This window comes from Flavobacterium croceum DSM 17960 (genome assembly GCF_002917885.1).
Lineage (GTDB): Bacteria > Bacteroidota > Bacteroidia > Flavobacteriales > Flavobacteriaceae > Flavobacterium > Flavobacterium croceum.
This window is the reverse complement of the sequence record NZ_PQNY01000004.1, coordinates 1-57,671: the sequence shown is the minus strand read 5'-3', so window position 1 is coordinate 57,671 and position 57,671 is coordinate 1. Positions and strand designations below refer to the sequence as shown.

54 protein-coding genes (1 of these 54 running past the window's edge) are annotated in these 57,671 nt (G+C 31.3%); 36 read left to right on the top strand and 18 right to left on the bottom strand.

The window, feature by feature from the left end; all coding sequences use genetic code 11:
* The 17 genes in view from Q361_RS03840 to Q361_RS03760 are tightly spaced (at most 51 nt apart) and all read left to right on the top strand, a layout consistent with a single transcriptional unit that may run on beyond the window.
* Positions 1-912: the 3' portion of a hypothetical protein gene (locus tag Q361_RS03840; RefSeq protein ID WP_103725397.1), read on the top strand. 294 nt of this gene lie to the left of the window's left edge; the window shows 912 of its 1,206 coding nt (coding positions 295-1,206); its start codon lies off the left edge, out of view; it ends in the stop codon at positions 910-912.
* Positions 913-918: 6 nt separating this feature from the next.
* Positions 919-1,716, top strand: a complete 798-nt coding sequence (locus tag Q361_RS03835; RefSeq protein ID WP_245874604.1) for a hypothetical protein — start codon at positions 919-921, stop codon at positions 1,714-1,716.
* 14 nt (positions 1,717-1,730) lie between these two features.
* Positions 1,731-3,125, top strand: coding sequence for a CDP-glycerol glycerophosphotransferase family protein (locus Q361_RS03830; RefSeq protein WP_103725396.1), 1,395 nt, complete (start codon positions 1,731-1,733; stop codon positions 3,123-3,125).
* On the top strand, positions 3,107-4,180 hold the full coding sequence (locus Q361_RS03825) for a glycosyltransferase family 4 protein (RefSeq protein WP_245874603.1): 1,074 nt from the start codon (positions 3,107-3,109) through the stop codon (positions 4,178-4,180). The genes Q361_RS03830 and Q361_RS03825 overlap by 19 nt, the downstream gene beginning before the upstream one ends.
* 10 nt (positions 4,181-4,190) lie before the next feature.
* Positions 4,191-5,168, top strand: a complete 978-nt coding sequence (locus Q361_RS03820) for a class I SAM-dependent methyltransferase (protein WP_103725395.1) — start codon at positions 4,191-4,193, stop codon at positions 5,166-5,168.
* 2 nt (positions 5,169-5,170) lie between these two features.
* Positions 5,171-6,307 (top strand): glycosyltransferase family 4 protein, encoded by a 1,137-nt coding sequence (locus tag Q361_RS03815; protein ID WP_103725547.1) that lies wholly within the window; start codon positions 5,171-5,173, stop codon positions 6,305-6,307.
* Positions 6,279-7,844 (top strand): glycosyltransferase family 2 protein, encoded by a 1,566-nt coding sequence (locus tag Q361_RS03810; RefSeq protein ID WP_245874602.1) that lies wholly within the window; start codon positions 6,279-6,281, stop codon positions 7,842-7,844. The genes Q361_RS03815 and Q361_RS03810 overlap by 29 nt, the downstream gene beginning before the upstream one ends.
* Positions 7,844-8,845 (top strand): hypothetical protein, encoded by a 1,002-nt coding sequence (locus tag Q361_RS03805; RefSeq protein ID WP_103725393.1) that lies wholly within the window; start codon positions 7,844-7,846, stop codon positions 8,843-8,845. Before Q361_RS03810 ends, Q361_RS03805 begins: the two co-directional genes overlap by 1 nt.
* Positions 8,842-10,443 carry a hypothetical protein gene (locus Q361_RS03800; protein WP_103725392.1) on the top strand — a complete coding sequence of 534 codons (1,602 nt, stop codon included), beginning with the start codon at positions 8,842-8,844 and terminating at the stop codon, positions 10,441-10,443. Before Q361_RS03805 ends, Q361_RS03800 begins: the two co-directional genes overlap by 4 nt.
* Positions 10,444-11,514: a hypothetical protein gene (locus tag Q361_RS03795; RefSeq protein ID WP_103725391.1), complete on the top strand. Its 1,071-nt coding sequence runs from the start codon at positions 10,444-10,446 to the stop codon at positions 11,512-11,514. It abuts the gene before it with no gap.
* Positions 11,515-11,520: 6 nt separating this feature from the next.
* On the top strand, positions 11,521-12,264 hold the full coding sequence (locus Q361_RS03790) for a class I SAM-dependent methyltransferase (protein ID WP_103725390.1): 744 nt from the start codon (positions 11,521-11,523) through the stop codon (positions 12,262-12,264).
* A gap of 6 nt (positions 12,265-12,270) precedes the next feature.
* On the top strand, positions 12,271-13,275 hold the full coding sequence (locus Q361_RS03785) for a glycosyltransferase family 2 protein (protein WP_317047130.1): 1,005 nt from the start codon (positions 12,271-12,273) through the stop codon (positions 13,273-13,275).
* 2 nt (positions 13,276-13,277) lie between these two features.
* Positions 13,278-14,396, top strand: a complete 1,119-nt coding sequence (locus Q361_RS03780; protein ID WP_103725389.1) for a glycosyltransferase — start codon at positions 13,278-13,280, stop codon at positions 14,394-14,396.
* Positions 14,387-15,469, top strand: coding sequence for a glycosyltransferase (locus tag Q361_RS03775; RefSeq protein WP_103725388.1), 1,083 nt, complete (start codon positions 14,387-14,389; stop codon positions 15,467-15,469). The genes Q361_RS03780 and Q361_RS03775 overlap by 10 nt, the downstream gene beginning before the upstream one ends.
* Positions 15,462-16,790 carry an O-antigen ligase family protein gene (locus tag Q361_RS03770; RefSeq protein ID WP_103725387.1) on the top strand — a complete coding sequence of 443 codons (1,329 nt, stop codon included), beginning with the start codon at positions 15,462-15,464 and terminating at the stop codon, positions 16,788-16,790. The genes Q361_RS03775 and Q361_RS03770 overlap by 8 nt, the downstream gene beginning before the upstream one ends.
* Positions 16,780-17,796: a glycosyltransferase family 4 protein gene (locus tag Q361_RS03765; RefSeq protein WP_103725386.1), complete on the top strand. Its 1,017-nt coding sequence runs from the start codon at positions 16,780-16,782 to the stop codon at positions 17,794-17,796. The genes Q361_RS03770 and Q361_RS03765 overlap by 11 nt, the downstream gene beginning before the upstream one ends.
* A gap of 51 nt (positions 17,797-17,847) precedes the next feature.
* A complete protein-coding gene (locus tag Q361_RS03760; protein ID WP_103725385.1) occupies positions 17,848-19,239 on the top strand; it encodes a sugar transferase in 1,392 nt (463 codons plus the stop codon).
* 4 nt (positions 19,240-19,243) lie between these two features.
* Here Q361_RS03760 and Q361_RS03755 read toward each other — a convergent pair whose 3' ends face one another.
* Positions 19,244-20,338, bottom strand: coding sequence for a lipoprotein N-acyltransferase Lnb domain-containing protein (locus Q361_RS03755; RefSeq protein ID WP_103725384.1), 1,095 nt, complete (start codon positions 20,336-20,338; stop codon positions 19,244-19,246).
* Positions 20,339-20,342: 4 nt separating this feature from the next.
* The gene (locus tag Q361_RS03750; protein ID WP_449403977.1) at positions 20,343-21,410 is read right to left on the bottom strand and encodes a putative type IX sorting system protein PorV2; all 1,068 of its coding nucleotides are present in this window, start codon (positions 21,408-21,410) and stop codon (positions 20,343-20,345) included.
* 184 nt (positions 21,411-21,594) lie between these two features.
* On the opposite strand from Q361_RS03750, the gene Q361_RS03745 reads away from it, so the two are divergent.
* The 7 genes from Q361_RS03745 (at position 21,595) to Q361_RS03715 (ending at position 27,610) form a co-directional block, all read left to right on the top strand.
* A complete protein-coding gene (locus tag Q361_RS03745; protein ID WP_103725383.1) occupies positions 21,595-22,311 on the top strand; it encodes a CDP-alcohol phosphatidyltransferase family protein in 717 nt (238 codons plus the stop codon).
* Entirely contained in the window at positions 22,304-23,137 is an 834-nt protein-coding gene (locus Q361_RS03740; protein WP_103725382.1) for a GH25 family lysozyme, read from the top strand. Before Q361_RS03745 ends, Q361_RS03740 begins: the two co-directional genes overlap by 8 nt.
* Before the next feature lie 36 nt (positions 23,138-23,173).
* On the top strand, positions 23,174-24,076 hold the full coding sequence (locus Q361_RS03735; RefSeq protein WP_103725381.1) for a MerR family transcriptional regulator: 903 nt from the start codon (positions 23,174-23,176) through the stop codon (positions 24,074-24,076).
* Positions 24,077-24,165: 89 nt separating this feature from the next.
* On the top strand, positions 24,166-25,632 hold the full coding sequence (locus tag Q361_RS03730; RefSeq protein WP_103725380.1) for a phytoene desaturase family protein: 1,467 nt from the start codon (positions 24,166-24,168) through the stop codon (positions 25,630-25,632).
* Positions 25,629-26,468, top strand: coding sequence for a phytoene/squalene synthase family protein (locus tag Q361_RS03725; RefSeq protein ID WP_103725379.1), 840 nt, complete (start codon positions 25,629-25,631; stop codon positions 26,466-26,468). Before Q361_RS03730 ends, Q361_RS03725 begins: the two co-directional genes overlap by 4 nt.
* Entirely contained in the window at positions 26,468-26,914 is a 447-nt protein-coding gene (locus Q361_RS03720) for a sterol desaturase family protein (protein ID WP_103725378.1), read from the top strand. Before Q361_RS03725 ends, Q361_RS03720 begins: the two co-directional genes overlap by 1 nt.
* The gene (locus tag Q361_RS03715; protein WP_103725377.1) at positions 26,915-27,610 is read left to right on the top strand and encodes a lycopene cyclase domain-containing protein; all 696 of its coding nucleotides are present in this window, start codon (positions 26,915-26,917) and stop codon (positions 27,608-27,610) included.
* Here Q361_RS03715 and Q361_RS03710 read toward each other — a convergent pair.
* From Q361_RS03710 to Q361_RS03690, 5 genes are all read right to left on the bottom strand, one after another.
* Entirely contained in the window at positions 27,599-27,829 is a 231-nt protein-coding gene (locus Q361_RS03710; RefSeq protein WP_103725376.1) for a DUF5808 domain-containing protein, read from the bottom strand. The genes Q361_RS03715 and Q361_RS03710 overlap by 12 nt on opposite strands.
* Positions 27,830-27,841: 12 nt before the next feature.
* The gene (lptB, locus tag Q361_RS03705; RefSeq protein ID WP_103725375.1) at positions 27,842-28,615 is read right to left on the bottom strand and encodes an LPS export ABC transporter ATP-binding protein; all 774 of its coding nucleotides are present in this window, start codon (positions 28,613-28,615) and stop codon (positions 27,842-27,844) included.
* A gap of 316 nt (positions 28,616-28,931) precedes the next feature.
* Positions 28,932-29,276, bottom strand: coding sequence for a carboxymuconolactone decarboxylase family protein (locus Q361_RS03700; RefSeq protein WP_103725374.1), 345 nt, complete (start codon positions 29,274-29,276; stop codon positions 28,932-28,934).
* The gene (gene tatC, locus Q361_RS03695; protein ID WP_103725373.1) at positions 29,269-30,081 is read right to left on the bottom strand and encodes a twin-arginine translocase subunit TatC; all 813 of its coding nucleotides are present in this window, start codon (positions 30,079-30,081) and stop codon (positions 29,269-29,271) included. Before tatC ends, Q361_RS03700 begins: the two co-directional genes overlap by 8 nt.
* The gene (locus Q361_RS03690) at positions 30,081-31,046 is read right to left on the bottom strand and encodes a KpsF/GutQ family sugar-phosphate isomerase (RefSeq protein WP_103725372.1); all 966 of its coding nucleotides are present in this window, start codon (positions 31,044-31,046) and stop codon (positions 30,081-30,083) included. Before Q361_RS03690 ends, tatC begins: the two co-directional genes overlap by 1 nt.
* An 87-nt stretch (positions 31,047-31,133) precedes the next feature.
* On the opposite strand from Q361_RS03690, the gene recQ reads away from it, so the two are divergent.
* Positions 31,134-33,329, top strand: a complete 2,196-nt coding sequence (gene recQ / locus Q361_RS03685) for a DNA helicase RecQ (RefSeq protein WP_103725371.1) — start codon at positions 31,134-31,136, stop codon at positions 33,327-33,329.
* A gap of 7 nt (positions 33,330-33,336) precedes the next feature.
* Here the strand turns inward: recQ and Q361_RS03680 are convergent, their stop codons facing one another.
* The gene (locus Q361_RS03680) at positions 33,337-33,573 is read right to left on the bottom strand and encodes a hypothetical protein (protein WP_103725370.1); all 237 of its coding nucleotides are present in this window, start codon (positions 33,571-33,573) and stop codon (positions 33,337-33,339) included.
* Positions 33,574-33,742: 169 nt separating this feature from the next.
* Here Q361_RS03680 and Q361_RS03675 point away from each other — a divergent pair, with 169 nt between their 5' ends.
* Positions 33,743-34,414 (top strand): DedA family protein, encoded by a 672-nt coding sequence (locus tag Q361_RS03675; RefSeq protein ID WP_103725369.1) that lies wholly within the window; start codon positions 33,743-33,745, stop codon positions 34,412-34,414.
* Between the two features lie 120 nt (positions 34,415-34,534).
* The gene (locus Q361_RS03670; RefSeq protein WP_103725368.1) at positions 34,535-34,957 is read left to right on the top strand and encodes a CBS domain-containing protein; all 423 of its coding nucleotides are present in this window, start codon (positions 34,535-34,537) and stop codon (positions 34,955-34,957) included.
* Here Q361_RS03670 and rpe read toward each other — a convergent pair.
* From rpe to Q361_RS03655, 3 genes are all read right to left on the bottom strand, one after another.
* Entirely contained in the window at positions 34,954-35,613 is a 660-nt protein-coding gene (rpe, locus tag Q361_RS03665; protein WP_103725367.1) for a ribulose-phosphate 3-epimerase, read from the bottom strand. The genes Q361_RS03670 and rpe overlap by 4 nt on opposite strands.
* A gap of 421 nt (positions 35,614-36,034) precedes the next feature.
* On the bottom strand, positions 36,035-36,898 hold the full coding sequence (locus tag Q361_RS03660; RefSeq protein WP_007804760.1) for a sigma-70 family RNA polymerase sigma factor: 864 nt from the start codon (positions 36,896-36,898) through the stop codon (positions 36,035-36,037).
* Between the two features lie 72 nt (positions 36,899-36,970).
* Entirely contained in the window at positions 36,971-37,930 is a 960-nt protein-coding gene (locus tag Q361_RS03655) for a hypothetical protein (RefSeq protein WP_103725366.1), read from the bottom strand.
* A 103-nt stretch (positions 37,931-38,033) separates the two neighbouring features.
* Here Q361_RS03655 and Q361_RS03650 point away from each other — a divergent pair, with 103 nt between their 5' ends.
* Both Q361_RS03650 and Q361_RS03645 read left to right on the top strand, forming a co-directional pair.
* Complete coding sequence (locus Q361_RS03650) at positions 38,034-38,639, top strand: hypothetical protein (protein ID WP_103725365.1); 606 nt, start codon at positions 38,034-38,036, stop codon at positions 38,637-38,639.
* A complete protein-coding gene (locus Q361_RS03645) occupies positions 38,632-39,249 on the top strand; it encodes a hypothetical protein (RefSeq protein WP_103725364.1) in 618 nt (205 codons plus the stop codon). The genes Q361_RS03650 and Q361_RS03645 overlap by 8 nt, the downstream gene beginning before the upstream one ends.
* A 66-nt stretch (positions 39,250-39,315) precedes the next feature.
* On the opposite strand, the gene Q361_RS03640 is transcribed toward Q361_RS03645, so the two are convergent.
* The 4 genes from Q361_RS03640 to Q361_RS03625 all read right to left on the bottom strand — a co-directional run bounded on the left by Q361_RS03640 (position 39,316) and on the right by Q361_RS03625 (position 43,761).
* Entirely contained in the window at positions 39,316-41,487 is a 2,172-nt protein-coding gene (locus Q361_RS03640; RefSeq protein WP_103725363.1) for a polyribonucleotide nucleotidyltransferase, read from the bottom strand.
* 144 nt (positions 41,488-41,631) lie between these two features.
* Positions 41,632-41,901: a 30S ribosomal protein S15 gene (gene rpsO / locus Q361_RS03635; protein WP_103725362.1), complete on the bottom strand. Its 270-nt coding sequence runs from the start codon at positions 41,899-41,901 to the stop codon at positions 41,632-41,634.
* A 101-nt stretch (positions 41,902-42,002) separates the two neighbouring features.
* Positions 42,003-43,229, bottom strand: a complete 1,227-nt coding sequence (locus tag Q361_RS03630) for a cation:proton antiporter (RefSeq protein WP_103725361.1) — start codon at positions 43,227-43,229, stop codon at positions 42,003-42,005.
* A 73-nt stretch (positions 43,230-43,302) separates the two neighbouring features.
* Positions 43,303-43,761, bottom strand: a complete 459-nt coding sequence (locus Q361_RS03625) for a GAF domain-containing protein (protein WP_103725360.1) — start codon at positions 43,759-43,761, stop codon at positions 43,303-43,305.
* Positions 43,762-43,830: 69 nt separating this feature from the next.
* Here Q361_RS03625 and xrtF point away from each other — a divergent pair, with 69 nt between their 5' ends.
* Genes xrtF through Q361_RS03600 form a run of 5 tightly spaced genes read left to right on the top strand, consistent with a single transcriptional unit; the run spans position 43,831 to position 47,737 of the window.
* Complete coding sequence (xrtF, locus tag Q361_RS03620) at positions 43,831-44,373, top strand: exosortase family protein XrtF (RefSeq protein WP_169929259.1); 543 nt, start codon at positions 43,831-43,833, stop codon at positions 44,371-44,373.
* On the top strand, positions 44,363-44,812 hold the full coding sequence (locus Q361_RS03615) for an exosortase F system-associated membrane protein (protein WP_169929258.1): 450 nt from the start codon (positions 44,363-44,365) through the stop codon (positions 44,810-44,812). Before xrtF ends, Q361_RS03615 begins: the two co-directional genes overlap by 11 nt.
* 28 nt (positions 44,813-44,840) lie before the next feature.
* Entirely contained in the window at positions 44,841-45,239 is a 399-nt protein-coding gene (locus Q361_RS03610) for an HYC_CC_PP family protein (RefSeq protein WP_103725357.1), read from the top strand.
* Between the two features lie 52 nt (positions 45,240-45,291).
* Positions 45,292-47,295, top strand: coding sequence for a TonB-dependent receptor plug domain-containing protein (locus tag Q361_RS03605; RefSeq protein ID WP_103725356.1), 2,004 nt, complete (start codon positions 45,292-45,294; stop codon positions 47,293-47,295).
* Between the two features lie 43 nt (positions 47,296-47,338).
* Positions 47,339-47,737: a heavy-metal-associated domain-containing protein gene (locus tag Q361_RS03600; RefSeq protein ID WP_245874601.1), complete on the top strand. Its 399-nt coding sequence runs from the start codon at positions 47,339-47,341 to the stop codon at positions 47,735-47,737.
* Positions 47,738-47,804: 67 nt separating this feature from the next.
* Here the strand turns inward: Q361_RS03600 and Q361_RS03595 are convergent, their stop codons facing one another.
* Positions 47,805-48,689, bottom strand: coding sequence for a hypothetical protein (locus Q361_RS03595; protein WP_103725355.1), 885 nt, complete (start codon positions 48,687-48,689; stop codon positions 47,805-47,807).
* A 181-nt stretch (positions 48,690-48,870) separates the two neighbouring features.
* On the opposite strand from Q361_RS03595, the gene Q361_RS03590 reads away from it, so the two are divergent.
* A complete protein-coding gene (locus tag Q361_RS03590) occupies positions 48,871-50,439 on the top strand; it encodes a T9SS type A sorting domain-containing protein (protein ID WP_103725354.1) in 1,569 nt (522 codons plus the stop codon).
* Between the two features lie 649 nt (positions 50,440-51,088).
* On the opposite strand, the gene Q361_RS03585 is transcribed toward Q361_RS03590, so the two are convergent.
* Complete coding sequence (locus tag Q361_RS03585) at positions 51,089-51,718, bottom strand: response regulator transcription factor (RefSeq protein WP_103725353.1); 630 nt, start codon at positions 51,716-51,718, stop codon at positions 51,089-51,091.
* An 11-nt stretch (positions 51,719-51,729) separates the two neighbouring features.
* Entirely contained in the window at positions 51,730-52,629 is a 900-nt protein-coding gene (locus Q361_RS03580) for a sensor histidine kinase (protein ID WP_103725352.1), read from the bottom strand.
* A 1,169-nt stretch (positions 52,630-53,798) separates the two neighbouring features.
* Here Q361_RS03580 and Q361_RS03575 point away from each other — a divergent pair.
* The coding region (locus Q361_RS03575; RefSeq protein WP_146046976.1) for a hypothetical protein at positions 53,799-57,671 on the top strand (3,873 nt) is incomplete at its 3' end.

Below are 57,671 nucleotides of genomic sequence, written 5' to 3'. Positions count from 1 at the left end.
AAAAATAAATTGTTTTATTACTATTTTTTATTTTACAGTTCTACATGTTGGTTTTTATTGGCTACCAATGATGTTTTGTTTATTGTATCGCTTACCCTATTTTTTTCAGAAGTATATTATACACTACTACACAAAACCAATACCCGACCAAATCTAATGTTGTCTTCATTAATAATAGCGATTACCACACGTGAAATGGTCGTTATCTATTTACCAGTTATAGTATTTAGCTTGTATTTGGTACATCATTACATTTTTTCTAAAGACAAATCAGTGCTATCATTCTGGAAATCATTTGTTTTGTTATTGGTTGTACTGCTTTTACATTTGCCTTCATTGCAACAAAATCATACTTTATCTTATGATGATAAACAAGCTCCAAAAAATGGTTTGTCCAATTGGTATCAACGTCAATACTTGGCACAATTGCTTGTAAATAAAGGAAAACTAGAAAATCATCAGCATCCTAGTTGGGAAGAAACCGATGCGTATTTAAAACAACATGGTTTAAACTCACTGCCAAAATCCACATTTGAAGGTTTGTTTTTTGATGTAAAACTTACCATTAAAGAGTTTTTTAAAGACTTTTTAGACGTATCTATACAATCTATCAGACAAACAGGACTCATTGTACTTATTGTTATGTCGCTTAGTTTGTACATATTTAAAAACAGAAGGATTAAGCAATATTATATTCCTATCATTTTAGCAGTAATGGTTGCTGTTTTTTCGCTTATTATCATTTCGTATGTAGAAACAAGATGGTTAGTTTCTGTATTTATCGTAGCCATTTTATATTATGCAGAGTTTAAAAACGAAAACAAAGTATACAATAATTTAGTTACGTTTAATATGCTTTTTACTATACTAATTGCTTTTTACGGTATGTATAAAATGCTTTTTATAAACTAATGTAGTATGATAGCAAAAGAGTCAATAGCGTTGCTTACTACGGTGGCTAACTTCGATTTATATCAAAAAACAGCTTCGCTTTTTCCTTCCAACATAACGCTGTATGTAATTGATGGCACAAATGGTATGCATGGAATAGACAGTATTTTGTATATGATGAAAAAACTCAAAAACAAATCGATAGATTGGCTTATTATGGCAGATGAAGATGTTGTTTTTACCAATACAGATGCTGTTTTTGAACTTATAAGTTTTATGCAAGAAAAAAACTATACGGTAGCGGGTATACGAGATGGTGGTATAATTACTCACAGAAATTTTAATCCTTATGCTATAAATACTTTTTTTTCGGTATTGAATTTTAAAGAAATTAAGTCGCTTTGGAATAAAAACGAAATGCTTAAAAATCAATACATTATTCCAAAAGAATTTGATGACACACTCGATAATTTGCCTTTTACTTATGACGTAAATAGTTTGTACGAACCTTATTATTGTTTCTATTTTTGGTTAAGGAGAATGGGTAAAGAGTTTTTGTTTTTAGAATCTCAAATGAAACCCGATGCAATAGCAAATACAATTTATTTTAACAACAAGCAAATTGCTGTACATACTTGGTATGCACGTGCTTATGGTAAAAATGAAAAACATACCCAAAGAATTGATTATTATTTGCAAAAATTTAAGGTTGTAGGTACAGCAAAAGTGCATTACACAATGTATAAAAAGTATACCTTTGCTCTTGTAAAAAAAGTAGAAAAGCTTCTAAGAAAAATACATACAAAATTAAGGCCGAAAGCTTAATTTTTTAAATCGAGATGAGCAAATTAGCAATAGTAATTACAGACGGCGTTGGGTATAGAAATTTTGTGTTAAGCGATTGTATTGCCGAATCACAAAATAAGTTTGACGAAGTAGTTATACTTTCATTTTTGCCAGCATCGGTCTATCCAGAATCAAATGTTCGAATTATAGAACTCGAAGCCTTTCAAGAAAAATTTAAACATTGGTTTTTTAGAAAAGCAAAAGAAGTTGCGCATCTTTTTAATCATAAAAAAGATAATTTAGGTATTCAAGATAATCTTAAAACCAATTATTCTACACAAAAAAATACGCGAGGTATTGCCACACGATTAATTTATAAATTAGTTCCCTATTTTCATTCAGAGAACGCTATAACAACCTACACTCGTTGGCAACAAAAAACATTTAGCAAAGAGCCTATTACAAAGCAATATATCGATTTGTTAGAGCAAGAAAAATTTGATTTGCTTTTATTTACACACCAACGGCCACCGTATATTGCACCACTTGCCTATGCTGCTCAAAAAACAAATACACCAATTGCTACTTTTATTTTTAGTTGGGATAATTTAGCTTCAAAAGGTAGAATGGCTTCAGATTTTAATTATTATTTGGTGTGGAGCGATTTAATGAAGAATGAGCTATTAACCTATTATCCAAAACTAAAAGCCAAGCAAGTAGAAGTGGTTGGAACGCCTCAGTTTGAACCCTATGTGCTAGATCGATTTGCTTGCCACAAAGAAAATTTTTTCAAATCATTTGAGCTCGATAATTCTAAAAAAACCATGTGTTTCTCTTGTGGAGATATAGCCACAAGCAAAAACGATGCGTTGTATATCGAAACCATTTGTGAGGCTTATGTATCAAAAAAAATTCCTGATATAAATATTTTAATACGAACATCTCCCGCCGAAACACCCGAAAGATTTTCTTCTTTAGTAAAAAAATATCCATTTGTAAAGTGGAATTACCCAAAATGGGAACAAGCCAGAAACTCGCATCAAGAGCAATGGTCGCAACGTATACCTACTATTGAAGACGTGGTAGATTTAAAAAGTATTTTGCAGTTTACAGATTTGAATATCAATATGCTGTCTACTATGAGTTTAGATTTTATGTGTTTTGATAAGCCAGTAATTAATACTGTTTTTGGTAATGAAGAGAACAATTTGTACAACGACCAACGTTTTTTAGGCTACGTTCATATAGATTATGTAGTACAGTCAAAAGCTACTAAAATTGTAAAAAATGAACACGAATTAATCAAGGCTATAAATTTATATTTGTCTAGTCCAAGTACCGATTCTGAAAACCGTAAAAAATTATTAGATTTACAAATAAGTAAACCACTACAAGGCACTAGCAAACGCATTGCAGAAACTGTATTTCAATGGAGTCAAAACGTATAGCGATAGTATGTGATTATAAACTACTTCAAGAAAGAGTAGGTGGTATGGATTATTTTTTTTGGCAGTTCAACAAAAAATGTCAAGAAAATGATGTAGCTGTTGATTGGTTTTTTCCAAATAATGAAACGCACGGATTTTATACTACATTTTCAATAATTTCTGCTCCAAACACAAGTATTGAAGCCACTTTTTTAGAGCATCTCACAAAAGAAAAAACAAAATACGATTACATCATCACTCATTTTTTGGAGTTATGTACTCCTTTTTATAAAAAAGTAAAACAAAAATCGGCTGCAAAGATTATTGCAATAGATCATAATCCAAGACCATTGCAAGGCTATTCTTTTAAAAAGAAGTTGCAAAAAAAAATGAAAGGCATTTTATATTCTAAATATATAGACACATTTGTTGGCGTTTCGCAATATACAGTACATGAATTGTTGCACGATTTTGGAACTTTTATAGCACCAAAAACCAAAGTAATTTACAACGGTGTAATTATAGATGATATTGTAGAACGCACAAGCCAAAATCTACGCCCAACCCAATTTATTGTAGCGTCACATTTGCGGTATTCCAAAGGTATACAAGACTTGCTATTGGCATGGTCGCAACTTCCAGAACAAATAACGCATCATTGCAGTATTGATATTTATGGAGAAGGCGAATATGAAGATGTTTTGAGGGAGATGTGTAAAAACCTACAACTAACAAACATTTATTTTAAGGGTAGTGTAAGTAATTTAAAACAACTATTTCATAAGTATGATTTTTTATTGCAACCTACTTATATGGAGTGTTTTAGCTTATCAATACTAGAGAGTTTGGCAGCCAATGTACCTGTAATTACTACAAATGTTGGAGGTAATGAAGAAGTAGTTAAAAATGGTGTAAACGGATTTATTTTTTGTGCTCAAAATGTAACCCAACTTACAGCATTACTTACCAAAGTAATCGGTGGGGAATTAGCCATAAACCAAAATACCAGAAATTTAATAGCTACACATTATTCTTTAGAAAGCATGGTGGAAAATCATTTTAAATTAATAAACTAACGCATTATTAATGAGTTATACAAGAATTATACCTTTGCTTACAAAAACCAAAAGCAAACTTACCGTAAAAGAATTTCAAGAAAAAATAAATGTAGTTTTTCATGATTTTGAAGCCAATTATTACGACGACTTGCACAAAGATATGTGGGAGAGTTTGCAACAACAATTTGATTTACTCGTACAAGATGGTTTGCAGTATATTACTCATCGTACAAATCTTAAAGTTTTAGATATAGGATGCGGTACAGGGCTTAGTAGCGAATTGTTACTTAATACTAAAATAAAGCCTTATGTACAACAAGTTACGCTTCTAGATACATCGCCAAATATGCTTAAGTTTGCCCAAAAAAAAGCAGAAACGTGGAATGTTAATTATCAAGTAATAAACGGAAATATCACACAAATTACAGAGTTGTATGATGTAATTGTTATATCATCAGTATTGCATCATATTCCAGATTTAACTACTTTTTTGCACGATGTAAGCCAAAAACTAAACCCCAACGGATTACTTATTCATTTGCAAGATCCAAATTCCGATTTTTTAAAAACAGAAGAATACACCAAAAGAGTTGATGATTTTAAAAAACAAAATCCAAAATTAACAACCAATAATACCAACATATTCTTTAAAAAAATAAAACGGTTTATAAAACGATTATTAAACAGAAAAGACTATATCGATTTGATAAACGATGAGTTGATACGTCAAAATGTTATTCAAAAAAGAATGACCGCCAATGAGCTTTGGAGTGTAACCGATATTCAAATAGCATCAAATGTAAATGATGAAATAAATGGAATTTCGCTGCATTTTTTGAAGCACACACTCAAAGATTTTACTTTACTAAGTACGCGTTCGTATGGTTTTTTTGGAGTATTAAAACACGATTTACCTTCAAATTTTAAAGAAATAGAAGAGCAATTAATTCAAGAAAAATCTCTTTTTGGAAGAAATTTGGCTTGTATTTGGCAAAAAAATCAATAAGCATGACAATAGGGTTTCTTACACCAGAATTTCCACACAACGCTACAGGTACTTCGGGAGGCATTGGTAGCAGTATACTCAATTTAGCAAAAGGATTGCATCAAATAGGGCATACGGTAAAAATATTTGTGTACGGACAAAATAATGATGAGGTTGTTGTGGAGCCTGAATTTACAATTTATAAAATTAAGAATCCAAAATTTAAAGGTTTCACTCGTTTTTTAACCCAAAGAAAAATCCAAAAACACATTAATGCTTTGTACAAAAACAAAGAGTTAGATGTACTAGAAGTGCCAGATTGGACAGGTTTTATGTCATTTTTTAAACCCCAATGCTCCATGGTGGTTAAATTACATGGTAGTGACGCCTATTTTTGTAATTTAGACAAAAGACCTGTCAAGTTTCTCAATAAATTTCATGAAAAAAGAAACCTAAAAAATGCCGATAAAGTAATTGCTGTAAGTGATTTTGTAGGTAGAGAAACGCAAAAAATATTTGATTTAAATTTTTCATATTCGGTAGTTGGAAACGCTGTAGATACGCAAATGTTCCAGCCAAAATCAGTTGAAAATGGTGCACCAATAGTATTGTATTTTGGAACATTAATTAGAAAAAAAGGAATTTTTGAAATCCCTCATATATTTAATAAAGTAGTAGAGCAAATACCACATGCCCAATTGTGGCTTGTAGGAAAAGATTCGTTTGATATACAAACAAAAAGTAATTCGTCTTGGCAGTTGGCCAAACCCATGTTTGTGCCACAAGCACTTAAGCAAACTACTTATTTTGGGGCATTGCCCTATCAAAAAATGCAAGAAAAAATACAAGAAAGTTCGGTGTGTATTTTCCCTTCGTATGCAGAAGCTTTACCTGTTTCTTGGCTAGAAGCTATGGCTGTACAAAAACCAGTAGTTGCATCAAATATTGGTTGGGCTACTGAAATAATTACTCCAAATATAGACGGTTTTGTAGCATACCCAAACCAGTATGAAGTTTTTGCGCAATATGTTATTAATTTGCTTCAAAATAAAACACTTGTACAAGACATAGCAAAAAATGCTCGAAAAAAAGTAATACAAAATTTCGATTTACAGGTTATTGCCAAAAAAAATGCCGAAATTTACAGCACATTATTGTAGCATGAATTTTAAAGAGTACAACAATTCCAGAGGAGAAATACTATATTACTTAGGTAGCCCAAATTTAGATTTATTGGAAAAATTATCTTTAGGTTATGGAGATATTTGGCATTCTTCTTTTGAGCAAGGTTATAAAAATGTTTTTAAAGATATAGTCTATCAAGTTCAAGTATTTTATTGGTATGTAAACGATTTTGACAATTTAGATCAATGTGTAAGTTGGCGCCTTAATCCGTATTTGTTTGCTGTACGAAAATCGGTTTGGGAACTACTTGGAGGGTTTGATAAAGAATATAGAAATCCTGAAATAGCTGCGCTCGATTTTGCTTACAATGCTTTGGCTTATCAAGCAGCAATACCTATGTATGTAAAAGGATTGTATACCGAAACTATTTCAAAACCGATTACTATTTCTACCAAAGACCGCTATGTTTTTTACCGAAAAAACTTTAAAATGGAGCATAGCTATTTTATGCTTTTTAGAAAAGGAATTTTCAATTTAAACGAATGGTCGGCATTACATTATGCCAAAAAGCATTTTAAAAAGCGAAACAATATTCCTGTTGTTCCAGCTAGAGCTTTACAACCTATTAATGGAAATCCAACAGTAAGTTACATTATCCCTACGATGATGCGTCAGGATTTTACTTTAAATTTATTAAACGATTTAGCAAACCAAACTTATCCACCTACCCAAGTAGTGGTGGTAGATGCCACTCCCGCAGAAAAACGCGATACGCATTTATATCAAACCAAAACCTATCCTTTTGAGCTTATTGTAAAATGGCAACAAACCAAAGGAAGTTGTAGAGCAAGAAATGAAGCTATACAGCTATGCACTTCAGATTATATCGTGTTTGGTGATGACGATATAAGAATTCCACCAGATTTTATAGAAAATCATATTAAACTTTTACAAACCTACAATGCAGAAGCTTGCAACGGATTGGATATACGTGCAGATCATCAACAACAAAATTTAGATGATTTAAAAGTAAAGTTAGAAAAAATAAATCCCAACCGTTGGCATGTAGGAGCAGGTGGTTTTAATAATGCAAATTCATGCGTAAGCAAAGTATATGTAGATAAATTGATAGGAAATGATATTAACTACGATGGCGGATATGGCGAAGATTCTGATTTTGGTTTCTCATTAGTAAAATTAGGTATTTGTGTATTGCACAATCCGTTTTCTACTAATCTACATTTAAAACCGCCTGTAGGAGGCTATCGTTTTTGGGGTGAGCAAGCCAAAATTTTAGGCAAAAAACGAAAAACTCAGCCTTGGGAATTAGATACACCTGTACAATACATTCGCCCTGTACCAAGTCCTACAATAATGTATCAGATAGTAAAACATTATCCTGAGAGTCAGCTTACAGAATTTAAATACAAATATTTTGCATTGTTTTTATGGAATGGTTCAAAAATGATGTTGCCTTTTAGACTATTGCAATTACCAAAAAGAATTCTTCAATTTAATAAATCTGTTTTTTATGCTAAAAAATTAGCAAAACTAGGAGTAAGAACCCAATAATGAAACCTAAAATTTACATATATGCTCTTTTAGATGTTTACTACGATGCCTATTATATACAAGGGTTAAAAGAGTATTTTGGTGTTAAAAAAGTGTATTTTAATACCTCAAAATTTCCAAAGTTTAATCAAGATGTTTGTGCTATTTTGGTAGAGTATCCCACTTATAGTTACAAAATAGCTATAGATTCTAGAGACAATAGCGATATACGCCCAGAATTAGAACAATGGTGTGATGTATATGGCGTTGTAAATGTACAATATTCAGATCTTGCTCGTTATTCTAAGGTTATTTCTATTGGGCCAAGTTTTGGTATAAAAACAGCAAGCACTTTAGCATTATATTTTACAGTTTTTGGTAATGTATTGCGTTTTTTTAATCATATTCCACATAAAAAAAGATATGTATCCAACTTTATAGCGCAATCCAAAAGGAATTATTTACATGAATATTACAAACCAATAAAAGCGCAAAAAAAGTATTTGTTTTTTACGGCTTCTCTTTGGAAAAACGAACCAGAAACAAATGCTTATAGAGCCAACTTTATTAGAGCTTGCAAAGCCTTACATTGGTTTACTTTTGAAGGAGGTTTTGTGCCTAGAAGTAACGGAGACAATCTTGGGTATGACGATTTACTTGCTTCGCAAAAAATATTTTCATTAAAAGAATATACATTAAAAATAAAACAATCTATGGTGGTGTTTAATACACCTGCAGTGTTACAATGCCATGGTTGGAAGCTTGGAGAGTTTTTAGCTATGGGAAAAGCGATAATTTCTACCAAGTTTTACAACGAAATGCCCGCGCCTTTTATCAACAATGAGCATTATGTAGAGCTTCAAACCAATACTTCGGAAGAAATACAAAAAGTATTGCTGGGTTTAAAAGAAAATCCAGATAAGCTCATAAAATTAGAAACAAACGCATTTCATTATTTTCAAAAATACCTCACACCTGTTAAAGTAATACAACGAATTGTTGAAAAAGCCGAAAAAAATTGATTAAACATTGCTACATACAAGCTCAAAAACAAAAAATTGAAATTTCTAAAGAAATTGTTCAAAATAAATTACTGCTTACTATTCCTAAAAACTGGAGTTCGTTTGATATTTACGTAGAATTTACAGAAGTAATAAAAGAAGTTAGAAATCACGATTACAATTGGATACCGTTACAAAAAGAAACAATTTTATACGAATATTGTCCGAAAATTATTCGGCTAAATTCGGGTGTTTTGGTGCAGTCGAATATCAATCAGGGGTATTGGATATTTTCTAAACAAAATCCAAAAACGTTAATTTGGAGATTTCAACCTGCTTCTTCCAAACAAATTACTCAATATAATGCGTTACATCAAAAACAATTGATAGATACATATATTGAAAAACCGTTTTGTACAACACCTAGTTTATTATTTACAACACAATATGCTGTAGAAATCAGTAGATCTAAAATTCCTTTTACCGGAATGATTTGTTTTACAGATCATTGTGATTTTGATACTCTGCAAAATTTAGAATTACTTAGAACCTTTTTAAAAAAACATAACATTACAACAACCAAAGGTTTTTTTTTAAATCACTTTTCAAAAAGAAATGATAATGCTTCTTTTGAATACCATCGAGAAGAATTAATACAATGGATACAAAACGGACACGAATTGTGTTATCATTCTTTATCACAATCTATAAAGTCTAGCCAAGAGAGTAAACAAGATTTTCTTTCTTTTAAAGCTCCGTTAAACGATATAAACGTTTGGATAGATCACGGTTATCAACCTTACAATTTATCGTTGTATGAAACTTCGGGTTATACAAACAACGAATTTTTACAAGTTATCGAGCAAAATAAAATAGATATTTTTTGGAATTATATAGACAGTGGCATAGCTACAAATGGGGTTATCAATCAACTAAATGCGCATCATTTTACATTGGGTACTTTTCAAAAATCGGTTGCAAATACCCATTTTAAGTCAAAAATTGCTTTGCTATTTAAAAGTGTTTTGTTTCATTATGATAATAATCCAAAACACATTCGCAATTACATTAATTTCAAAATGAATTGGAATAGCTTTACAAAAACTAAAAAACCTAAGTTTTTATTCCGATTTATAAAAAATCTTATCCCTGTTTTTGGAGTTGTTTTTAATACTGCAATTTTTTGGAGTAGTATAAAAAAACAAGTATACAAATCGGCAAAATATGCACCTATTATTTTTAAACATACCATTAAAAATAAGAAAATTACCATTTTTCAAACGCTTGAAATGGTCGATTTTAAAAAATCACTTTCTCCCGAAAATATTGATACATTAGTGCTAGAAAAAGGAGTTTGTGTAGCGCATACTTATTTTTCAGACAATATGAAACATCATTCAGGTAGAATAATTTTAGATAATGGCAAAATAAATAGTGATGTAGAAGCCAATTTTGAATATTTAGCAAAAAAAATAAAAAATAGAGAGATATGGAACCCAACTTTATCTGAAGTAGTATCTTATTGGAAACAAATTGATGAGGCAGTTTTTGATGTTGATGCTTCAGGTAAAATATTTTTATCTACCACTCATAATTTAAACACGAGAGAAGTATACTAAATGGCAATTTTAATCACAAAAGATAAAGATTGGTTACAAAAATGGGATTCTTTTTTATTGCAAAATAATAAGGCTTCTCATTTGCTTTACTCTTCATGGCTAGCGTCGTATAGTGCGTATGGGTTTGATTTTGAAGTTGTTTTAGAGCATCAAGATGGTGAAATATTAGGTGGTTATGGAGCTGTATTAGCCAAAAGTTTATTTTTCAAGTTTTACATCATTCCGTATGGGCCTATAGTATCATTACCCCGAAAAAATACAGTAACAGATTTTTTAACTATCGCAAAAACACAAGCACATAAGCATAAATGTTGCTATTTTCAATATCATGTGCCAATATCAAACGATGCTTTAATATCCGATTTTGTTTATACTCAGTCATATTTTAACATAAAAGAATTTGTAGGGCAATTAGGCAATAAGTTTAAATATGTATACAGTAGCTATGGAATAAATTGGGTAGATTTTGGAACAAATAGCACCGCACAAGAATTTTTAGCACAGTTGCCGCAGCAAGTGCGTAGAAACATTGCTATTCCATACAAGAATAATCCGAGTATTAAGTATGCCAAAACAAATTTTGAGTGTGAAGAGGCTTACAAAATTATTGAAGAAAATGCGCTATTGGGCAATTATGCTGTAAGAAGTTTTAAAGATTTTCAAAAAACTCTGATGCAACTTATACAAAATGAGCAAGCCTATTTGCTTTATATTGTATATAATAATGAGATAAAAGGAACTGCTTTGGCAGTAAGAGCAGCAAACCATTTGGTGTATATAACAGGAGGAACAAAAAAAGAAAAACCCGATTTAAAATGGGGTTATATGCTTCATTTTGAACTCATAAAACTGTCTTTCCAAATGGGATATAAAGGTTATGATATTTCTATGGGAGGATCTTCGGGGGTTATGCAGTTTAAAAGTAAATTTAATAGTAAAGCCATTTATTTTGAATCTAAGCCACATTATGTGGTGTTGAATACATTTATTTTTAAACTATATTTAATTTTAAATTCTACTTTTGCTAAAAATAAAAAACTGTTTTCTAAAATAGTTAAGCTTTTCAAATAGATTCTAATGAAAATAAACAACAAAGATTTCTGGGAAAAAGAACATATTATACAAACTCAAGAAGTACTTAAAAACGCTTCAGATTTTGAACTTTTTATGTTTGAAAATGCAAAGAAAAGATACCAAGAGTATAGTGATATAGAAACAGTAAAAATATTTGGCTGTGGTACGGGTAGAGAAATAGAAGCCATCGCTCAATTTTTTCATCCAAATAAAATTGTTGCTTCAGATATTTCTGAAAAAATGATTGCCAGATGCCAAATTAATTTGCAACAATGGAATTTAACAGCTACCACACAAACTTTGGTTACCGATGCTACAAAATATCATGAACCAAAGCACTATTTTGATTTGGTAACCATACTCAACAGTATGCTTACTTATGTGCCCAATAGACAAGACAGAATTACTATTTTTAAGAATTCTTATCAAATTTTAAAACCCAAAGCTACTCTTATAGGTACAGTACACAATCAAGTTGGTACGCCTGCCAAAACACTTTATTTTAAATTGCGTAGTTTGTTTTCTTTTATATTAAAAGATAAAGTAGGTAATAGAAATACTGGTTTTAATGGGTTTAAAGTGCCAGGTTATTACTATACCAAAAACGGATTGATAAAAGATTTATCACATTCTGGCTTTAAAAATATAGAAGTTTACTCTTTAGACGAATTTTACAAAGCAAGAAACATTAGCTACAATAGAAAAAAAGGATATAATAATTTAATTTTTATTGCTACAAAGCCCTAAAATAATTTGAACGATATTGAGTTTTCTTTGATTATATGTACTTATATGCGACCAAATGCTTTAGCAAAATTAATGCATTCGGTGGTAAATCAAACTGTGTATCCTTCAGAAATAATTATTATAGACGGTTCTACTAATACAGAAACGCAACACTATTTCAACCAAAACAGTTTTAAAAATCTAAAGTATTTTTTAGTTTCAGCTTCCGATAGAGGGCTTACCAAACAACGCAATGTTGGAATATCAAAGTTAAGTCCAACTTCGCAAATAGTTTGTTTTCTAGACGATGATACGGTATTAACAACTACCTATTTTCAAGAAATTATAAAAGCATTTCAACAAAACCCAAATGCAGCAGGTATTGGCGGTGTGGCATTAAACGAAAATAAGTGGTTGCCAAATCTGCACGGCATTAAAAAATCAATTTATCATTACACTTTTGAAGAGTTTTTATATAAAGAATCATCTAGAAATGTAATACGCAATGTACTTCGATTAAATTCTAATGAATTACCGAGTGTAATGCCTACTTTTTCTCATGGTAGAACTTGTGGTTACCCTATAACAGGGAAAGTGTATCCAGTAGATTTAATTGTAGGCATGTCTATGAATTTTTCAAGAAAAGTAATAAATAATCAAAAGTTTTCAACCTATTTTGAAGGCTATGGTTTGTATGAAGATGCCGATTTTTGTTTAAGAGCCTTACAATATGGTCAAAACTACATAGCTACTGCAGCCCAATTGTACCATTATCACGATGCTTTGGGCAGACCAAATCAATACAAATACGGAAAAATGGTAGTAAGAAATGGTTGGTATGTTTGGCGCATAAAATACCCAAACCCATCGCTATTATCTAGATTTAAGTGGAATATTACGGCTTTTTTGCTAACATTAATTAGAGCTTTAAATGTATTGAATACCAATCAAAAAAAGGAAGCATTCACCGAAGCTTTGGGTAGAACTGTAGGTTGGTTTAGTTTACTTTTTAACAAACCCAAAATGTTTTAGCTATGACATTTTGTATTGTATCATACGTAGAACATCATTGGCATAATAACCAATACTATGCCTATGCACCCTATGTAAATGAAATGAATATTTGGTTACAATATGTAGATAAAGTGATTATCGTAGCGCCTTTGTCTGTAAATAAACCTAGTGTGATAGAAACGAGCTATCAGCACAATAATATAGAATTCATTGAGGTTGAAAAATTTTCTTTGCTTTCTATTCGAGAAGTTTTTAAAACGATTTGGGTGGCACCATCTATTGTAATAAAACTCTTTAAGGCGTTTCAAAAATCAAATCATATCCACTTACGTTGCCCAGGAAATATGGGATTACTTGGAGCATTAGTACAAATTGCATTTCCAAAAAAACAAAAAACGGCGAAATATGCAGGAAATTGGGATCCTCAATCAAAACAGCCTATAACTTACGTGTTGCAAAAAAAAATACTTGCCAATACATTTTTTTCCAAAAAAATGCGTGTTCTTGTTTATGGTAATTGGAAAAATGCTACAAAAAATATATATCCATTTTATACAGCTACCTATACCGAGAGCGAAAAACAACCTTTGCCAGAATTAACGTTGCAAAATCCATTAAAGTTTTTGTTTGTTGGAACTTTATCCAAAGGAAAACAACCTCTTTATGCCATAAAGTTGGTACAAAATCTACTCAAAAAAGGATATACTGTTTCTTTAGAATTATTTGGAGAAGGCAACGAGCGAGCAAATCTAGAGCGGTATATTGCTGAGAATAATCTAGAAAATTATGTTTTTTTAAGAGGAAATAAATCTAAAGATTTTTTAAAACAAAAATACCAAGAAAGTCATTTTACTCTATTGCCTTCCAAAAGTGAAGGTTGGCCCAAAGCTGTTGCCGAAGCTATGTTTTGGGGAAGTTTGCCCGTAGCAACACCCATATCTTGCGTGGCTAATATGCTGGGTAATGGTTCTCGAGGAATAGTACTAAGTTTGAATTTGGAAGCAGATACACAACAAATTATAGACCTCATTCAAAATAATGCAGTGTATGCCCGTAAAAGAAAAGAAGCAATAAATTGGTCTAGACAATATACTATTGATACCTTTGAAACCGAAATTAAAAAATTGGTATGCGAGTAGTGCAACTTATAGATTCATTAGAAGCGGGTGGTGCCGAGCGTATGGCTGTAACGTATGCGAATTCGTTGTCAAAATCTATTAAGTTTTCTGGGCTCGTTGCCACAAGAAAGGAAGGGATTTTAAAAGAAAGTTTGTTTCAGGATGTTACTTATTTATTTCTGAATAGAAAAAAAACATTCGATTTCAAAGCCCTACATCGTTTAAAAAAATATTGTATTCAGCACAATGTTGAAATAATTCATGCCCATTCGAGTTCTTATTTTATAGCGATACTTTTAAAATTTATTGTGCCTCAACTTAAAATTGTTTGGCACGATCATAATGGGCTTGGGGTAGAAAACTTGGGTATTAAAACTTATTTTTTAAAAATAGCCTCTTTGTTTTTTCTCGGAATTATTTCGGTAAATACTAATTTGAAAGAATGGGCTGAAAAAAAATTGTATTGTAAAAATGTACTTTATTTACCCAATTACATTACACCAGAAATCAATTTTAAAAAAGAAACAAAATTGATTGGAATATCAGGTAAAAGAATACTTTGTTTGGCTAATTTAAGAAAACAGAAAAACCATGAAATGCTTTTAAAATTGGCAGAAAAGGTTAAACAAGATTTTCCAGATTGGACATTTCACTGCGTAGGTAAAGATTTTAAAGATGATTACTCGAAAAGTTTATTTGAAACCGTTGCTAAAATGCAGTTACAAGATGTTGTGTTTTTTTATGATTCTAAAGAAGATATTTATCATATAATTACCCAATCTGATATAGGAATACTAACTTCTCTATCTGAAGGTTTACCCGTTTCATTACTCGAATATGGACTTTTTTCTAAACCTGTGGTTTGTACTTCAGTAGGGCAAATTCCTCAAATCATTGAAAACGGCAAAAATGGTTACCTTGCAGAGGTAAACAACGTAGACGATTTTTTTGAAAAAATAAAATTGCTAATTTCAAATAAACAGCTTGCCAATTCGTTAGGTTTACAATTGTATCAAACGATAGAAAAAGAATATTTGGAAGATAAAGTGTTAGGTTTGTACCAAAACTGGTTGCTTAAAATGATATATGGATAAAAAATCAAGTACATATTTACTTTATGTTGTACTGCATATACTTTTAGGAGTAGGTGTATATTTTTTCACGCCTATATCAAAAGTATATGGGATATTGATTTTTTTGTTCGGGATTTATTTTGTTGTAAAAAATAAAAATGCTAATAACGAAGTCTTAATGGTTGCAGCCTATATTGTTGGTAGTGAGGTTTTTTTAAGAATGACAGACGGAAACCCCAATTATGAATTTACAAAGTATAGTGTTATTGTATTTGTATTGATGGGAATGTTTTATAGTGGTTTTTCAAAAAATGCTATTCCTTATTGGTTGTTTTTAGTATTGTTAATTCCAGGTTTGCTTATAGGTGTGCAATCGTTAGATATACATCGGTTAAATATAAGAAATTTAATAGCTTTCAATATGTCGGGGCCAATATGTTTGGGGCTTACATCTATTTATTGTTTTAACAGGCGTATTCAGTTTTCTCAAATCAATAAGCTATTAATGTATATGTTGTTGCCAATAATATCTACAACAGCATATCTTATTTTGTATACCCCCGATTTACGAGAAGTCGTTACAGGAACAGGTTCAAACATGGATACATCTGGAGGTTTTGGGCCAAACCAAGTTTCTACCATTTTAGGTTTAGGAGTATTTATTTTGTTTACACGAATTGTATTTCTTTCAAAAAATAAATTGATACTGTTGTTAAATATTTTTCTGATAGTTAATGTAGCTTATAGAGGTTTGATTACTTTTTCTCGTGGAGGTATGATTACAGGCGGTGTATTGATTCTCGTGCTTATAGTTTTTATTTATTTGAATATTAATAAAACAGGAAAATATAAATTGAGTTTGATGTTGTTCTTTGTTGTATTCGGGCTTTTATTTACATGGTTTTACACAGAACAACAAACAGGAGGACTTATAGGAAAACGCTATGCAAATAAAGATGCTGTAGGTAGAAAAAAAGAAAGCTCTTTTAGTGGTAGAGAAGTTATTGCCGAACATGAAATAGAATCGTTTATTAAAAATCCTATTTTTGGTATTGGAGTAGCCAAAGGAACAGAAGAACGGATGGAAATTTTTGGAGAAACAATTGCTTCACACAACGAAATAACACGTATGCTGGGAGAACATGGCTTGTTTGGACTTTTTGGACTACTTATTTTATTTGTTACTCCTTTTGTTTTGTATTTAAATAATAAAAAATATCTGTACTTGTTTTGTTTTGTTGCATTTTGGTTGCTAACAATCAATCATGCAGCTATGCGAACGGCTTCGCCCGCATTTATTTACGCTCTTTCTCTATTAAAAGTAAAATTAGATGAAGCCTAGATTATTATATATTGGAAACAAACTCACGCATACAACAGCCAACGTAACTACAATAGAACTCTTAGGAAGTTTACTTGAAAAAGAAGGCTATAAAATAAGCTATGCTTCGAGCAAAAAAAATCAAGTAGTTCGTTTGTTGGATATGATTTTTGCAGTTGTAATGGCAAAAATAAAGGGTGTAAAGTATGTACTGATAGATACATATAGCACGTCTGGTTTTTATTTCGCATGGATTGTGAGTCAATTGTGTAGAATATTAAAGTTAAAATACATACCTATTTTACACGGCGGTAATCTGCCCAATAGATTACAAAAATCGCCAACATTATCAGATACCATTTTTAAATACGCTTACAAAAATGTAGCTCCTTCCGGTTATTTGTACGAAGTTTTTTTTAATAAGTACCCTATAAATACAGTAAAAGTACCAAACCCGATAGAGGTAAATAATTATTCTTTTGTAAACAGAACTCTGTTTGAACCCAAACTATTATGGGTAAGAGCTTTAGATGAAATATACAATCCAAAAATGGCTCTAGAAGTAATACAAATACTTACACAAAAATTCCCTCAAGCTAGTTTAACTATGGTAGGCCCAGACAAAGAAAATCGTAAGCAAGAACTTGAGCAAATAGCAAAAAGTAAAAATCTTAATGTTACATTTACTGGTAAGCTATCAAAAGCTGCATGGTTGGAGTTGTCAAAATCGCACAGTATTTTTATCAATACAACCCGTGTAGACAATACCCCAATGAGTGTTCTAGAAGCTATGTTGCTCGGGCTCCCGGTTGTATCTACCAATGTAGGAGGAATAAGATACCTGATTGAAAATAATATTGATGGTTTTTTAGTACCCGATAATGACGCAAAAAAAATGGCAGAATGTATTGATATTCTAATACATAATCTAGTATTAGCCAACACATGTGTTACAAATGCACGAAATAAAGTAGAGAGATTGGATTGGAATGTAGTAAAAAAAAGTTGGAACGATTTACTTTTTTAACACATTACTCGTGTAATATTTACTAAATTGCACAAGCAACCCAACTACCTTATGACTTCTAATAAAAAAATACACTTTGAAATTTCTGAGAGAAAAATTCTCTTAAAAATTTTCGACCAGCTTGCAGTATTACTCACTTTATACTTAGTAAGTTTGGTTTTTAACTTCGACTATTTTCGAATATCTCTTACTCATTACTCTTGGTTTATTGTATTAGCATTGTACCTTCATGTTTTTGGTAATGTTTTTGAAATGTACAACCTACAAGTAGCTAGCAATTATTATCAAATTATAAAAAGTATTATTCTAACTACTTCTACTACAGTTTTAGTTTACATACTTACACCTTTTTATACTCCATTTTTACCAACCAATAGGTTGCAAATTATATTGTTTTATATCGCAATATTTACATCGTTATTGCTTTGGCGGTTTTTTTATGTGGCTTTTATGGCGTCGCATAGGTTTGTAAAACAATCAATTATAGTATGTGATAACGATCAATTGCAAGATATTTTACTCGAATTACAAAAAGCCGATCCACATTATCGATTTATTGCTCATGTGAGTTCAGATGGATTAAAGCCCACAGTACAGTTTAGAAATGTAAGCAGTATTGCTTTGAATGATTTGGAGCATTTTGTTCGTCAAAACTCTATATCCGAAATAGTAGTCGCTACACAAAATACAAACAATATTACGGCAGATTTGTACAGTCAATTATTAAAACTACTCGAAAACGGATTTATAATTAGAGAATATACACAACTTTACGAGAATATTACCCAACGCATACCAGTACACTATGTGTCTAAAGATTTTTATAGATATTTCCCTTTTAGTAGAAACAACCATAATAGATTATACTTGCTTGTAGTGCGGGTTTTAGAAGTAATTCTTTCTTTGGTAGGATTGGGTATTATGTGTATTATTATTCCTTTTATATTACTAGGCAATTTGTTTGCCAATAAAGGAAAGTTGTTTTACACCCAAGAAAGGGTAGGGCAAAATGGCGTACCATTTAAAATCTATAAATTTCGTACTATGGTAAAAAATGCAGAAGCACACGGAGCCGTTTTTGCCAGCACTAATGATGTGCGTGTAACCCCATTTGGAAAATTTTTAAGAAGAACGCGTATAGACGAATTCCCTCAATTTATTAATATACTAAAAGGCGATATGGCTATTATTGGCCCAAGACCTGAACGACCTGTATTTGTTGAAGAAATAGCCAAAGTAATGCCATTTTATGAAACACGTCATGTTGTAAAACCAGGGCTTACGGGTTGGGCTCAAGTAAATTATTCTTACGGCGATTCTATTTCAGATAGTTTAATGAAACTTCAATACGATTTGTATTATATAAAACATCGCAGTTTATATCTTGATATTAATATTATCATTAAAACCATAAGTACAGTGGTTTTTTACAGAGGACAATAATAAACTACTTTTGTTTAACTCGGTAAATCCAAAATAACCCAAATGCTGTATAAATAATAAACGGCAGCATAAGGGTGAAGTGTGGTTTGTTAAACAACATGCATATATAGATGGTTAGTGAGGCTAGTATGCTATAAATAAGTATCTTTTTGTTTTTATTTTTTACAAAAGGCATAAGTATAAACAATGGATTGAAGAGTAGTGCGTTATAGTTCCATAAAACCTCTTGGTGTTGCGAATACAAACCAACCATACACAAAAACAGACCCAATAAACCAAATAAAAAGAAAGTAAATAAAAAAACCTTTTTATTTCTTAGTATAGCAAGTACTGCCAAAATTAGAATAATAAAATAAATACTATCAAAAAATGAAAAAGAGCTTTCTGTTTGCCTATCAGGAAGTATAGTTTTTGTTTCTGAAACTAATTTTTTCCCATTAGTTTGATAGCGTTCTAAGCTGTTTTGTAATTCTATTGGAAGAAAAAGTTGGGTTGCTTTATTGTCTGTTCTTTCTCCAAAAATGACATTAATACCGAGTTTAAACCAAAAATGATTTTCAAAATATGGGTATAACACTTCTCTATAACTAAGGGTTTTAAAATCTGTTTTTTCAATATTTTTTGTGTCTAATATAGCATTTATCTTTTCCAGAATCATTGTGGTACAGTTTCTATCAATAAATTTATAGGTATAATATCGATCTTCTGAAAAAGCAGTTTTATTGAGTAAATCAAATAGTTGTTGTTTTTGACTTTTACTTATGTTTAAGGTTTGTTCTGTTACTTTTCTGCCTTCATTTTGATATTCGGCTATAAAATCTGAATATTGACATACACCAGCAAAATATTGCAAATCGCCTTTTACAAATTTTGCATAAAAATTAGAAGTCGTAAAATCAAATAAACCAAAATTATATACTACATCTACATTGTTTTTTGTGTCTTCAATGCGTATTGCGGTATGCCCAAAAGTAGTATATAGTTCTGCGCCCTTACCACAGGTAATTACTTTTATTGTAGCATCATCATTAAGATGTATAGGCTGTGCAAAAGCAATACATGTTTGTAATATCAAGAAAATAAATAATTTTTTACGCATAAGTTTATCGTCTAAAAATGCTTAAATCTATAGTTACAGAAAAAATATTAGAATAAAGCGCTGCACTTTGATCGCCCAAATCAGTTAAGGCATAGTCTACGGCAATTCCTCGGTATTTAAAACCTAATCCAATATTGGGCTGAAAACCAATTTTTTTAGTATTGTCTATTTGGGTTATTTTTTGAAAATTTCCTACACCTGTTCTTAAAAAAACCAAATCGTTGTAACCAAATTCAAAACCCAAAGCAGGGTCTATACTTAATTTTTGAGAAGAAATGATATCGTTGGTTCGGGTAAATTGCATATTCAAATTGGCGGCAGCTAGCAATGAATAATCGGCATGAAATTCATATTTTTTAGACAGACCAATTTGTGCTTTAGGCAAAGTAATTTCGGTGCTTTCTGGAAGTTCTGAGTTTTGACCTGCCACAGCATTTTTTATGGTATTAAATTCTTCTTCATTTATATTCCATACATTGTATGTTGTGGTAATATCGCGCAACATAACTCCAAAATGCCAATCGTTTTTTTCAAATTGTAGCCCTGCGTCAAAGCCAAAGCCCCAAGAATTGGCAAATTTTCCTATAATGCGTCTTATGACTTTTGCATTAACTCCATATTGCCAACCAGGCACTTTTAGTCTTTTAGCATACGAAAAAGTTATGCCATAATCGGCAGTAGAAAACTTACTAATACGATTGTAATCTACATTTCCTTGACTATCAATAAGCAATGTAGTGTTTAAAATGTCATCTACACCAAAACGAATGATAGACATTCCCCAAGCGCTTTCATCATCTATAGGTTTAGCATAAGCAGCATAGTCATATTGTGCGATATTGGCAAAATAGTTTGCGTGCATCAAACCTGCTTGAGCATCTTGTAAATCCACCAAACCAGCAGGATTCCAATAGCCCGAGTGCACATCTTTACTATGCGATACCATAGCACTAGACATGGCTAGAGCGCGAGCATCTACACCAATGTTCATAAACTCATTGGAATATTTTCTCACACTTTGAGCCATTGTGATACAGCAAGATATCAAAAACAATAAGGTTATTTTTCTCAAAATAAAATTTTTACAAATATCATATAAAATTCTCTATAAAAAAACGCATACAACTACAAGTTATTGTACTACATTTGTGTTTTCAACGCTTATTCTATACTAAAATTGTATTGCGAATAACTTTATTAAGAGCTATAAAATAAGATAATTGAAATGCTAAATAGATAAATAAAAATTATATAGTATGAATATTAAAAAGCATATACCCAATATACTTACATTATTAAACCTTTTTTGTGGATGTATTGCGTTGGTTTTTTTAACAAAAGGAAATTTTGAAGCCGCATTTTATTCAGTTTGCTTAGGTATATTTTTCGATTTTTTTGATGGATTTTTTGCCCGAAAGTTTAATGTTTCTGGGCCATTGGGTGTACAACTCGACTCGCTTGCCGATATGGTTACAAGCGGTGTAGTGCCGGGGTTTATGATGTATGGAGTGTTGTCAAATCCATATGTTTTAGGAAACTCATATTGGTCTTATGCGGGTTTTGCAATAACTGTTGGGTCTTGCTATCGATTGGCAAATTTTAATATAGACACAAGACAAACCGATAGTTTTATAGGGTTGCCTACCCCAGCAAATAGCTTATTTTTTATGAGTTTGCCCTTTGTTTTTGAAAAGTTTAAAGAGTCGATTTTTTCAGAAACATTTTTTAATTCATATGTTTTAATAGCATTATGTTTTCTTAGTGCTTATGTTATGAATGCCGAAATACCTTTGTTTTCATTAAAAATTAAGCAATTTAGCTTTGCAAAATATAAACTTCAGATAAGTTTTTTACTTTTATCTTTGGTGTTACTTTTGTTGTTGAAAGTGGTTGCAGTACCAATTATTATTGTGCTTTATGTAGTGCTTTCGGTAGTCAATAATATGATGAATTCTAAAAAACTGCATGGCTAAAACCATAAGAAAAAAAACTATTAGAAAAAATACAAAAAGCAAAAGAAAACCATTTCCATACGGTAAATGGCTTTCGGGATTATTTATTATACTTTTTTGTTACACAATCTATCACTATCGAGATGCTTTGTTATATTATTTTAGTTTTAAAACCGATAAAGTTTTAAAGCAAGACAAAGCTACACAAGCTAGAATATTTCAAATACTACAAGAAAATCCAGACAGAGTGGTCGGTTTTGACGTGTCTGAATATCAAGGAGATATTGATTGGGAGATTGTAGACTCTGTAGAAGGAAGAAAACTACGTTTTGTATTTATACGATCAACGTGCGGGAATGATAAGTTAGATGCACGATTTAGATACAATTGGAAAAAAGCCAAAGAAAATCATTTTATACGAGGGGCTTATCATTATTACAGGCCTAATGAAAATTCTATAGAGCAAGCCAACAATTTTATCAAGTTTGTTAAATTGCAATCGGGCGATTTACCTCCCGTGGTAGATATAGAGCAAATGCCCGAAACACAATCTATGGATAGTTTAAAGGTGGGGTTAAAACGATTTTGCACTAAAATAGAAAAACATTTTGGCACAAAACCTATTATTTATTCTGGGCAAAAATATTATGAAGACTTTTTAAAAGAAGAGTTTTCGGGCTATGTTTTTTGGGTTGCCAATTATAATTTTTTTGTAGAAACCATTCAAGATGATTGGACTTTTTGGCAGTTTACAGAAAAAGCGGTTATACGCGGAGTTTCTAGTAAAGTTGATATAAATATTTACAATGGTACTCCTTTAATGCTAAATTATTTAAAAATAAAATAAAATAGTTTACCTTTGTTTAATTAATTGTAACAATTGATGAACAAAATAAAAACACGTTTTAGTATTAAAGATCTCGAAAACCTATCAGGTATTAAGGCTCATACTATTCGTATTTGGGAAAAAAGGTATGCTATTTTTAATCCAGAACGTTCGCAGTCAAATATTAGAAATTATTCTGTAGAAGAACTTCAAAAGCTTTTAAATATTTCTTTTTTAAATAATTACGGATATAAAATTTCGAGAATAGCAGACTTATCAGAAAAAGAATTGCAGCAATTAGTAAAGCAAGTATATTCAGAAAAAACAAATTCGAGCTATGCCATAAATATTCTTAAAATAGCGATGCTGAATTTTGATTCCAAATTGTTTCAAGATACGTATCTAGAGCTTTCCAAAACTCAATCTTTTGAAATTATTTTTATAAAAACTTTTATTCCGTTTTTGTTTGAAATAGGTCTTTTATGGCAAACAGCGTCTATAAAGCCAGTTCATGAGCATTTTATAAGCCAACTTATTTACCAAAAAATAGTTGAAAAAACGAGTCAGTTGCAAATAGATAACAATTTGACTAACAATAATGAAGAAATAGTTGTGCTGTTTTTGCCAGACAATGAGGTACACGAAATTTCATTGCTCTTTGTAAACTATTCTTTACTTAAGTTAGGTTATAAAACCATTTATTTGGGTACAAATATTCCTTTTGATGATTTGCAAGAAATTACCCGTTTTTATCATCATGTGCATTTTGTGTCGCATTTTACAGTAGAACCCAATGCAGAAGAAATTAATGATTATTTAAAAAATTTTCAAGAAATAATAGCGGCAGATAATGATAATATAGTATTGCATGTTACTGGAAATCAAACACAATTTATAAATCAAACATTAAAATCAGTAAAAATTTATCCATCATTTGACCAACTTGTAGAAGCATTTTAGTAGTGTAGAGAATAGTATTTCCGTTAATTTCTTACTAAAAATTTTTTGTTGTTTAATATTTGTTTAAATTTGTTAAACAAAATAGCATTATGAAAAAGAAAATTTCGGTTATTGGTTCTGGTTTTTCATCATTGGCAGCTTCTTGTTACTTAGCAAAAGCAGGATATGATGTAACCATATACGAAAAAAACCACACAATAGGTGGTAGAGCACGTCAATTGCACAAAGAAGGCTTTACTTTTGATATTGGACCTACATGGTATTGGATGCCCGATGTTTTTGAGCGCTTTTTCAACGATTTTGGTACTTCTTCCAAAAATTTTTACCAACTCGAAAAACTTTCTCCAGCTTATAAAGTTTATTTTGGAAACAATGATACCATTACTATCGACGATAATTTACAGGCTATTTGTAATACTTTTGAAAATATTGAAAAAGGAAGCGGCGCAAAACTCAAACGGTTTATTGAGTCGGCGCAATCAAATTACGATATTGCAATAAAAGATTTGGTTTATCGACCTGGAGATTCTATTTTAGAACTTATTACTCCTCAAACGGCTCTCAAAGTAAATCAGTTTTTTTCTACCATTACAAAAGATGTAAAAAGTACTTTTAAAGATGGAAGATTGCAACAAATACTGGAGTTTCCTGTTCTTTTTTTAGGAGCAAAACCTTCCAATACACCTTCTTTTTACAATTTTATGAACTATGCCGATTTTGGTTTAGGTACTTGGCATCCCGTAGGCGGAATGTATAAAGTTGTAGAAGCTATGCATCAACTTGCTGTATCGTTGGGTGTTAAAATAAAAACCAACAGTAATGTAGAACAAATTATTACCAACGGCAACGTTGCAAAAGGTATTCTTGTTAATGGTGAAAGCATAGAAAGTGATTTTGTGTTAAGCGGTGCCGATTACCATTTTACAGAAACTTTATTGCCCAATACGTTAAGACAATATTCTGAGAAGTATTGGAAATCGAGAGTTTTTGCACCTTCATCATTATTGTTTTATGTTGCATTTGATAAAAAAATAGACAATGTAGAGCATCATTCATTGTTTTTTGATGTGCCTTTTGATAAGCATGCCGAAGAAATTTACGATACTAAAAATTGGCCAGAAGCACCATTGTTTTATGCTAGTTTTCCTTCAAAAACAGATCATTCGTTTGCTCCTCAAGGCAAAGAAGCGGCTATTTTTTTAATTCCCATAGCAATTGATTTGGAAGACACACCACAATTGCGAGAGAAATATTTTGATATGATTATTTCTCGATTAGAAAAAATAACACAGCAAAGTGTCAAAAATAGTATTATCTTTAAAGAATCATTTTGTGTGAACGATTTTAAAGAAGAGTACAATTCGTATGGAGGTAATGCCTATGGATTGGCAAATATTTTAACACAGACTGCTTTTTTACGCCCAAAAATAAAAAGTAAAAAAGTACACAATTTATTTTTTACAGGTCAGCTTACTGTGCCTGGACCTGGGGTGCCTCCGTCATTAATATCGGGAAAAATTGTTAGTGAAAAAATAATTAAAGAGACAAAACTATGAAATCGTTATTCGACAAATCTTCGCTAGAATGCTGTAAAACAATTACTAAATTGTACAGCACATCATTTTCTTTGGCTATTCAATTATTAGCACCAAAAATTAGAAAAGATATATATACCATTTATGGATTTGTGCGTTGCGCAGATGAGATCGTAGATACATTTGACGATTTTGATCAAGAGTTATTGCTCACAGAATTTGAGCTAGAATACCACAAAGCATTAGAAAGAAAAATAAGTTTAAATCCGGTATTAAACGCTTTTCAAGAAGTTGTGCATCGTTTTGAAATGCAAGATTTGGTTGTGCCGTTTTTAAAAAGTATGCGTATGGATTTGCACAAAAAAAATTACCTTACAAAAGCTGAATATGAAGCATATATTTACGGATCGGCCGATGTAGTAGGGCTTATGTGTTTAATGGTTTTTGTAGATGGCGATAAGCAGAAGTATAATGAATTGAAAGATAGTGCTATGCGTTTGGGTTCTGCTTTTCAAAAAGTGAATTTTTTACGAGATTTACAACATGATTACGAGTCGCTAGGCAGAGTTTATTTTCCTGGAGTAGATTTAAAAAACCTTTCGCAAGCTGAAAAACACAAAATAATTCTAGAGATAGAAGACGATTTTAATGCCGCTTTATTAGGTATAAAAAAATTACCCAAAGAGGCTAAGTTTGGCGTATATACCGCTTATAAATATTACAAAAGTTTGTTAGAAAAAATTAAACAAACACAACCCGAAGAAATTTTAAGTAAAAGAATACGGGTTCACGATTGGAAAAAATTATTCATCATTGGTAAATCGTATGTGAAATACCAACTAAATTATATGTTATAATGACTACATTATATTTTATACTAATTACCCTTGGTACATTTTTAATTATGGAAATGGTTACTTGGCTTACGCACAAATATGTTATGCACGGATTTTTGTGGTATTTACACGAAGATCACCATCAGCCCAAATACAAAGGTTTGTTTGAAAAAAACGATGCTTTTTTTGTGATTTTTGCGATACCAAGTATACTTTTATTTTATTTTGGAGTAAATCCAGAGCTCAATTATAAGTTTTTTGTAGGATTAGGTATTTTACTTTACGGTCTTGCATATTTTGTAGTGCATGATATTATTATTCATCAGCGTGTAAAATGGTTTACTCGAAGTAAAAACAAGTACATAAGTGGTTTACGACGCGGGCACAAAGTGCATCACAAACATTTGGGTAAAGAAGAAGGAGAATGTTTTGGAATGCTATTAGTACCCAAAAAATATTTTTTTTAAATGGATACTCATTATTTGTATTTAGCCATTAATATAGGTAGCGTTTTTGTTCCGTTTTTGGCTAGTTTTTACCCTAAACATGCTTTTTACAAACATTGGAAAAGCTATTTTATAGCCAATAGTATTGTGGCTTTGTTTTTTATAGTTTGGGATATGCTTTTTACCCATATAGGAGTATGGGGATTTAACTATAAGTATTTGCTAGGTATAAAAATATACAATCTTCCTATAGAAGAAATTATGTTTTTCTTTTTTATACCCTATTCAAGTGCATTTATATGGTATTCTATGCTTTATTTAGTAAAAAAATGTCCGTTGGAAAATTATCATAAAGCTATTACAACATTTTTATTAGGTTTTAGTTTTGTTGTAGCAATTATTAATTATGAAAGGTTTTATACGTTTTATACTTCTTTGTTTTTCTTTATTTTTCTTGCCGTGATATATTGGAAAAAAGTAAATATGGGGTATATTTATTTTGGGTACATTATTACGTTACTCCCGTTTTTAATTGTAAATGGAATATTAACGGGGAGCTGGATAGATGAGCCCGTAGTTTGGTATAATAACAACGAAAATTTAGGGAAAAGAATAGCAACTATTCCTGTTGAAGATGCATTTTATGGTTTTGTAATGGTAGCTGCTACTATCGTTTTATTTCAAAGCATTGAAAAAAAGCCATTGTTAGCCCGCTAAGCTAATAGTAAAAAGAACAAGTCCAAAAAACAATACAGCGCCCACAAAAAACCAATAAGATTTTGAGTGGGCAAAATTTAATGTAAAGCCTAAATTTGGATTTTTCTTATCTACAAACAAACGATTATCTTGTTTGTTGTAGTAAAACATACCCATTTTCCAGTTGGTTGCATCATTACGCCACGCATTGATTTGTTCTGATGTTGGGCTTTTATCCATACTATTAAAATATTAATGACCTTGATTTAGAGTTTCTTTTGGAGCATTAAAATCTATTTTTTTTCTGCGAAGTTCAAAGTTTTGTCCCAAATATACTTTTCTAACCATTTCATCGCTCGCCAATTCTTCGGGTTTACCAGCTTTAAGTATGCCACCTTCAAACATAAGATAGGTTTTATCTGTAATTGCTAGAGTTTCTTGTACATTATGGTCTGTAATTAAGATGCCAATATTTTTATTTTTTAGTTGAGCTACAATTCTCTGAATATCTTCTACAGCTACAGGGTCTACACCAGCAAAAGGCTCATCAAGTAAAATAAATTTCGGATCTGCGGCAAGTGCACGCGCAATTTCTGTACGTCTGCGTTCTCCTCCCGAAAGTAAATCGCCTCTATTGGTGCGAATGTGTTGTAAACCAAATTCATCGAGTAAAGCTTCCATTTTTTTGTGTTGCTCTTCTTCAGATAGGTTGGTTAATTGCAAAACACTTAATATGTTTTCTTCTACAGTTAATTTTCTAAAAACAGATGCTTCTTGAGCCAAATAGCCTATCCCATTTTGCGCTCTTTTATACATAGGATAATCGGTAATATTTAAATCATCTAAATAAATTGTACCAGAATTGGGTTTTACTAAGCCTACAATCATGTAAAAAGAAGTCGTTTTACCAGCGCCATTTGGTCCTAATAGCCCAACAATTTCTCCTTGATTCACCTCTACAGAAATGCCTTTTACTACGTTTCTTTTTTTGTATGTTTTGATAAGATTGTCTGCTCTTAATTTCATATGTTTAAATTTTATTTTTTAGCGGTAACATATTGTATCGCCTTTTTAATCATTGGTGTTTGCTTGCGCAAACTTCTTGTTAATAGCGATTTCATAAGTAGATATTCATTTGTTTGTTGAAAATCATATAGAATTGCTTGTTTATACAAACTTCTTTTTAAAGGCAATTTTATACTATTATTTTAAAAATTTGAATAAAAAAACATCTATCATTCATTCAAAAAGCTAATAATTTTTTGTAAAAATAGAAAAATATATAATTGTGAAATATTTATTGTGCATTGATTAACAATAATAGGGATAAAAGTATATTTATCTAGTTATTTTCTAAAGCTTCCCAAAACTGGTAAGCTCTTCTTAAATGTGGTATAACAATAGTGCCTCCCACAAGCGTTGCAATTCCCATGGCTTCCATCATTTCTTCTTTGGTTACACCGTTTTTATACGAAGTTTCCAAATGGTATTTAATACAGTCATCACATCGAAGTACTGTAGAAGCAACAAGCCCTAATAGTTCTTTTGTTTTAACATTTAAGGCTCCTTCTTGATAGGCATTGGTGTCTAGATTAAATATTCTTTTTACTAATAAATTATTATCTGCCAATAATTTATCATTCATTTTAGATCGATATACATTAAATTCTTCTACCAAATTATCCATTTTGTTCTTGTTTTTTTGTTACATAAGCAGAAATAAAAATGCTCAATTCATATACCATAAGCATAGGTATCGTTACAATAACTTGGCTTACCACGTCGGGTGGCGTAACTATTGCTGCAATAATTAATACACCAACTATAGCATGACGACGATATTTTCTTAAAAATGTGGGGTTTACTAAACCAAGTTTAGATAAAAAATACATAATAATAGGTAATTCAAAAAACAAACCGCTTGCTATAACCGAAGTTTTTATCATACCTATATAAGAATCTATATTAATATCGTTTTTAACAACATCACTTATTTTAAATGTTGCTAAGAAATTAACAGACATCGGAATAATAACAAAATATCCAAATAGTATTCCTATAAAAAATAAAAAAGAAGAAACGCCTATAAACAATTTTGCGTTTTTACGCTCTTTTTCATACAAAGCCGGACTTATAAAGGTCCAAAATTGATATAGTACATAAGGGAAAGCCAAAATAAAGCCCGCTAATATTAATGTCCAAATAAAAATATTTACTTGACCCTCCATTTCTGTATTTTGTATTGTAAAAGGCAAATCTTCAATGCAAATACTGTCTTTAAATCCAACATAATGAGAAGCTTCGCAAAAAAAACGATACGTAACAAAATCGGTTCGTGTAGGGCCAAATATTAATGTATCGAAAATAAAATCGCTAAAAAAGTAAGCTACAAAAGCCATAATCACTATAGCAATTGAGCTTTTTACCAATACCCATCTTAAATCATTTAAATGATCCAAGAAAGACATATCTTTATATTCTTTTTGAGTCATTATAAAATTCCCTCCTTTAAAATATCGTGTAAATGAAGCACACCTTTGTACTCATGATTATCTAGTACAATAAGTTGTGTAATAGAAAAATCTTCTAGAATATTGAGAGCTTCACTAACTAGGGTTTCTGAAGAAATTGTTTTCGGATTTTTAGTCATAATTTCCTCTACGGTAAGTCCCGAAATATTTTCGGTTTTGTTGAGCATTCTTCGAATATCGCCATCGGTAACAATGCCTACCAATTTGTTTTGATTAAGTACAGCGGTAACACCGAGTCTTTTTTCAGAAATTTCTACAATAGCATCTTTCACGCTACTGCCAGATTCTACCATAGGTTTATGCGTTTGGTCGAGTACATCGCCTACTCTTAATAGTAATTTTTTACCCAATGCACCACCAGGGTGGTATTTTGCAAAATCTTCGGCAGAAAAACTACGCAGTTCCATAAGGCATACTGCTAGCGCATCTCCCATAACCAATTGAGCAGTGGTGCTGTTGGTAGGAGCTAAATTGTTTCGGCACGATTCTTTATCTACCCAAGTGTTGAGTACAAAATGTGATTCTTTTGCTAAAAATGACGATGTATTACCTGTCATTCCTATTAAAATATTGTTGTATCTTTTTAGTAATGGAGCTAAAACTTTTATCTCTGGGCTGTTTCCACTTTTTGAAATACAAATTACAACATCATTAGGTTGAACCATACCCAAATCACCATGAATAGCTTCTGAAGCATGTAAAAATAGGGCAGGTGTGCCTGTAGAATTGAATGTGGCAACAATTTTTTGTGCAATTATGGCACTTTTTCCAATTCCAGAAACAACTACTCGACCTCTACATTCGGCAAGTGTTTCTACTACTTTTACAAAGGTATCGTCAATAAAGTCAATAAGTTTCGCTATAGATTTACTTTCTGAAACTAAAGTATCTTTTGCTGCTTGAATAATTTTTTCTTGTGTTGTCAAAACCGAAATGGAATAAAAATTTGTTTTTTTAAAAAAAGTCGTATCTTTATGTTGTGCAAATTTATGTAAAAATACTATTAGTAAAGAATGAATTCAAACGAAATTGATTTACACAAAGAACTAAAAAAATATTTTGGTTTCAGTCAGTTTAAAGGATTGCAAGAACAAGTTGTAAAAAGCATTACCCAAAAGAAAAATACTTTCGTGATAATGCCTACAGGAGGCGGTAAATCATTATGTTATCAATTGCCAGCTCTTATACAAAAAGGCACCGCTATAGTGGTATCGCCACTTATTGCTTTAATGAAAAACCAAGTTGATGCTATTCGTAGTTTGTCTTCAGAAAGTGGTATTGCACATGTTTTAAACTCTTCGTTAAATAAAACCGAAATCAATCAGGTAAAAAAAGATATCACATCGGGAATAACAAAGCTTTTGTATGTTGCTCCAGAATCACTTACCAAAGAAGAGTATGTAGAGTTTTTAAAAGGTGTAACAATTTCTTTTGTAGCCATAGACGAAGCGCATTGTATCTCAGAATGGGGGCATGATTTTCGTCCAGAGTATCGAAATTTAAGAAGTATCATTAAGCAACTAGGCGATGTGCCTATTATAGGGCTTACTGCTACAGCAACCCCAAAAGTGCAAGAAGATATTCTTAAAAACCTAGATATGAGTGATGCAGCGGTTTTTAAGGCTTCGTTTAATAGGCCAAACTTGTTTTACGAAGTACGCACCAAAACCAAAAATGTAGAAGCCGATATTATCAGGTTTATAAAGCAGAAAAAAGGAAAATCGGGTATAGTATATTGTTTAAGCCGTAAAAAAGTAGAAGAAATTGCAGAAGTATTGCAAGTAAATGGTATTTCAGCAGTGCCTTACCACGCAGGCTTAGATGCCAAAACGAGAGCCAAACATCAAGATATGTTTCTTATGGAAGATGTAGAAGTTGTTGTAGCAACTATTGCATTTGGTATGGGAATAGATAAACCCGACGTAAGATTTGTAATACATCACGATATTCCAAAATCTTTAGAAAGTTATTATCAAGAAACAGGTAGAGCAGGGCGCGACGGAGGTGAAGGGCATTGTTTAGCTTATTATTCTTATAAAGATGTAGAAAAGCTTGAAAAATTTATGTCTGGTAAACCCGTTGCCGAACAAGATATTGGGTTTGCCTTATTGCAAGAAGTAGTGGCTTATGCAGAAACTTCTATGTCTCGAAGAAAATTCTTATTGCATTACTTTGGAGAAGAATTTGACGGTGAAACAGGAGAAGGAGCCGATATGGATGATAATGTTCGCAATCCAAAAGTAAAAGTAGAAGCACAAGATAACGTAAAAAAAGTACTAGAAATAGTTCGAGACACCAAGCATATCTATAAATCTAAAGAAATAGTGTATACACTTATTGGTCGAGTAAACGCCGCTATAAAAGCGCATCGTACAGATAGCCAACCTTACTTTGGTATAGGTAAAGACCATGACGAAAGGTATTGGATGGCACTCATTAGACAAGTACTTGTAGATGGACTTTTGCATAAAGATATTGAAACCTACGGAATTTTAAAAATATCTAATAAAGGACTGGATTTTATACAAAATCCTACTTCGTTTATGATGTCTGAAGATCATGAATATAGTGAAGAAGAAGATGAATCAATCATTACAGCCTCCAAAAATACTGGAATTGCCGATGAAGCTTTGATGACCATGTTGAAAGACTTACGAAAAAAAGTAGCCAAAAAATTGGGTGTTCCTCCATTTGTAGTTTTTCAAGATCCTTCGCTCGAAGATATGGCTTTAAAATACCCAATTTCGCTCGAAGAATTGAGCAATGTACATGGAGTAGGAGAAGGGAAAGCAAAGAAGTATGGAAAAGATTTTGTAGAATTAATAGCTCGCTATGTACAAGATAACGACATTATTCGTCCTGATGATTTGGTCGTAAAATCTACAGGAGCTAACTCTTCAAACAAGTTATACATTATACAAAATATAGACAGAAAATTATCTTTACACGATATTGCTTCAGCCAAAGGGCTTACCATGGACGCATTATTGAAAGAGATGGAGCAAATTGTGTATTCTGGCACTAAGCTTAACATAAGCTATTGGGTTGATGAAATTCTAGACGAAGATCAGCAAGAAGAAATTCATGAGTATTTTATGGATTCTGAAACAGATAAAATTGAAGATGCTCTTAAAGAATTTGATGGAGATTATGATATTGAAGAACTACGACTTATGAGAATTAAATTTATTAGCGAAGTAGCCAATTAATAGAGTTCTAAACCACAAATAATTCTGCTCTATGTGGCTTTAGTTCATCGCGAACTTTTAATAAATGCACATCTGTAACCACCAAAAAGGCTATTGTGTGCATTTCATTTTTTATTTCAAAATCAATTATAGAAATAGGAAGTTTTTCTAAAGTAACATATTCTTTTAAATGCACAACATGATGCTTGGCAATTTGCAAGCTATCGGCTCCTCTAAAATCCCAAATAATTTTGATTTGTCTCATGCTCTAGTGCTTTTTAGAATGCAAATGTAATTTTTATGTATTTGATAAAAAAATGTAGTTAATAGAGTTAGAATAAATATTGTAGACAGTTCCATTTTTTCTTATTTTTTTATTAAAACTTTTTAATAGAGAATAAATAATTGTAATTTCACGGGCTAAATAATATTTCATGAATAATTTTGACTGGAAACAACTTTTTAATCCAGAGTTTTATATATTACTAGAGTTTGGAGGAATAAAAATAGGGCTTTATGTAGTTTTATTTATTGTATTTGCCGAAACAGGTTTGTTGGCAGGTTTTTTTCTGCCAGGAGATAGTTTACTTTTTTTAAGCGGAATATATAGCGAAACACTTGTTAAAGAATTTTCTACAGGAAACGATTTTCTTAATGTTACTTTGTTGTCTGCCATGGTATCTTTAATGGGTATTATTGGTAACTCTTTTGGCTACTGGTTTGGTAAAAAAAGTGGAAATTATTTATTTAAGAAGCAAGATAATTTCTTTTTTAAGAAAAAATATTTATATCAATCAAAAGACTTTTTTGACAAATACGGAAGCAAAGCAGTAGTATTTGCACGTTTTTTGCCCATAGTAAGAACTTTTGCACCTGTAGTAGCAGGTATTGCTGAAATGGATAAAAAGCGTTTCTTTTTTTATAATGTATTAGGTTCGGTATTGTGGTCGTTTTCAATGATATTTTCTGGACACTACTTGTATGAATTTTTCTTAAAAAGTTTAGGTATCGACCTAAAACATTATATAGAATATATCGTAATAGGTATTATTGCTATTACAACTTTTCCGGTACTTTATAAATTTTTGAAGAAAAGAACAAACTAGTTTTGGTAAAAAAAGAACATTAGTATACTAATTTCTTTTGTTGTGTATTTTGATTTTTGTCATGTTTTCTAGATAAAGGTCGAGCTAACTTTATGGTACTTAAATAATAATACCTGAGTTATGAAAAACAATGTTCCAATTTCGACCATAATGACAAAAAATGTTATCAAACTTAATTTGTCAGACGATTTAACCAAAGCAGAATCACTTTTTAAAAAATATCATATACGTCATATACCAGTTGTGTCTGGCAACAAAATTGTAGGCATGCTAAGTTATACCGATTTGTTGCGTATTTCCTTTGCAGATGCATTAGATGACGATGAAAACGAAATAGATGTAACCGTTTACAATATGTTTACAGTAGAACAAGTAATGGCTAGAAAATTAGTGAAAGTTTCGCCAGAAACATCTATTAAAGATGTAGCAGAAATATTGTCAGCAAAAGAATTTCACGCTTTGCCTGTAGTACAAGACGAAATTTTGGTAGGTATTGTAACAACTACAGATTTAATTAAATATTTATTACAACAATATTATTAATAGCAACTTTTTTTAAGTTCGTGTATCGTTTCTAAAGGATTTATAGAATTAAAAACAAAGCTACCTGCAACCAAAGAATCTGCTCCAGCTTCAACAAGTTTTTTAGCGTTGTTGCTTGTAACTCCACCGTCAATTTCAATAAGAGTTGATGCGTTTTTTTTGCGGATTAAATCTTTTAATTTCTCTACTTTAGCATACGTGTTTTCTATAAACGATTGACCTCCAAAACCAGGATTTACGCTCATAATTAACACTAAATCTATATCATTAATAATTTCTTCCAAAACAGACACAGACGTATGAGGGTTTAAGGCTACTCCCGCTTTCATACCTTCGGCTTTTATGGCTTGAATTGTTCTATGTAAATGCGTACATGCTTCGTAATGAACAGTAAGTATATTAGCTCCCAATAAGGCAAAGTTTTTAATATATCTATCGGGTTCTACAATCATTAAATGTACATCGATAATCTTTTTTGTATGTTTGGTTATTGCTTCCAAAACAGGCATTCCAAACGAAATATTGGGCACAAATACGCCGTCCATAATATCGATATGAAACCAATCGGCTTCAGAATTGTTAATCATTTCAATATCGCGTTGTAAATTGGCAAAATCTGCAGCAAGAATTGATGGCGCAATAAGTGTGTTTTTCATTTTGTAGTTTGTGTTGTATTTAAGATTTCAAAATTCGTTGTCCAACATTGAATATTCAACCTTATTGTTGTTTTGCAAATGTACAATATTTAAAACATTTCAACATTCAAAATTCCAAGTTGAATATTCAAAATTTTTGGAATTCAACAATGAATAACGAACAACGAATAATGAATTTTGAAGTTGTTTTAAAAATAAAACTCTGGTAATCAGATGGAGTTTCAATCATCAATATTTAAAACATTTCAAAATTCAAAATTCCAAGTTGAATACTCAAAATTTTTGGAATTTAACAATGAATAACGAACAACGAATAATGAATTTTGAAGTTGTTTTAAAAATAAAACTCCGGTAATCAGCCGGAGTTTCAATCATCAATCAAAAAACGAACAGTTTTGAAACTGTTGTTGCGTTTATAGGATTATCCTAAATATGTTTTCAAGATTTTACTTCTAGAAGTATGTTTTAATCTACGAATAGCTTTTTCTTTAATTTGGCGTACACGCTCACGAGTTAAGTCAAAAGTTTCTCCAATTTCTTCCAAAGTCATTGGGTGTTGGTCGCCTAAACCAAAATATAAGCGCACTACATCGGCTTCTCTTGGAGTTAAGGTTTCTAATGAACGCTCAATTTCTGTACGTAACGATTCGTGAATTAATTCTCTATCAGGATTTGGTGATTCCCCAGAACGTAAAACGTCGTATAAGTTAGAATCTTCACCTTCTACAAGAGGTGCGTCCATAGATAAATGACGACCAGAGTTTTTCATTGACTCTTTTACATCATTTACAGTCATATCCAATTCTTTAGCAATTTCTTCAGCACTTGGTGGACGCTCGTTAGATTGCTCTAACAAAGCATACATTTTATTAATTTTATTGATAGAACCAATTTTGTTTAAAGGCAAACGCACAATACGAGATTGTTCTGCTAGTGCTTGAAGAATCGATTGACGAATCCACCAAACGGCATACGAAATGAATTTAAAACCACGAGTTTCATCAAAACGTTGTGCAGCTTTAATCAAACCTAAGTTTCCTTCGTTAATTAAATCGGGAAGTGTAAGTCCTTGATTTTGATACTGTTTTGCTACCGAAACCACAAAACGCAAATTAGCCTTAGTTAATTTTTCCAAAGCGCGTTGGTCTCCAGCTTTTATACGTTGCGCCAATTCTACTTCTTCATCGGCAGTAATCAAATCCACTTTACCAATTTCTTGTAGGTATTTGTCTAAAGATGCGGTTTCACGATTGGTAACCTGTTTGGTGATTTTGAGCTGTCTCATGTATTTTTCTCCTTTACTTTAAAGTGTTCGAGTTGTTATACGTTGGGTGTTACAAAAAAGTTACAAAAAAAATTAAAAATCTATTGAAAAATGATTATTAATCCGTTGTATATAGTATTCTATTTTTTGATGCGCTTTGTTAAAAAACATTTTTCGGTCTTTAGTTCCCGACAGATTTAGGGATTTGGAATTCTTTAATTGATCTGCAAAATAGACAGCGGCATTTTTTGTGGTATATAAATCGCTGGTAATAAAATAGCCAAGCATAGTATATGGAACAAATAATTTACTAATTTGTTGGTTTTTTATTAGTACATTGTTATTTAGAATTAAGAGTTCGTTATAATATAGATGGTAATTTTTGGAGTTTTTACTGCATTTATCTTCTATTTCTTGAAGAATATTTTTAATATCCTCATATAGTAAAATGGCATTTTCTTGAGTTACTAATCCTGCTTCAAAAAAGTAAAATATTTGTTGAATACTACTGTTTATAGTAGTATCATTCCATATTTCATGTATAGAAACATCTTGATAGATTGATTGAAGTTCCAATGTGTATTGAAATAAATTTTGGTTTAAATGAAATTTTTCAAAAGGAGTAATGCTTTCTTTTCCTAATAATAAATTCAACCAAACATAGAGTTTGAATTTTGACAATAAACTACCGCCTATAGTGTAAAATAACGGAATGTCTTTGGCAGAATAATACAAAGTAGCATCTGTATTTTTAAATTCTTGTAAATAACTTACAGAATCTTTAAAGTATAATATTAAATCATCTATAGATTTTACCTCTTTTGTTTGGCTAAAAACAACATTGTTTTTGTTTCCAAACATACTATCCATTGATATTTTATAAAAATTGCATAAGCACACTGTTTCTTCTATAGAGAATTTACTTTTCAAGGAAACCCTTCTGTGTGAAGCATCGTAGCTGATGTCTAATACAGATGCTATTGCATCAATTAAAGAAGTATCTGAAGGTATTATATCTCTAATGGTTTTTAAAAGTAATTCTTGTGTATTCATTATTTTGCGATTATCACAAATATATAAAAAATTATAATTATTTATCGCTAATAAAATTGTGTTAATCACAATAATTTTGATTCGTAATTTTAAACCATAAATTATGAAAAAAATTAATAAAGAATGTTTTGAGTTTTTTCGAGAAAAAGATTTAAAACATTATTCAAAAATTGTAAATCAATACTTTAAAAGAAGTAGTCGGTTTGTGTTTGTTCTTTTTTTAACATCATGTAGTGTTCAAAATTTAATAAACAAAGAGGAGTTTAAAAAAATTCCAAAAACAGCCCAATTTCAGTTTTATGATAAATTGGATACCCTTGAAACACCATGTAATGATAAGGTTTATACTAGAAGTTTTATGAAAACTTTATCAAACAATACAACTATTAATTATTCAAAACCTATTGAGGCTCATATAGTAGAAAATCAATTGTATATAAAATTTTATGATAATCAAAATAAGTTTCATGTTTTAAATTTTTTCGGAAAAAGACAAGGCAAGAGGTTTATATTCTATATTAATTATGAAACAATATCATTTCCGTTTTTGTTCATTAGCAAAGAAATGACAAAATTTACCATTCAAATCCCAAATAACAGTTCAATTTTGTTTCAAATGAATTCTACAAATGAAGGAGCAGTACTTTTATTTGGAGCAGGAAATTCATATGGCGAAGAATATATTTTTAAAACAATAAATCATGATTAGAATTAAGCTATTTTTTATATTATTGGTATTCAAGCTACAAGCGCAAGATACCATTGTTTTTCCAAAGGTAGATGTTTTTAAAAGAAACATTCTTGAAGTAAGTTTTGGCAAACCTTTAGGCAATTTGGAAAATAAGTACGAGAGTTCTATTACGACTGCATTTTTTATGCGAACCAAAATAGCTAAACGCCAATTTGTTGATTTTGGTTTAGAATTAAGTGCTATTGCTAAAGGAAAAGATATACCCTACGATTTTGAGAATCAAAAAATTGAGCTAGATGGTAGCAAGTCGGCATTGTTTTTAGGATTCCGCTACACCCGATTTTTAGTTCAATCTAGAAATGAAAATTTTCATATTGAAACCAACACAGGTTTAGGTTGGAAGTACTTACATTATTCAAAACCAAAAGATGAAATTTATAGCGAAATAGACTTAAACCCAACATTGCACACTATTGGGGTTAGCCAAGGGTTTAAAGTCGTTTATCATGGTTTTGGTGTTTTGTGTAGCTATCAATATGCTCCTTACGATTTGTTTACTTCTAAAGTTGAGAAAAACTTTGGAGGTTCATCTATTCACTATGGTATTTCAGGTAGTTGGAATTTTTAATAGCGATACAAAAAAAGAGGCTGCTTACATTTTGTAGACAGCCTCTTTAAGTTATTTAATACTTGATTATCCTTGCGGATTTTCTTTCTTTTGTTCTGGTTTTTTATCTTCTCTTGGCGGACGAGGTAATAACTGTTTTCTAGAAACTTTTTCTTTTCTAGTTTTAGGGTCAATGCCTAAATATTTTACATTAAATACATCGCCCATATTTACTACATCAGAAGGTTTCTCTGTTCGTTCCCAAGCTAATTCCGAAACGTGTAGTAAAACTTCATTACCTGGCGCACTTGTATATTCTACTACAGCACCAAAATCTAGCATTTTTATTACTTTTACTTCATAAGTTTCGCCAACTTGTGGTTTAAAAGTCATAGCGTCTATTCGAGCAAGTACAGCATCTATACCTGCTTGATTGGTACCTAGAATTTCTACAACACCTTGTTCGTCTACTTCGTTAATAACAATAGTAGTTTCGGTTGCTTTTTGTAGTTCTTGAATATGTTTTCCACCAGGGCCAATAAGTGCTCCAATAAAACTTCCAGGTATTGTAGTCATTACAATTTTTGGAGCTTTTGGTTTAACAGTTGCTCTAGGTGTATCTAAAGTTTCTGTTATTTTTCCAAGTATGTGCATTCTGCCATCGCGAGCTTGTGCCAATGCTTGCTCCATAATATCGTAGCGTAAGCCTTCAATTTTTATATCCATTTGGCAAGCAGTAATACCATCGGCAGTACCAGTAACTTTGAAGTCCATATCTCCTAAATGATCTTCATCGCCTAATATGTCAGATAATACAGCAAATTTTTCTCCATCGGTTATTAATCCCATGGCAATACCCGAAACAGGTTTTACCATTTGTACACCAGCATCCATAAGTGCTAACGTACCCGAACAAACAGTTGCCATAGACGAAGAACCATTAGATTCTAAGACTTCTGAAACCACACGAATGGTATAAGGACAATCGGCAGGTATCATGTTTTTTAAAGCGCGTTGTGCTAAATTTCCATGACCTACTTCTCTACGTGAAGTACCTCTTAATGGTTTTGCTTCTCCTGTTGAAAAAGGTGGGAAGTTGTAGTGTAAATAAAATTTTTCTTCTCCTTGTTCACTTGGCGAATCTATAACGTTGGCTTCTCTTGAAGTTCCTAATGTTACAGTAGCTAATGCTTGAGTTTCTCCACGTGTAAATATTGCAGAACCGTGTGTAGAAGGTAAATAATCTACCTCACACCATATAGGTCTTATTTCGGTGGTTTTTCTTCCGTCTAAACGTAAACCTTTTTCAAGAATAACATTACGAACGGCTTCTTTATTTGTTTTATAAAAATACTTTCCAACCAATCCAGCTAAGTCTGGGTTTTCGGCATATTCTTCTTCTGTAAAAAGAGCTTTACATTCTTCTTTTACAGTGGCAAATTTTTCGCTTCTCTCACTTTTTCCAGAAGCCTCTTGCGCTATTGCGTAGCATTTATCGTATGCTGCTTCTTTTACTTTTTTATAAACTTGTTCGTCTTCTATTTCACCTTCATAAGTTCTGTATTCTGGTGAACCTACAGCTTCACGTAAGCGTTGTTGCGCTAAAATTTGAACTTTTATAGCTTCATGAGCAAACTTGATAGCTTCTACCATTTCGGCTTCAGAAATTTCTTTCATTTCACCTTCTACCATAGCAACAGAATCCATAGAAGCACCAATCATCATGTCAATGTCTGATTTTTCTAATTCTTCTCTGCTTGGATTGATTACTAATTTTCCGTCAATACGACCTACTCTTACTTCAGAAATAAGGTTGTAAAAAGGAATATCTGATACGGCTAATGCTGCAGAAGCAGCCAATCCTGCTAATGCGTCGGGCATTACATTTTCATCATGAGACATAAGTTGTATCATGATTTGAGTTTCAGCATGATAATCGTCTGGAAATAATGGACGCAATACACGGTCTACTAAACGCATGGTAAGTACTTCGGCATCACTTGGACGAGCTTCACGCTTAAAAAATCCGCCAGGGAAACGCCCTGCTGCGGCAAATTTTTCACGGTAATCTACAGTAAGAGGTAAAAAATCTACCCCCGGATTGGAGGTTCGTGCAGATACTGCTGTTGCAAGAAGCATAGCATCACCCATACGAACCACTACAGATCCGTCTGCTTGTTTGGCTAATTTTCCTGTTTCGATTGTGATGGTTCTTCCATCTCCTAAATCGATAATTTCTTGGGTTACTTTTGGAATCATAAAAATCTAATAATTCGTTTTAAACAATTAGGGTTAGTTGTGTTGTTGTTGTGTAGTTGTTTTGATAACCCAATGAAAAACCAAACTTTTTTTTACTATTTTTTTAAACAAAAAGAGGCACAAAAGCGCCTCTTTATATGGTATTTATTTTCTGATACCTAATTCTTTGATCAACTCTCTATATTTGTTGATATCTTTTCTTTTCAAATAATCTAGGTGGCTTCTTCTTTTACCTACCAATTTTACTAGAGAACGCTCGGTATTAAAATCGTGACGATTTTTTTTCAAGTGTTCTGTTAAATGGTTAATTCTAAATGTAAACAACGCAATTTGTCCTTCTGTAGAACCTGTGTTGGTTGTAGAACCGCCATGTTTTGCAAAAATTTCTCCTTTTACTTCTTTAGTCAAGTACATGCTAATATTATTTAAATGATTATTATGTAGATTGAGTTTTTCTCAATTCGGTTGCAAAGGTAATTTTATTTTTTTAAAATCCAAAGTATATTTCAAAAATGCTATTCTGTTATACGGTCTAATGATTTTTTTAGCATAATTGGCGTGGCTAATGTTGTTACGAGCCCCATGATAACAAGCATAGAAAAAATTTCTATATTGATAATTCCAGATTTGTAGGCGATATTTGCAATAACAAGTTCCATTATGCCACGTGCATTTAGTCCTATGCCCAAGGCAAATGAAAATCGATTGTTTAAACCTACAAATTTTCCTCCAATAAAGCCTCCAGCAATTTTAGATATAAATGAAACAATAATAATAGCACATAGCAATCCATAGTTTTCAATAGACGATATTTGAAACTCTAAACCAATCCCTGCAAAAAAGATAGGTGCCAAAAAACCCATTGCCATGCTATTGGTGGTATTATGGAATGTTTCGAGATGTTTTTCGCCTATTAAATCTTTAGAAATAAGCATTGATGCAAAAAAAGCACCTATAATAAAGTGAAGACCAATGCTTTCGGTAATAGATGCAAATATTAATATAAATACAAAAAATACAGCAAAGAGCGATTCTTTACCTTTTAAATAAGATAAGATTAGGTTAAGTTGGTTTTCTATAAAATTTTCTCGTTTGGAAAATTTTCTAATAAACTTATATGTGATAGCAATTATCGCTAAAAAGAATATTAATTTAAGCAATGTGAACACAACAGTTGAGGTAACTGTAGAGAATGTTTTTTCTACATCTTTTAAATCTAATAAAATACCGAGTACGGTTAAAGCAATTACATCGTCAAAAATTGCAACAGATATTATACGTTGCCCTACGGGTGAGTTAAGTTTGCCTAAATCCATGAGTATACGTACACTAACGGGCAAAGCGGTAATAGCAACACAAAGACCAATAAAAATTGTGGTAAGTACGTCTTGATTGTAAAAATGACCTACTAAAAACCCTGAAAGTATCGGTAAAAAGAAAGCAAGAAGAGAGATTACAATATTTTTTCCTCTAATGGATTTAATGATATCGTCAAAATTAATTTCTAACCCTGCAATAATCACTAATAAAAAAACACCCAATTCTGAAATTACCTTTAAATCTTCGGTGCGATGAATAAAATTTAGCATGGAAGGGCCTAATAGAACACCTGCTAAAATTTCTCCAATCATAGCGGGTTGTTTAAAACGCTCCATTATTTCGCCAAAAATTCGCGCTACTACAAGTAAAAGCAATAAGTTTACAAAAAACGGAAGTTCTAAACTGGGTAGGCTAAAGTGCATTTTGTTTACTTTTTAGAATGCAAATGTAACAAAGAATATGTTTTTTGAAATTTATTGAAAAACAAATTAACTATTATTTAAAAAGGGTGGCTACTTTTTCTGCTATAAATTCTAAAAAAATCTCATCGTTTTTTGTAAATGGATTTATTACATGACTATCAATGTCTATTTGTCCGATATTTTTTTCATTAACAAAAATGGGCACTACAATTTCAGATTTTACAGTTATACTACAAGCAATATAATTATCTTGAGCACTCACATCGGGTACAACAAAGTTTTTATTCGATTCTGCAACTTGCCCACAAATTCCTTTGCCAAATGGGATTACAGTATGGTCTGTAGCAGCACCTACATAAGGGCCTAAATGTAGTGTTTTGGTATCATGATTGGCAAAATAAAAACCAACCCAATTGTAATAAGAAACATTTTCTTGCAATACACTACAGATGTTTTTTAATCTACTATCAATATCTAAATTATTATTCTCTATTATATCTGTTACAGTGCTTTTTAATACGTCGAAATTCATAGTTTTATTTTTTACAAAAATACTACAGCAAAATTTTAGAATATAATTAATTTTACAAAAAATAATATTTTGAAAGAAACCTTAATAGCATACAAACCTTTTCTGTTTTTTTTAGCTCGTTTTTTTGCGGTTTATATTTTAGCAACGATTCTGTATCAATATTATTTGGCGCAATATGATGTGGCAAAAAATGAAGTTGATGGAATTACTAAAATAGTTTCTACTCAAACAGTACAATTTATGAATTTTGTAGATGGTAATGCTTATGCAATACCCAATACTACAGAACCTTGTATGAATGTTTTTTACAACAATAAATGGGTAGTACGCATTATAGAAGGTTGTAATGCTGTAAGTGTATTAATTTTGTTTATCAGTTTTATTGTAGCATTTAGAGGTAAAATAATCAATACTTTTGCTTTTATGTGCTTAGGAAGCGTGTTAATTTACATCGTTAATATTATTAGAATAACTTGTCTGTCTATATCTATATACTACTATCCAGCATATCAAGATTTTTTGCATGGCATTGTTTTTCCGTTGGTTATTTACGGTTTGGTGTTTGTTTTGTGGTTTGTTTGGATACATAAATTTTCTTATTATGCAAAATAGAATTTTTAAAAATAAAAAGCAATTTATACTAGTAACTTTTGTTTTACTACTTTTTGTATTGATAAGAGCTTATGAAAAGTGTGTTTTTTACGATCCTTTTCTTTCCTTTTTTGAAGGAGAATTTGCTCATGCAAAACTCCCAAATGTAAATAAAGTTAAGTTGTTTTTGAGTTTAGGATTTAGGTATTATCTCAATTCTATTTTATCTATTTTGTTACTTTGGATAGTTTTTAAAGATGCGTCTGTAAGTAAAGTGTCTGTATTTGTTTACAGCATTGTAGGAATGCTACTTATGATATCTTTTTTCTTTGTGTTAGAATTTTTTGCTTACGAACACAAAATGATACTCTTTTACATCAGACGATTTATTATTCATCCAATATTATTATTAGTATTACTGCCAGCATTTTTTTATCAAAAAAAAGTTAAAGTGCTGTAAACAAGTAATAATTAACTACTTTTGTAGCATGAACATCAAAAAATATATAGCTGTATTTTTAAGTACATTCCTCATGTTTTCTCAAGTAGGAGTAGCTTTTAATGTTCATTTTTGTGATAATGAAATTGCTTCTATCACTTCGTCTTATATTTCTTTGCATGAAATTGAAGCATCTTGTTGTGGAGTTGTAGAGCGCGACTCAAAATGTTGCGATACCAAAATTGTAAAATCTGTAGAAAAACAAGAACATACTATTGTTCAATCTTTAGATTTTCAATGTGTAGCTATCTTAGTTCCAGAAATTTGTATTACTTATTTATCAAGACCAGATTATTTTCCTGTTAAAAATAATACACCTCAGTATTATTGTCAAGTACATGCACCGCCTTTTTATAAACTCTATCATCAATACATTTTTTACGCATAAATTTTACATTATACTCGATTTATAATAAAAGTTTAATGTAAAAATAGTTCGTATGAAACATACCCTAAGTGCTATTTTGGTATTGTTTTCTGTTATTTCGTTTGGGCAAAAGCAGCTCAAAGAAGTAGTTATCGAAAACAAGCAAAAAGGCATGCAAAAAGCTACTAACAAAGTAGGAAATACAACCATTGTAACCAGTAAAGAGCTTCTTAAAGCTGCTTGTTGCAATTTGGCAGAAAGTTTTGAAACCAATCCGTCTATTGATGTTAATTTTTCGGACGCTCTTACTGGAACAAAACAAATAAAAATGTTGGGGCTTACAAGCCCATATATACTTATAGCCGAAGAGAATATTCCTTCTGTAAGAGGAGCATCTCAAGTTTATGGATTGTCTTTTGTGCCCGGAACTTGGGTAGAAAGTATACAAATAACCAAAGGAGCAGGAAGCGTAGTAAATGGTTACGAAAGTATATCGGGACAAATTAATACAGAGTTAATAAAACCTCTAAAAGATATCCCGTTATTTATTAATGCTTATGCCGATACAGGTAGTCGGTATGAGTTAAATACACAAGTAAGTCATAAGTTGTCAGATAATTTTGCTACAAGTTTTTACATTCATACTAATGTACGAACTGGAAAAACAGACATGAATCATGATAATTTTTTAGATAACCCTTTGTCTAAACAAATTAATATTACAAATAGATGGCAGTACACTAATGCTAAAAAAGGTTGGGTCACATTTTTTAATATAAAATATCTCAAAGACGATAAGCAAACAGGAGATGTTCGTTTTAACCCCGATACAGATAAGTTTACAACGAACTATTGGGGATCTGAAATTAATACCGAACGCATTGATTTGTCTTCAAAAATTGGTTATGTATTTAAAGATATGCCTTTTCAAAGTATTGGTTTTCAAAATGCTTATTCATTTCATAACCAACAATCTTATTTTGGGCTTAATACATACCATATCAAGCAAGAAAGTTTTTACTCCAATCTTATTTTTAACTCGATTATTAACAATCTACACCATAAGTTTGCTGTAGGTATTAATTTTAATGCCGATAAATATCTAGAATATGCACTCTATACAAACTACAATCGTATAGATTCGGGTGTTGGAGCATATGCAGAATATACTTTTGATGCCAATGAAAAGTTAAGCTATGTACTCGGCACAAGAGTAGACTATCAAAATAGATTAGGTTTGTTTTTTACCCCAAGACTACACGTAAAATATTTGGCTTGGAATAAAGGAGTATTTCGATTCTCGGCAGGTAGAGGTAAAAGAGCAGCTAATATTTTTGCCGAAAACCAAAATTTGTTTGCGAGTTCTAGGCAGTTTTCTATTCTAGATTCTGCGGGAAAATTGTATGGTTTAAATCCTGAAATTGCTTGGAATTACGGTTTTAGTTTTAATCAAAAATTTTCTCTTTTTTCTCGTTCGGCAGAATTTACAATCGATGCATATAGAACCGATTTTAAAAATCAGGTTGTAGTAGATCTTATGCAAAGTGCGCAAGAAGTATTGTTTTATAATTTAAAAGGGAAATCGTATGCCAATAGTGTGCAATTTGATTTGAATTATAATGTGATAAAACATCTAAACATGAGATTTTCTTATAAATATTATGACATAAAAACAACCTATTTGTTGGGAGATTTTCAACGTCCGTTGCAACCCAAAAATCGATTTTTTGCCAATATTGAGTACGAAACACACCAAAACAATGATGCCTATTGGAAACTCGATGCCACATTGCATGTTGTAGGGAAACAACAATTACCCAATACTACTCAAAACCCTATAACAGAACAATTGCCTAGTTTTTCTTCTACTTACGGATTGATAAATGCTCAACTTACTCGAATTTTTTCTAAAAAATTTGAAATGTATCTTGGAGGAGAAAATATAGGAAATTACCGTCAGGAAAAAGCTATTTTAGGAAGTCATAATCCTTTTAGTAATCATTTTGACACCACAATACTTTACGCACCTGTTTTTGGACAAATGTATTATCTAGGACTGCGTTTTAAAATTTATTAAATAAGTAAAAACTGTAATAAAAATTACAAAAATAATATAAGATATGAAATCACTATTATCAACAAGTTTGTTGCAAACAATTCAAAATCATCAAATGCAAATTAAAAATGTAATATTAGTTTTTGTTTTATTCATTTCTGTAAGCGGACTAAGCCAAGAAAAGAAAAATAAAAACGCCAAATACGATATAGAAGTAAGTGGCAACTGCGATTTGTGTAAAAAGCGAATAGAGAAGGCAGCCTACAGTGTAAAAGGCGTTAAAAGCGCAGAATATCACCTAGACGATAATTTGTTACACCTTATTATTAATGAAGAAAAATGCACATTGCTACAGGTAGAAACAGCCGTGGCTAAAGTAGGTCACGATACCCAAAATGTAAAAGCAACCCAAGAAGATTACGAAAATTTACACAGCTGTTGTAAGTATACTAGAAAGGAATAATTATTAAAATAAAAAGACTTATTCTGTACAAAAGTATATTGCAGAATAAGTCTTTAAATTATTATTTTTATTTCCAATCTATTTTTAGATTTGATATTTCGAGTACACCATTTTCTTTATGATAGTCATCAAACGCACCAAAAGAAAAATTACTGGTTAAGAAACTTAGCTCTTTTACTTCGGGTAATATTTGTTTGTATGTTAAAGAAATATTTATAGGAACATTTGTAGGTAATTTCCCGTTATAAATACCTAATTGACTACTTGAGCCAAATTTCACACTTTTTAAGGGATAAAAATTACCACTAAAATCGTATACAAGATTGTTGCCGTCCCCTACGTAATGACCAAAGGAAATACTTTGATGAGGTAGCTTATGGCTTACTAGTAAGTTTACAGTTACAGTTTGGTCGTTTTTGTTGCCTATACAAGATACGAGTTGTAGTTTATAGTCTGAGTTAAAACTCTTAATAATTGTTTTATCGCTATTAATATCGGCTGTTGTATTTTCTAGAAATTTATCATTATACTCTTTACTGTTCGAAATTATTTCTCTAGACTTTAAAGCCTCATTAAGCTGTATTAATATTCTGTAGCCATCTTTGTATTCTAAAGATGCAAATAGCGTGTTTTTAATGTCTTGAAAATGAATTATTTTAGCTTTTAATTTTGATAAATCTTTTTTTGCTAAAACTATTTCATTTTTTTCAACTTTATCTCCAGCAAGAACTCCAATCACTTTAGTAGCAGTACTAAAGCCTGATTCAAATTTGTAAATACCAACATATTGAAAAATTTCTCCTTTTGAAGGAAAACCTATCGATAAGCTGTCTCCTATAGAATAAACATGGTTGTCAATAGCTGTAATAGGTGTCTTAATTTTTTTGCCTGCCAATTGAGAATACATTGCTATCGATAATAATAGCATAAAAAAAGATAATTTTGTTTTCATAATAAATAAGGTTAAATGTTACAGATAGATTTGATAGTTTGACTGTACCAAAATTATGCCATTTTGAAACTTATTACGCTAAAAAAATAAAAACAGAAATATTTTTTTTATAAGCACTTGAAAACAAGAATATTATTATTTTTTATTATATTTGGTATCTATTAACACAAAACCAAACAGCATGAAAAAACTTTACCTACAAATTTTATTATTTTTTATTGGTTTAGCCACAACTGTGGCTCAAGTGCCAAATTATAATGTGGTAAGTATTCCATATCAAAATGTGGTGTTATCTCCTACAATGGCTAGTACTACCATCTCTTTTAATCTAGACGATACTTATTCTGGTCCTATTGCCTTGCCATTTAATATTAACTTTTATGGTGTTACTAATAATTTTATGAATGTTTCTTCTAATGGATATATAACATTCAATAGTAATGCGGCAGGGAGTAATTCTCCGTGGTCTTTTAATACAACAATTCCAAATGCAGGTTTCCCCGTTAAAAATGCTTTTTTAGGTTGTTACCATGATATTAATAATGCTATTGTAAATACCACCGATCCGCAATCTGTAGTCTATTCTATTCAAGGCTATGCACCTTTTAGAAAAGTAATCGTATTATACAGTAATAATCCGCAGTTTAGTTGCAACAATAGCGCTATAAGTACATTTGCAATGATTATGTATGAAGATGGCGAAAAATTTGATGTCCAAATAAAAAGAAAAGATCTCTGCGCTACTTGGAATGGAGGTAGAGCAGTTGTAGGGTTAATAGATCCTACTGGTGCAAGTGCTATAGCTGCACCAGGTAGAAATACTTCGGCTTGGACAGCAAATTATGAAGCATGGCGTTTCTACAATACTTTTGGAGCAAATCATTATAAATTTTGGAAGTGCGAAACAGATGGTGATGGATTAGAACCTTTTAATTTGGCTGTTGTAAAAACCGATTTGAATGAACCAAGTATGACTTTTTATTCTGGTATAATAAACGGTCAAGTAGATGTAAATACAGCTTTACCAGAATTGTATCAAAACACTACGGCTTTTAATCAAAAAATATATGGTTTAAAAAGTACAGGAGAAATTGTAACGATAGATTTAAAAGTATTTTCTTGTGATAATGATTATGATTTAGATAATGTTACAACATCATTAGAAGATTTAAACAATGATACAAATCTAGCCAATGATGATACCGATGCTGATGGTACTCCAAATTTTATAGATAACGACGACGATGGCGATTTAATATTAACCAGTATTGAGTATGTTTTCAATTCCAATAAAAATACCAATGCAACTTCGACTACAAATAGTGTTTTAGATACAGACAACGATGGTATTCCAAATTATCTAGATAATGACGATGATGGAGATGGTGTATTGACTATGAACGAAGATTACAACGGAAATAGAAATCCAGCCGATGATGATACAAACGGAAACTCAATTCCAGATTATTTAGAAACTAGTGTAGCTTTAGGAACAGCACAAAACATATTGGATAGCTATTTTACTGTTTATCCAAATCCAGCCAACGATGTTTTGTTTATTAAAAATAACAATTTTAATAATGCTGATATAAAAGTAAAAATAGTTTCGGTTACAGGAGCTGTAGTAAAAGAAATGAGTACTCAAAATGAAATTACGCCAATTTCTGTTTCGGCATTACAATCGGGAATGTATATTGTTGAAGCAATTTCTTCTGAAGGAACATCGTATCATAAGTTTATAAAAAAATAAAGGTAGTGTACTATAAACTTTCTGATTTAAGAATAATGAAGTTTTGAAATTTCATTGTTTTTTTTCTTTACTTTTTGCAGTGTTTTCAAAAATATTTGATAATTTTTTACTTTTATATTTTTTAAATTAGCCTTGTAAAACTAATGAGGAAATTGATTTTACTGATTGGTATAAAATTAGCAATAAGTTTCATTATTATGGGATAATTAAAAATATTGTTTTGAAACTATTAATTGTTGGAAATGATTCTAGTCTTTTGATGTTAAAGAAATAGTAATATTAACCCCAATTTAATAAAAAATAGATGTAATTATACCTAAATAAATTAAATATTTATTTTATAATTGATATCTTAAATTGTTATATTCTTTACTTTTTTATCAAAACTGAATTTAATAAGAAAAGCTACCTTAATTTAGGTAGCTCATCTTTTAATTAAATTTTAATTTAAGTTGTATTTATGAGAAACAACTTATACGCAATTAATCTTTTAATAAAACGTGCAATATTATCTATATATAACGATTAATTACGGTTCAAATATATACTAAAAAAAATCAATTTTTCCTAGAAAATTCTACTTTAGGCATCATTCTACAGGGCTGTAGAATAACCTTTAGTGTACGTATAAAAGACTTTTGCTTTTGTATTAATAATGTTTTGATTCTTCAAGTAAGTAAATTAAATCAACGAGTTTTTTAATACTTAATTTTTCAAAAATTCTGTTTTTGTAAGTGCTTACAGTAGACATTTGAATGTTTAATTTGTTTGATATTTCAATATTTCCATCTCCTTGCACGAGCAAATTGGCTATTTCTAATTCTCTTTTGGATAACTTTTTTAGTGGTAAAAACTGGTTTTTGTCTGAGCTAGCTTTAATTATTTTATTTACTATGTTAGGTGGGTAATAATAATCAGTTTCAATAATAGATTTTACTGCCTCGACTATTTTATTTTCACTAAAAAGTTTGTTTATATATCCATTTGCCCCAGCTATAATATACTGTACAGCATAGGTTTCGCTATCATACCCAGAAAATATTAATATTCTTAAATTGTTATCAATTTCTCTTAACTCCTTAATCATTTCTTTATTTTTACTACCGGGCATATTAATATCAAGAATAAGTAAATCAAAGTTTGTTTTTTGAACTTTGTTTTTTGTTTCTTCATAATCTTGAGCTTCTTCGATTTGGAGTGAATCAAAAGCTTGAGACAATATTATTTTTACTCCAGCTCTTACTACTAAATGGTCATCGGCGATTAATATTTTTGTCATTTTAATTGATTTTAAAGTGGTATTATAACTTGAGTATTAGTTCCTTTGATATTTTTTTTGAAATAAATTTTTCCTCCCAATGGCTTTAAAAGTTCTATTATTAAATGAATACCTATTCCATATTTTTTGTTTAGCATAGTATTGATGTGGTTGTTTTGTATTTGTAAGTAATACTCTATCATTTCTGTAGACATTCCTTTTCCGTTGTCGTCAATCTCTAGTATTAAACTTTTATTTTCGGTATAAGTTTTACATATTATTTTTCCATTACTAGTGTTTTTAATAGCATTATCTAGCAAGTTTCTAGTAATTAGAGAAATAGTTTTTCTATTTGTTGGAATAAGTATCTCGCTTGAATAATTATATTCTATTTTATTATTTTTAATAGTAGCCATATCTGTATAGAAAGCTATCTCTTTATTAATCAATGTATTGATAGAGTATAAATTATGTTCGTTCTGTCTATTAAAATCTTCTTTCAATAATTCCATTAGGTTTGTTGTAGAACAAAATAGGTTTGTTGTGGAATTAAGTAGTGTGTGGGCATATTCCTTTGATTTATGTATGTCTCCAACCAATAATGAGTTTTGGAGTTCTTTTGTAATTAAAACCATAAATTTTAAAGGACTTATCATGTCGTGGCTTATAGCTTTTAAAGCGTTTTTACAATAATAATTTTCAACTGTCAAATTATCCTTAGTTCTAGTTTTCTTTTTATCTAGTTCATTTTTCTTTTTCAAACTCTTTAATAGCAATCTATGCTTTAATAAATAAAAAATTTCTAAAAAGCTTATATTTAATACTATAAGCAATAATAAAAACCAATTAAGAGGTGTTTTGACAATACCTGTTAATAGGTTACACTTAATACTTAACACAGTAAGTAAACTTGGGGCATAAGTTGTAAACATAATAGTAGATTTATTTAAAGTTTCTACACCAAGTTACAGTTAATATTGATTTATAGCCTCATAACTAATTTTTTAAAATTTCAACAAGCACATACTGTAAATAATTAAAACTTTCGTAAAAATTACCTTTAATTGGTTTTCAAATAGTTCGCCAAATACGTATCTATTTATATCCTCAAAGATATGTTGAAGTGTGATATGTAGTATTAGAAACAAAACTATGTATTTATAAAAATAATACTACTGTATTGTAGATTTATATGCAATTACTTATTGTGATTTATTTAAGTTTTACCCTAATAAGTTAAAGATTGTATTAAGATATAACTATTGTTTTTTTGGTTATAAACACTATTTTCACGAAAAAATAACAAAGTTAGTAATACACTTGTGTTGCGCGTTGGGTATTTTTTTCAAGATTAAATCTCATGTATTAGCTGTAATTAGTATCTACTGTTCAGTGTTACTCAAATCTTATAATCTTCTATTCTAAAATTGAATTTACTAACACACAAAAGAATCCGTGGTACACATACAATCTATATGTTATTTAAAATATTGACTACTCATTGTGTAGTATAAATTCTATTTTGTAGTAATTATATCTCTACGGCTTTAACATTTCATTACATTTTTTTCAAAGCTAAGTTTGCATTATAGTTTGAATACTAGTGTTTACTTGCAATTTTTATGCTTTTGTCTCGATTATTTGTCTAAAAATATTCTAAAAAGAAGCAAAAATCTTGCGGTATTTGGTTGTTAAACTAAATATGAAGCACTGGTTAATGAAATAGAATACGTATAAAACAGCAACAATATAAATAATTGCAAAATAATAGTAAAACTATAAATACAAAACAAACTATAAATGCTTAACAAAGGGTACCATATCATATTAAATGTAAAGTGTTATGTAGTATGCAAGCATAGTTTATTTACAAACAATAGTTTTTGTATGGTAAATAATTTGTTTATAAAAAATCTGCCCCAAAATAGAGTAACCAATACACTTTGTATGTATAAACCCAATTGAAAATTGAATTTATAGATGCTTAGTGTATATAATCTGTTTAATAGTAATTATAGTAATAATAAAATTGTCGTTTTGGTCTTCGACAATTCAATAAATAAAAGATCAGTTGAAATATTTATTAATTAATTTTTTATCAATGAGAAACAACTATTTTTTAAGATGGACTCAGCGTATGATGTTTTTGTTTACACTTTTGTGTGGACTAAGCATGGTCGCTCAGTCATCGTTTAGTATTAGTTTCCCATCGTTTTCATCAGCACCTACTTCCAACCCTAGAAGTTTGGAAGTTTGTAATTCGTCCTCGAAATTACAGGTACAGCTCGATGTTACAACAGCCTCTACTACAGGAGCCTCTGTTACGATACAGTTAGGCGCAGGAGTAGAATATGTGCCGGGTTCGGTGGCTGTAGTAAGTACAAACGCGGGATTAACTATAGTAGACGATGGAGGAACGCCAAACGCACCTAAGTTTAAGGTAGGTCCAAATGCATTAGCTTTGGCAAATCGATTGGTTTTTACTATCGACAGAAAAGCTACGTGTGCTACTCGTACAGCTGCTTTGGCAGGTACGGCGTTTAAAGACACGGTTACTGGAAGTATAACAGGAGCTACGGCAACCACAGAGGTATCGTCTACCTACTCGGTTACGTATCCAGCGTTTACTTTTACGCAGCCAGTTAGCCAGAATAATGCTTTGATGAACACCAATTACACTAGAACTTTTACTATTAGTAATGGAGGTAGTGGTTCGGTTTCACAAGTCTATTTTTCAATAGATTATCCTTCCTCTGGTATTCAAAATGTATCAGTAACACTTACAGGGGGTAGCGGTAGTACAGGTACACCATTGGTGCTTACACCAACAAGTACTTCTGGAACTACTTCTTATTATACCATTCCATCTTCTAATTTAACAGGTGGAACTTTTGGTTTTGGAGAAACTTTAGTTGTTACTGAAGTTTACAAAATTTTAAAATGTAATGCATCTACAAGTTATGCAGCAGGTTGGGGGTGTGATCCTGCACCTGCAAACTGGTGTGATACAAAAACAGGTACAGGTTCTACCTCTATGGTTTCGGGTACTCCAAATTACACTACACACACCATGACTTTGGTAGGATATACAGATATGTGTACTCCTTTTGTTATTAGAAATACCTACAATAATGCAGGTTCTGGTAATACAGCAGCTGCTACTATGTATGACGTAATCCTAAGAAAAGGAGATGTTTATTTTGGAGGTGTACCATTAGGGAGTATTGCTGCAAATTATCTTACTTTAGGGAACGCATATGTAAGAAATGTAGCCGCTGGTACCAATTCAGTAGTTGTTCCTTTTACATTTCCGTCTTCAGGAGCTGGTGCACGTATACACTCATCAGATTTATCCAATTTCTTTACCACAGACCCTGATGGAGCAGGTGTAGGGCTAGAAGATGTAGATGGTGATGGTTTTTATGATGATTTGCCACCTGGAAATACAGTTACTTTAGATATTGAAATTCAAATGACTTGTGCACCAATGAGTTGTGGAGTTGGAGCTGTTAGCCAAGATCATATAGGGGGCGATATTAAATATTTCACCATGTGTGATAAAACCACTAGAGTTACAACTACAGGGCTTTCTGGTGGTGCTGGTTTGTCTACAAGAAAAATTAGTGTAACTCCTGCGGGTTATATACCTGCAAACATTAATCCAGGCACACCATTTGATGTAAATATAGGTATAAATTATTATGATTTTTACAACTATTTAAATACTTCAAATACTAAATACGAATATCAAATAACATTGCCTGCAGGTACTACAGTAAATTCTGCAAAATGGGCAAATGGAGCATACAACCCTACAGGAACTACTTCTACCGTAACTTTTACACAGGTTGGAAATGTAGTAACAATAACATCTCCTTTAGTTTCAACAGCAACTACAGGTTGGGGTTGGGTTAAGTTAAATTTATCTTATAATTGTTCTGCTGGAAGTAATTATTCTATTACTTGGAAATTATTCGAAAGAAACAATGTGGTTACAGGTTGTAACTGTCGTGCAGAGCAAGTATGCGGTACACTTACTTCATTAGCATTTTGTCCTTCTCCTTGTGCAGTTGGACCTACTACGGGAGTGCCTTTGGTTCAAAGAGCGGATAATTCTTTGGGTTGGACAGACTATACGTTGGCTACACGTAGAACACGTGCTCAAATTTCAGCTTACGATTTGTCTAAAGCATTGTATTTAGATGATATTGAAATAACAGGTAGCGCTACCCAAAATAATGCGGCGAGCAATATGTTTGTTGAACTTACTTTGGATAAAGCAGGAGCTGTAAACAAGCTGACACCTAAAAACATAGATGTAGTAATTAAAAGAGGAGGTAGCCAAATAGGTGCCACTATGACACTTACATCATTTAGTCAAAGTGCATCTACAGCATCTGTTCAAAGTGTTGTTTGGGATTTAACCGCTGCTGTTACAGCCATAGGAGGTTTACAAGCAAACGACGTAGTTGAAGTACTTTCTCGATATGAAGTAGCAACCAACAATTTACCACAACACGATGTTCAGTCTGGTAAAACATGGTCTTTTTTCAATCTTAACACTTCTAGTGTTAGAGAACAATGTAATACTATGGTTCCAGAAATGTATTTAGTAGGTGTTTCAAATACTTATAGTCAATCTATAGGAGCATTATCAGCATGTACTGCTGGAGTACCAAACCAAGGATTCTTTACAGCATCATTTTTTGATTCTTCAGGATTTGAATATACAAATGAATTTAGACCACAGCAGTATATTGAAAAAGTAGAAATGACATTGCCTGTAGGGTATCAGTTAGTAAGTACTACAGTACAAGACTATAGTGGTGTAGCATTAACAACAATTACACCAGATTCAGTTGTGGGTAATGTTTACACTTATATTAATCCAGGTACTTGGAGACATGATTCTGTAAGAAAATTAGGAGGAAATGGTTATGGTTTAACATTGCAACCTACAGTAATACCTACATGTGGTTCTGCAAGCAATACAGATCTTTTGGTTTTTAAATATTATGCAAAAGAGTTTTATTATGATTATGCTACAGATGCTGTTAAACCAACTACTTATGATGTGGCAGCTACTTCTTCTAAAGCTATTACTTACAGTAACGCTCCAGCATTAACTTTAAACGACCAAACAGGTACTGTACAAGCTTCAAAACCAAACGAAAGTTTTGTTGTACGTTTAGATAATGCATCTTTGGCAACGGCACCTTATACTTGGTTGAGTTTTCCTACAACAGCAGGGGTAACTATTACTCAAGTAGTAGACGTAGCTACAAATACAGCATATACTCCAATAGCTTATTCAGGTGGAGTTTGGGTACAATTAAGTACTACGGGTATAGCACCAAATAATCACAAAGATTATCGTATAGACTTTACATATTCAACTTGTGTAAGTACAACTTTTCCTGTAGAAGGAGGTTGGAACTGTGGTTCATATCCAACAGATCCATCTACCTATACTTGTGGAAAATTAACTAAAAATTTAACTTTTGTTCCTCAAGGGGCAGAAATACAAATAGTTACTGTTAGTCAGCCAAGCGGTAATGTAAATTTATGTACACCATTATCATATGTTTACCGAGTTAATTCTGCAGGTCCTGGAAACACTATTGATAATACTTTCAGTATAGATTTACCAGCAGGAACTAGTTTTGTAGCAGGATCGTTACAAGCAGAATATCCTGTAGGAAGTGGGAATTGGCAAGCAGTAACTTCTTCTGTTGCAGGAACAATTACCACGTTAGATTTAACCACACATACAGCTTATCCAGCACAAGGTTTACCAGGAGTACTTAATAATGGTGGAGTTCCTAATAATCAGTTAATGGGAATAAAATTCCAATTACAAACCGATTGTAATTTCATTTCAGGCTCTAACCTTACATTATCAGCAGGAGCAAACCGTTCTTGTGGCGCACCTGCTACAGGTGATGGTGTAGGCTCAGCATCGTTATCAGTAAAA

Excerpts from the sequence above, each read along its gene's own strand:
- Q361_RS03650 (WP_103725365.1), top strand. The coding sequence starts at position 38,034 with ATGAAAAAAATTAATAAAGAATGTTTTGAGTTTTTTCGAGAAAAAGAT.
- Q361_RS03740 (WP_103725382.1), top strand. The coding sequence starts at position 22,304 with ATGGCTAAAACCATAAGAAAAAAAACTATTAGAAAAAATACAAAAAGC.
- Q361_RS03770 (WP_103725387.1), top strand. The coding sequence starts at position 15,462 with ATGGATAAAAAATCAAGTACATATTTACTTTATGTTGTACTGCATATA.
- Q361_RS03760 (WP_103725385.1), top strand. The coding sequence starts at position 17,848 with ATGACTTCTAATAAAAAAATACACTTTGAAATTTCTGAGAGAAAAATT.
- Q361_RS03605 (WP_103725356.1), top strand. The coding sequence starts at position 45,292 with ATGAAACATACCCTAAGTGCTATTTTGGTATTGTTTTCTGTTATTTCG.
- Q361_RS03830 (WP_103725396.1), top strand. The coding sequence starts at position 1,731 with ATGAGCAAATTAGCAATAGTAATTACAGACGGCGTTGGGTATAGAAAT.
- Q361_RS03615 (WP_169929258.1), top strand. The coding sequence starts at position 44,363 with ATGCAAAATAGAATTTTTAAAAATAAAAAGCAATTTATACTAGTAACT.
- Q361_RS03625 (WP_103725360.1), bottom strand. The coding sequence starts at position 43,761 with ATGAATTTCGACGTATTAAAAAGCACTGTAACAGATATAATAGAGAAT.
- Q361_RS03655 (WP_103725366.1), bottom strand. The coding sequence starts at position 37,930 with ATGAATACACAAGAATTACTTTTAAAAACCATTAGAGATATAATACCT.
- Q361_RS03755 (WP_103725384.1), bottom strand. The coding sequence starts at position 20,338 with ATGCGTAAAAAATTATTTATTTTCTTGATATTACAAACATGTATTGCT.
- Q361_RS03815 (WP_103725547.1), top strand. The coding sequence starts at position 5,171 with ATGACAATAGGGTTTCTTACACCAGAATTTCCACACAACGCTACAGGT.
- Q361_RS03810 (WP_245874602.1), top strand. The coding sequence starts at position 6,279 with ATGCCGAAATTTACAGCACATTATTGTAGCATGAATTTTAAAGAGTAC.
- Q361_RS03585 (WP_103725353.1), bottom strand. The coding sequence starts at position 51,718 with ATGACAAAAATATTAATCGCCGATGACCATTTAGTAGTAAGAGCTGGA.
- recQ (WP_103725371.1), top strand. The coding sequence starts at position 31,134 with ATGAATTCAAACGAAATTGATTTACACAAAGAACTAAAAAAATATTTT.
- Q361_RS03780 (WP_103725389.1), top strand. The coding sequence starts at position 13,278 with ATGACATTTTGTATTGTATCATACGTAGAACATCATTGGCATAATAAC.
- Q361_RS03710 (WP_103725376.1), bottom strand. The coding sequence starts at position 27,829 with ATGGATAAAAGCCCAACATCAGAACAAATCAATGCGTGGCGTAATGAT.
- Q361_RS03730 (WP_103725380.1), top strand. The coding sequence starts at position 24,166 with ATGAAAAAGAAAATTTCGGTTATTGGTTCTGGTTTTTCATCATTGGCA.
- Q361_RS03675 (WP_103725369.1), top strand. The coding sequence starts at position 33,743 with ATGAATAATTTTGACTGGAAACAACTTTTTAATCCAGAGTTTTATATA.
- rpsO (WP_103725362.1), bottom strand. The coding sequence starts at position 41,901 with ATGTACTTGACTAAAGAAGTAAAAGGAGAAATTTTTGCAAAACATGGC.
- Q361_RS03725 (WP_103725379.1), top strand. The coding sequence starts at position 25,629 with ATGAAATCGTTATTCGACAAATCTTCGCTAGAATGCTGTAAAACAATT.
- Q361_RS03640 (WP_103725363.1), bottom strand. The coding sequence starts at position 41,487 with ATGATTCCAAAAGTAACCCAAGAAATTATCGATTTAGGAGATGGAAGA.
- rpe (WP_103725367.1), bottom strand. The coding sequence starts at position 35,613 with ATGAAAAACACACTTATTGCGCCATCAATTCTTGCTGCAGATTTTGCC.
- Q361_RS03670 (WP_103725368.1), top strand. The coding sequence starts at position 34,535 with ATGAAAAACAATGTTCCAATTTCGACCATAATGACAAAAAATGTTATC.
- Q361_RS03820 (WP_103725395.1), top strand. The coding sequence starts at position 4,191 with ATGAGTTATACAAGAATTATACCTTTGCTTACAAAAACCAAAAGCAAA.
- Q361_RS03590 (WP_103725354.1), top strand. The coding sequence starts at position 48,871 with ATGAAAAAACTTTACCTACAAATTTTATTATTTTTTATTGGTTTAGCC.
- Q361_RS03680 (WP_103725370.1), bottom strand. The coding sequence starts at position 33,573 with ATGAGACAAATCAAAATTATTTGGGATTTTAGAGGAGCCGATAGCTTG.
- Q361_RS03835 (WP_245874604.1), top strand. The coding sequence starts at position 919 with ATGATAGCAAAAGAGTCAATAGCGTTGCTTACTACGGTGGCTAACTTC.
- Q361_RS03600 (WP_245874601.1), top strand. The coding sequence starts at position 47,339 with ATGAAATCACTATTATCAACAAGTTTGTTGCAAACAATTCAAAATCAT.
- Q361_RS03645 (WP_103725364.1), top strand. The coding sequence starts at position 38,632 with ATGATTAGAATTAAGCTATTTTTTATATTATTGGTATTCAAGCTACAA.
- Q361_RS03715 (WP_103725377.1), top strand. The coding sequence starts at position 26,915 with ATGGATACTCATTATTTGTATTTAGCCATTAATATAGGTAGCGTTTTT.
- Q361_RS03795 (WP_103725391.1), top strand. The coding sequence starts at position 10,444 with ATGGCAATTTTAATCACAAAAGATAAAGATTGGTTACAAAAATGGGAT.
- Q361_RS03775 (WP_103725388.1), top strand. The coding sequence starts at position 14,387 with ATGCGAGTAGTGCAACTTATAGATTCATTAGAAGCGGGTGGTGCCGAG.
- Q361_RS03825 (WP_245874603.1), top strand. The coding sequence starts at position 3,107 with ATGGAGTCAAAACGTATAGCGATAGTATGTGATTATAAACTACTTCAA.
- Q361_RS03805 (WP_103725393.1), top strand. The coding sequence starts at position 7,844 with ATGAAACCTAAAATTTACATATATGCTCTTTTAGATGTTTACTACGAT.
- Q361_RS03720 (WP_103725378.1), top strand. The coding sequence starts at position 26,468 with ATGACTACATTATATTTTATACTAATTACCCTTGGTACATTTTTAATT.
- Q361_RS03700 (WP_103725374.1), bottom strand. The coding sequence starts at position 29,276 with ATGGATAATTTGGTAGAAGAATTTAATGTATATCGATCTAAAATGAAT.
- Q361_RS03745 (WP_103725383.1), top strand. The coding sequence starts at position 21,595 with ATGAATATTAAAAAGCATATACCCAATATACTTACATTATTAAACCTT.
- Q361_RS03735 (WP_103725381.1), top strand. The coding sequence starts at position 23,174 with ATGAACAAAATAAAAACACGTTTTAGTATTAAAGATCTCGAAAACCTA.
- Q361_RS03580 (WP_103725352.1), bottom strand. The coding sequence starts at position 52,629 with ATGTTTACAACTTATGCCCCAAGTTTACTTACTGTGTTAAGTATTAAG.
- Q361_RS03765 (WP_103725386.1), top strand. The coding sequence starts at position 16,780 with ATGAAGCCTAGATTATTATATATTGGAAACAAACTCACGCATACAACA.
- Q361_RS03595 (WP_103725355.1), bottom strand. The coding sequence starts at position 48,689 with ATGAAAACAAAATTATCTTTTTTTATGCTATTATTATCGATAGCAATG.
- lptB (WP_103725375.1), bottom strand. The coding sequence starts at position 28,615 with ATGAAATTAAGAGCAGACAATCTTATCAAAACATACAAAAAAAGAAAC.
- Q361_RS03610 (WP_103725357.1), top strand. The coding sequence starts at position 44,841 with ATGAACATCAAAAAATATATAGCTGTATTTTTAAGTACATTCCTCATG.
- Q361_RS03660 (WP_007804760.1), bottom strand. The coding sequence starts at position 36,898 with ATGAGACAGCTCAAAATCACCAAACAGGTTACCAATCGTGAAACCGCA.
- Q361_RS03630 (WP_103725361.1), bottom strand. The coding sequence starts at position 43,229 with ATGCACTTTAGCCTACCCAGTTTAGAACTTCCGTTTTTTGTAAACTTA.
- Q361_RS03790 (WP_103725390.1), top strand. The coding sequence starts at position 11,521 with ATGAAAATAAACAACAAAGATTTCTGGGAAAAAGAACATATTATACAA.
- tatC (WP_103725373.1), bottom strand. The coding sequence starts at position 30,081 with ATGACTCAAAAAGAATATAAAGATATGTCTTTCTTGGATCATTTAAAT.